The following is a 57671-nucleotide window of genomic DNA, read 5'->3' on the forward strand; positions in this document are numbered from 1 at the left end:
GGCTCACCCCGTACCAGAAGCTGCTGGTGCTGGACGTGCCGGCGGAGCGGACCGACTCGCTGGTGACGGCGCTGCGCGGGATCGGTCTGGAGGCCCGGCCGTCGGCCTGGCGGCGCGGCACCATGGCCTGCACCGGCATCGAGTTCTGCAAGCTCGCCATCGTCGAGACCAAGGCGCGCGGTGAGGAGCTGGTGGCCCGGCTGGAGGAGCGGCTGCGCGAGTTCGACACGGACATCTCCATCCACCTCAACGGCTGCCCGAACGCCTGCGCCCGCACCCAGGTCGCCGACATCGGGCTCAAGGGCCAGCTCGTGGTCGGCCCGGACGGCCGCCAGGTCGAGGGCTTCCAGGTGCATCTCGGCGGTGGCCTGGGCATGGCACAGGGGCAGAGCGCCGGCTTCGGCCGCAAGCTGCGCGGTCTCAAGACCACCGCCGAGGAGCTTCCCGAGTACGTCGAGCGACTGGCCCGGGGCTACCTGGCCGGCCGCGCCGACGGGGAGACGTTCGCCAACTGGGTGATCCGGGTCGACGAGGAGGAACTCCGATGAGTGACACCCGTTCGGTGCCGCTGTACTGCCCGTACTGCGGCGAGGAGGACCTGCGGCCGAGCGAGGCCGGGCACGGCGCGTGGGAGTGCCACGCCTGCGCCCGCGTGTTCACCGTGCGGTTCACCGGCCTGCTCTCCCGGGCGGTGACCCGGTGACCGCGCCGGGCGGCCTGGTCTCGGCGGTGGGGCTCGGGCTGGTCGGGCCGGGGGCTCCCAGCCCGGTCGAGGCGGGCCGCCGGTCGCCGGTCGAGCTTCGGAAGCTGGCCGTGCGGGCCGCCCGGGAGCTGGCCGACGCGCCGGCCCTGGAGATCGCACGGTGGGCGGGGGACACCTTCGGTGACCGGTTCTGCGTGACCAGCTCGATGGCGGACGCGGTGGTGGCGCACCTGGTGTCCCGGGTCGTCCCCGGCGTCGAGGTGGTCTTCCTGGACACCGGGCTGCACTTCCCGGAGACGCTGCGGGTCCGTGACGAGGTGGCCCGCACCCTGCCGGTGACCGTACGGTCGATCCGGCCCCGGCTGACCGTCGGCCAGCAGGACGGCGAGTACGGCCCCCGGCTGTTCAACAGGTCCCCGGACGAGTGCTGCCGGCTGCGCAAGGTGGAGCCGTTGGAGCGGGCGCTGGCCTCGTACGACGCCTGGGCGACCGGGCTGCGTCGGGACGAGTCGCCGACCCGGGCGAACACCCCGGTCGTCGGGTACGACGAGCGTCGCCGCAAGGTGAAGGTCAATCCGATCGCGGCCTGGACCCAGGCCGAGGTGGACGCCTACGTCGCCCGGCACCGGGTGCCGGTGAACGAGCTGTTCCGCCAGGGCTACGGCTCGATCGGCTGCTGGCCGTGCACCCGCCGGACGAAGGCGGGCGAGGACCCGCGGGCCGGTCGCTGGGCGATGTTCGAGAAGACAGAGTGCGGACTGCACGTCTGACCGTCGGGGCGTCGGTCGAGCCGATCGTCCTGGTGGCGCACGGCAGTCGGGACCCGCGGGCGGCCGAGGCGACCCGGGCGCTGGCCCGCGCGGTCGCGGCGGCCCGCCCGGGCGGGCCGGTGCTGCCGACCTGGCTCGACCACACCGACCCCGGACCGACCGAGGCGCTACGGGAGCTGGCCGCCGCCGGGCATCCGGGGGCGGTGCTGGTGCCGGTGCTGTTGACCGCCGCGTACCACCGTCGGGTGGACATCCCGGCGGCGGTGGAGGCGGCCCGCGCCGCCGGCCCGCCGATGCCGGTGCGGGTGACCGAGGTGCTCGGTCCGGTCGGCGAGACGGTGGAGGCCCCGCTGCTGGCCGGGCTGCGTCGTCGACTGGCCGAGGCGGACCCGGGCCCGGTGGACGCGCTGGTGCTGGCGGCGGCGGGCACCCGGGACGCGTCGGCGCGTGCCTCGGTGGGTCGGGTGGCCGCCGCGCTCGGGGCGAGTTACGGCGTGCCGTGCCGGGTGGCGTACGCGTCGGCCGCGCCACCGGCCGCCGGCGTCGCGGTGGTCCGGGCGCGGGCGGCGGGCGCCCGTCGGGTGGCGGTGGCGGCATACTTCCTTGCGCCCGGTCGGTTCCACGACGCGGTCGTCTCGGCCGCCCGGCAGGCCGGCGCGACCACGGTCTCGGCGCCGCTCACCGACACTCCGGAGCTCGTGGACCTGATCCTCGCCCGGACCGGGCGGCCCGCCGCCGGGCCGTGACTCGGAGCCGGGCCGCCGGGCCGCGTGATCCGGGCCGCCGGGCGGAAAGGGCGACGCCCCGCCAGGGGGCCCGGCGGGGCGTCGGTGGTGTGTGGTCTAGGCGGAGTGAGCGCGCAACACCCGGAGGCCACCGCGACGCTTCACGGCGCGGCGCTCCTCCTCGCTCATTCCACCCCAGACGCCGGCGTCCTGACCGGACTCCAGTGCCCACTTCAGGCACTCGTCGGTCACGGAGCAACGCCGGCAGACGGCCTTGGCCTGCTCGACCTGCAGCAGGGCCGGCCCGGACGTCCCGATCGGGAAGAACAGCTCCGGGTCCTCGTCGCGGCAGGCAGCATGGTGGCGCCAGTCCATGGCGGCAACACTCCTCATTCTGAGATGGGTGGCAATTCTGGCTGTTTCGTTTTCCTATATGCATCCGCAGTGCCGATGTGACGGTTCGCGTTCACCGAATCAGCAGCGCGTGAGCAGACGGTTAGCCGAGCGGAGCGAGGAGCAGCTCAACACAGCAAGCTTATCCGCGCAATGTCCCGGTAACTCAAGTTCGCTTGTGAATACTTTCACGAACTACTGGAATGTCAAGGGTGGCACTCCGAAAAACTTGTGAGCGGTGAGCAAGCTCACGACCCATTTGTCCGATTCGGGGTACCCAGCCCGGCCCCGCCGCTCCGTAGCCGGGAATCAATATAGTACAGTCTGCGCGACATTGCTGACATATCCGGCACCCAACCCTCCTGGCGCGTCGCCCGGCGCGTCCAGCCAAGGGCAGTACCCCGGTCTCAGCAGATTACTCTCAGTGCGGCCGGCGCGGAGGTGAATCTGACTTTTTCCCGCTCGCCGAGGAAGTCGCCGTCGAGTTGGAACGCCTGGGGGCGGCTCGCGACCAAGGTGAACTCCGCCACGTCGTGCAGCCGAAGCACCTGCCGCCCGTGCGGGTCGGGTTGCCGGGAGAACATCTGCGTCACTGCGCGTGACGTACTCGCCACCCTTAGCTGACGAAGGGCCATCACGTCAAGACCAAGATCGAAGGACGCCTCGGGATTCGGATTGATCTCCCGGTCCCCCAGGTACGTCCACGGCGCCGTGTTCTGGATGATCGCGGTGGCCAACTCGCCTTCCGGCTCCTCTCCCGGACGCTCCAACCGGATCGCCGGATGCCGTCGATCGGAGGCGAGGAAGTACTGATTCACCGCCGCCCGGAGATAAAGCGCGGGAGTGGAGACCCGGCCCCGCTTCCGGGCCATTTCCACGCGGTGCACCACCGCCGCGTCGAGCCCGAAGCCGGCGCAGAAGGTGAAGTACCGGTCGTCGGCCCGACCCAACCCGATCGTCCGGGAGCGACCCAACCGGAGCCCTTCGAGGATCATGCTGGTGCTTTCCGGCCACTCCCTGGGCAACCCGAGCGCGCGGGCGAACACGTTGGTCGACCCGCCGGGCACGGTGGCGAGCGCCGGCAGCCGGTCGGCCGACGTCCCGCCGGTCACCGTGGGCGGATCGGCGCTCATCAGCCCGTTCACCACCTCGTTGACCGTCCCGTCGCCACCCAGGGTGACCACCAGGTCGACGCCCTCCTCGGCGGCCTCCCGGGCCAGATCCACCGCGTGCCCGCGGCGACCGGTGTACCGGACCGACAGGTCCACCTCACTGCGCAACGCCCGGACCAGCACGTCCCGGCTGCGCTCGCTGGTGGTGGTGGCCTTGGGATTGACTACCAGGACGGCCCGCATGGGCGGACTGTACCCCGATCCCATCCGAGTATCGTGTCGTCGTGACGATCGACTCCGACCCGGTTCCCGCCACGCTGAGTTGGGCGACCCGGCTGCTGCGGGCGGAGGCGGTAGCCCTCGCTCTGGTCGCCGTCTGGCTGGTCTACGAGAACCTCACCGCCGAGGCCCAGGACCTCACCTCGGCGCTGCTGATCACCCTGTTCGCGGCGGGCGGCGCGGTGGCGCTCTGGGCGCTCGGCAGCGGACTCGCCCGCCGCCGGGCCGGCGCCCGGGCCCCGGCCATCGTGTTGCAGCTCATGCTGCTGCCGATCGGCTGGTACATGATCCAGGGCGGGCTGGGCTGGCTCGGGGCGCCCCTGATGGCCCTCGGGGTAGGGGTCTGCGCGCTCCTGCTCGCCCCGGCCACCACCCGCGCCCTCGGCCTCCTCGACGACTGACCCCACGCTCCCGCCGCCGCCCGCCCGGTCGACGCCCGTCGCGCCTTCCCGCCCCCCGCGCCGCCCCGCCCCGCCTCGCCTGTCGGTCCGCGTCGCCTGTCGGTCGGTGCGCCGTTTCGTGGATGTCGGTGCGTCCCCGATGGCGGACACCGCGGTTTCAGGGATCCGAAGTGGCGACGGCACGCCGGTGGCGGTCAGGGCGGGGCGGTGGCGGTCCGGGCGGGACGCGATGGCGCGGTCGCGTGGGGGTCAGCGGCCGGAGGCGCGACGGGTGAGCAGGGAGATGGTGGCCTGGCCGTCGGCGGCGGTCGCCGAGGCGGAGGTGGTGAGCGCGGTGAGCACCTTCCACGCGAAGGACGACTCGGCGGGCAGCTTCGCGCCGCGTACCGTCGGCACCGTCACCTGGACGGTCAGCGCGTCCTCGGTGACCGCGAAGCAGCATTGCAGCTCGGCGTCCCGGGTGGCGATGGCGAGCAGCATGGCGCACGCCTCGTCGACGGCGATCCGCAGATCCTCGATCTCGTCGAGGGCGAACTGGAGACGCGCGGCGAGGCCGGCCGTCGCGGTGCGCAGCACGCTGAGGTAGCCGCCGTCAGCGGGCACGGTCAGGTGCACGACGTCCTCGTCGGTCGTCGGCTGCCCGGTCAGTTGAGTCACGCTCATCCCCCCGGTCGGGGACTCTACCCGGTCGGGGCCAGGGACGCTCCTCCAGCGGTCGTCGCCTGCTCGGCCAGCCGGCGCAGCGCCGCCCCGGCCAGCCGGTACGGCACCCACTGGTCGACCGGGTGGGCGTCGATCGCCTGGTAGAAGCCGGCCGCCGGGTTCCAGTCCAACATCACCCACTCCAGCCGCTGGTAGCCACGTTCGACGCAGATCGCGGCGAGCGCGGCCAGCAGCAGGCGTCCCGTTCCGGTGCCCCGGGCCGCCGGTCGGACGTACAGGTCCTCCAGGTGGATGCCGTGCCCACCCTCCCAGGTGGAGAAGCTGAGGAACCACAACATGAAACCGACAGGCTCGCCCGCCGGGTCGACCGCCACGTGCCCGTACAGGGCGGGGGCCGGACCGAACAGGGCCGTGTGCAACTGCTCCACGGTGAGGTGGCACTGCTCCGCGGCCTGCTCGTACTCCGCCAGCTCGTGCACCATGGCGACGACGGCCGGCACGTCCTCGGGACGCGCCGGCCGGATCGTCGGTGCCTGTGCGCCGACCGTCACGCCTGCTTGGTCTCCCAGAAGATCTTGGCGATCTCGTCGATCTTCTGCAGCAGCTCGTCGGCCTTGGCCGGGTCGACGGTGCCCTTGGCGCCGGAGGCGCCGGCCAGCTTGGTGGCCTCGTTGAACAGCGTGTGCAGGTTCGCGTACTTCTCGAAGTGGGGTGCCTTGAAGTAGTCCGTCCAGAGCACCCAGAGGTGGTGCTTGACCAGCTCGGCGCGCTGCTCCTTGATGATCAGGGCGCGGGTGCGGAACTCGGGGTCGGTGTTCGCCTGGTACTTCTCGCAGATCATTTTGACTGATTCGGCCTCGATCCGGGCCTGCGCCGGGTCGTAGACGCCACACGGCAGGTCGCAGTGGGCACTGACGGTCACGCGTGGCGTGAAGATGCGGGGAAGACGCATCGGGAGCCTCCATGGGACGTTTGCGATGATCCGACATGACATTACTCCTGGAAACTGCTCCCCGACGGGGCGGAGGTGAAACCGGTGGGCGGCGACGAGATGTCCGCGTGGGGGTGGCGTGGGCCGCTGTCGGCCGTACTGGTGACCGGGCCGTCCATGGCCCCGACGCTGCGGCACGGCGACGCGCTGCTGGTCCGGCGGGGCGGTCGCGCCGTCCGCCCCGGCGACCTCGTGGTCGCGGTCTTCCGGAGCCGGCCGGAGCTGCTCGTGGTCAAGCGCGCGGTCCGTCCGGCCGACGGCGGTTGGTGGGTACGTGGCGACAACGAGCTGGTCACCGACGACTCCCGGGCGTACGGGGTGGCTGACGTGCGCGGACGCGTCGTCGCCCGGTACTGGCCACGACCACGGCGCTTCAGTGACCGACGGGTATGACCCTACTCACATTCGAGGATCACCCGGACACTATGCTCGGGCGGTGCCCGGGTGACCCCCCGCACCGCGCGCCGCCCGCTGCCGCTGACCACGTGGCCCGGCTGGCCGGACCATCTGCTCGACAGATCCTGGAGTCACCATGTCATCGTCTTCTGTGGATCCCGCTGATCCCGTCTTCCGGTTGCACGCCGGCGGAAAGATGGCCGTCACCTCGACGGTTCCGCTCACCAGCCGGGAGGACCTCTCCCTCGCGTACACACCGGGGGTGGCGCGGGTCTGCGAGGCCATCGCCGCCGACCCCGCCCTGGTGGACGACTACACCTGGGTGTCGCACACCGTCGCGGTGGTCACCGACGGCTCGGCCGTGCTCGGCCTGGGCAACATCGGCCCCCGCGCGGCGATGCCGGTGATGGAGGGCAAGGCGGTGCTGTTCAAGCAGTTCGGCGGGGTGGACGCCGTGCCGATCTGCCTGGACACCCAGGACACCGACGAGATCGTGGCGGCGGTGACCGCGCTGGCCCCGTCGTTCGGCGGGATCAACCTGGAGGACATCAGCGCCCCGCGCTGCTTCGAGATCGAGCGGCGGCTCGACGAGGCCCTGTCGATCCCGGTCTTCCACGACGACCAGCACGGCACCGCGATCGTCGTGCTCGCCGCCCTGCGCAACGCCGCCCGGCTGCTCAACCGCAAGCTCGGCGACCTGCGGGTGGCGGTCAGCGGCGCGGGCGCGGCCGGCATCGCGGTGACGAAGATGCTCATCGCCGGCGGGGTGAACCCGGACGACGTGGTGGTCTGCGACTCCCGCGGCATCCTCACCGGCGACCGCGGCGACCTCACCGCGACCAAGGCCGAGCTGGCCGCGATCACCAACAGCGCCGGCCGGCGGGGCGACGTCACCGAGGCGCTGCGCGACGCGGACGTGCTGGTCGGCGTCTCCGGCGGGCAGATCCCCGAGGCGGCGGTGGCCGGCATGGCCCCCGGCGGCATCGTCTTCGCGTTGGCCAACCCGACGCCCGAGGTGCACCCCGAGGTGGCCGCCCGGCACGTCGCGGTGGTCGCCACCGGCCGCAGCGACTACCCCAACCAGATCAACAACGTGCTCGCCTTCCCGGGCGTGTTCCGGGGCGCGCTGGACGCCCGGGCCACCCGGATCACCGAGAACATGAAGGTGGCCGCGGCCGACGCGATCGCCGGCGTGGTCGCCGAGTCGCTCACCGCCGACGCGATCGTGCCGTCGCCGCTCGACCCGCGGGTCGCGCCGGCGGTGGCCGAGGCCGTCGCCGGCGCGGCCCGCGCCGACGGCGTCGCCCGCGCCTGAGCGACGGGGCAGGGGCGCTTTCCTGACGCCTGGCGAGCAGGAAGGCGCCCCTGCCGACGTCCGGGTCGGTGGGCCGGCGGGCCGGACCGCCGGCCGGGCGGGTCGGGCGTCGGGGCCCGGAGCTGCGGCTGGTCGGCTGCGCCGTCCCGGGCGTCTTGTTACGGTGCCGACCATGCGTGCCGCCTATGCCTCCCGCTTCGACGACGCCGACCCGCTCGCCGCGCTCACCGTCGGTGACCGACCCGACCCGACTCCGTGGGCCGAGGACTGGGTGACCGTACGGGTGCTCGCCAGCTCGCTCAACCACCACGACCTCTGGTCACTGCGCGGCGTCGGCCTGCGCGAGGACCGGCTGCCGATGATCCTCGGCTGCGACGCGGTGGGCGTGGACCCGGACGGCAACCAGGTCGTCGTGTACCCGCTGATCGCCGACCCGGGCGACCCGCGCGGCATGTCGATCCTCTCCGAGCACGCCCCGGGCACGCTCGCCGAGCGGGTGGCCGTACCCAGGTCGAATCTGCTGCCGCTGCCGACGGGGCTGTCCGTCACGGACGCCGCCTGCCTGCCGACGGCCTGGCTCACCGCGTGGCGGATGCTCACCACGAAGGGCCGGGTGGACGAGGCCGACGCCGTGCTCGTGCAGGGCGCCGGCGGCGGCGTCGCCACCGCGGCCGTCGTGCTGGCCGTGGCGATGGGCAAGCGGGTCTACGCGACCAGCCGCGACGCGGCCAAGCGGGACCGGGTCGCCGCCCTCGGGGCGACCCCGGTGGAGCCGGGCGGGCGGCTGCCCGAACGGGTCGACCTGGTGATCGAGACGGTCGGCGCGGCCACCTTCGACCACTCGCTGAAGTCCGCCGCGCCGCTGGCCCGGATCGTGGTGTCCGGGGCGACCGCCGGGTACGAGCCGACGGTCAACCTGCGCCGGATCTTCGCGATGCAGTTGGAGATCGTCGGCACCTCGATGGGCACGCCGGACGAGTTGACGCAGGTGCTCGCCTTCTGCGCGGCCCACGGGGCGCGGCCCGTGATCGACAGCGTGCACCCGTTCAGCCGGGTGGGCGAGGCGTTCGCCCGGCTGGGCTCCGGGCAGGTCTTCGGCAAGGTCGTCGTCGACCACACGAGCTGACGGCGCGCCCGACCGCCGGGCGGGTCGGGTCGCGGGTCAGAGCTGGTCGTCGAAGGTGGCCAGCCCGCCCCGGGCCGCGTCCGCCGGGAGCCGGCGTTTGGCGGCCTGGTCGCCGTAGAGGGACCAGCGGAGGAACTCGGTGGTGGTGTCCGCGACGACCCGCAGGGACACGCCGTCGGTGAGCAGGGCCCGCCCGTGGTCGCCCTGCGGCAGGCTCAACATCGCCTTGGGCCAGGGCACCCGCTCGTAGGCGGCCCGGCCGGACGAGTAGTTCACCACCTCGTCGAGCTCGCCGTGCACGAAGAGCTGGGGCGCGGCGGCGCCGGCGAAGGCGCTGCCCACCCCGAGGGCTGCGCCGGCGAAGACCACCCCGGCGTCGAGCCGGTCGTCACGTCCGGCGGTGAACAGGCCGATGGTGGTGACCCCGCCGGCCGAGTGCCCGGTGGCGGCCACCCGGTCGCCGGCCAACCGCCCGCGCAGCGGGTCGCCGGAGCGCGCGTCCAGCTTCAGCACCTCGGTCAGCACGTACGAGACGTCGGCCGGCTGGTTGAGCACGTCGAGGGCGTTGACCTGGTCGGTTCCCCGACCGGTGTGCGGGAAGGTCGGCGCGGCCACCACAAAACCGGCCGCCGCCCAGCGGGTCAGCAGGGTGGCGTAGTCGGCCGGCCGGGCGTTCAATCCGTGACTGAACAGCACCACCGGGAACCGGCCGTCGGCCGCCGGGGCGGAGCGTCCGACGGCGCCGCCCGCCTCGCCGCGGGCCGGGTACCAGAGGGTCACCGGCAGCGGGCGGCCGCCGTCCCGGTTGAGGTCGAGCTGGCGTACGCCGACCGCGAACGACCGCTCCGGCGCCTGCCCCGGGGGTATGCCGGGGCCGGCGGGGCTGGTGGTGGTCGACGGTTCCGCGGCCGGCGGCGGGGCGGTCGGGACGGCGCCCGTCGAGCAGGCGGCCAGGCCGACGGTGAGCAACGTGGCGGCGACGAGACCGGGACCGGGACGACGGAACATGCTCTCGATTGTGCCTCGCGACCTGGGCCGCCCGGCCCGGCTCGGCCCGGTCGCGGTGGGTGGCGCTCAGGCGGGGCCGAGGTGGTTCTCGAAGTGGGTGACCCCGGCCCGCGTCGCCCCGGCGGCGATCCGCCGTCCGGCCGCCGGATCGTCGTAGAGCCGCCAGCGCAGCAGGTCGGTGCTGGCGGCGAGGACCTGCGCGAAGCCGGGACGGCCCGGGGTCAGGTATTCGCCGTGGCCCTGACCGGGCAGGGTCAGGAAGGCCCGGGGCCAGTCGGTGCGGGCGTACGCGGACCGGCCGACGTGGTGCGGCACCACCTGGTCGGCCGCGCCGTGCACGAAGAGCAGGGTGGCCGGTGGCCCGGCGAAACTGCCCGCCATGCCGCCCCCGGCGATGATGATGCCGGCCCGCAGCCGCTCCGGGTGACCCGAGGTGAACATGCCGGCGGTGGTGAAACCGCCCGCCGAGTGCCCGCTCGCGGCGATCCGTCCGGTGTCCAGATGACCGGCGAGAGGGTCGCCCCGGGTGCCGGCCAGCCGGGTCAGGTGGCGGATCACCCGCCAGGCGTCCGCCGGTTGGTTGCGGACGTCGTGCCGGCTGAACCGGGCCGCGCGGAGGTTGGTGTTCGGGTACGTGGGCGCGGCGACCACGAAGCCGGCCGCCGCCCAGCGGGTGGTCAGGGCGGTGTGCAGCGCGGGCAGGCTGCGCAGGCCGTGACTGTGCAGCACCAGGGGGAACCGCCCCGGCGCGACCCGGCCGGCGGCAGCCGGGTACCAGACGGTCACCCGCAGCGGTCGGGCCGAGCCGGCGTCGACGGTGAGCGTGCGCACCCCGACGAGGTACGCCTCCCGGGGCGCCGGACGGGGCGACGCGGCCACCCCGGGCGCCGCGGTGACCGAACCGCAACCGACGAGCAGCACGGTGAGCGACGCGGCGACCAGCGCGGCGACCAGACGCGGCACGAACATGCCCCGACGGTAGGCGCTGGTGGTGGGTGCCGCGCCCACCTTTCCGGTGCTCGTCGGCCCGCCGAGGGGCTGAACCCGCCCGGCCCCGCCGGAATCCGTTCATCCGGGCTTCTTCTCCCCGGAACCGGGTGAGCCGGCCGGCTCGTCGTGGTGGTTGCTCCCCGTCGGGCGGCGACGACCCGCGCCGCCGCCCGCGGCCCGCCGCCCGCCGCCCGCCGTTCATCGCTCGACCGCTCGACCGCTCGACGGGGAGCGTCACACCTCCACTGCTCATGGTTCCGCCGCACGACACGTTCGCTACCCACAGTCATGTCAATCGACGGTCTGTCCACCCTCGCGGGCCCTTTGCTCTGCACCCATCACCGCGCCAGTCACCCTTGGTGGCCGTCGCCTGCCTCGGGAAAGGATCATTCAGCTTGTCTTTTGCCTTTTCACGCCGGTGGTGCGCATCCGGGTGCAGAGCAAAGGGCGGATCGGGGTGTGGCTTTCCTGCGAGGAGGTAACTCACCGTGCACCTGCGTCGCTGCCGGGGAGTGTAGCCACGGAGAGTCACCGAGGTTGGTGGTGTCGTAGGCGCCACGACCGACACAGGGACGGTGGTGTGGCGCGCCGGAGGGCGTCCAGCCGGAGGGCGTCTAGCCGGAGGGCGTCTAGCCGGCGAGGGCGCGGGCGGCGCGGGCGATCTCCCGTTCCTCGTCGGTGCCGACCACGCAGACCGCCACCTCCGCGCCGTCTGGTGAGACGAGGCGGTCACCCGTGCCGGCGGTGTTGCGTTCCCCGTCGACGGTGATCCCCAACCGACCCAGCCCGGCCAGCGCGGCGGCGCGCACCGGGGCGGCGTGCTCGCCCACCCCGGCGGTGAACGTCACCGCGTCGACCCGCCCGAGCAGCGCGTAGTACGCGCCCACGTACCCGGTGATCCGCCGGCAGTAGACGTCGAAGGCCAGCGTCGCCGCCGGGTCGCCGGCGGCCCGGCGGGCCAGCACCTCGCGCATGTCGTTCGCGCCGGTCAGGCCGAGCAGGCCGCTGCGGTGGTTGAGCAGGTCGTCGATCTCGTCCACGCCGAGCCCGCCCTCGCGGCGCAGGTGGAAGATCACCGTCGGGTCGAGGTCCCCGCTGCGGGTGCCCATCACCAGGCCCTCCAGCGGGGACATCCCCATCGAGGTGGCGACGCTGCGCCCACCGGCGACCGCGCAGGCGCTCGCCCCGTTGCCCAGGTGCAGGGTGATGGTGTTGGTCTCCCCGTACGCCCGGCCGAGCAGCTCGGCGGTGCGCCGCGACACGTACGCGTGCGAGGTGCCGTGGAAGCCGTACCGGCGGATGTCGTACCGGCGGGCGGTGTCCCGGTCGATCGCGTACGTGGCGGCGGCCTCGGGCAGGGTGTGGTGGAACGCGGTGTCGAAGACCGCGACCTGCGGGACGTCCGGCAGCAGCGCCCGGGTCACCTCGATGCCGGCCAGGTTCGCCGGGTTGTGCAGCGGGGCGAGCGGGAACAGCTCCCGGATCGCGGCCAGCACCGCCTCGTCGACCAGCACCGGCTCGGTGAACCGCCGGCCGCCGTGCACCACCCGGTGCCCGACCGCGGTCAGCCCGGTCAGGTCCAGCCCGGCCAGGATCTCCCGGACGGCGGCGGCGTGGTCGGCCGGCCCGCCGCCGGGCTCGCCGACCCGCTCGACCGTCCCGGTGGCGCGTACGTCGTCGCCGTCGTACAGCCGGTACTTAACCGACGACGACCCGCAGTTGAGCACCAGCACCCGATCGGTCACGACGGCTCCCCGGCGGCCTGGATGGCGGTGATCGCCACCGTGTTGACGATGTCCGCGACGGTGGCCCCCCGGGACAGGTCGTTGACCGGCCGGCGCAGACCCTGCATCACCGGGCCGACCGCGACCGCGCCGGCCGAGCGCTGCACCGCCTTGTACGTGTTGTTACCGGTGTTCAGGTCGGGGAAGACGAACACCGTGGCCCGCCCGGCGACCGTGCTCTCCGGCAGCTTCGTCGCGGCGACGGACGGGTCGATCGCCGCGTCGTACTGGATCGGCCCCTCGACGAGCAGCTCCGGGCGGCGTTCCCGGACCAGCGCGGTGGCCGCCGCGACCTTCTCCACGTCGGCGCCCGCGCCGGAGCTGCCGGTCGAGTACGACAGCATCGCCACCCGGGGCTCGACGCCGAACCGGGCGGCGGTGTCGGCCGAGGAGATCGCGATGTCGGCGAGCTGGTCGGCGTCCGGGTCGGGGTTGACGGCGCAGTCGCCGTACACCAGCACCCGGTCGGCCAGCAGCATGAAGAAGACGCTGGAGGCGACGGAGAGCCCCGGCACGGTACGGATGATCTCGAACGCCGGGCGGATGGTGGCGGCGGTGGTGTGGGTGGCCCCGGAGACCATCCCGTCGGCGTGCCCGAGCCGCACCATCATCGTGCCGAAGTAGTTCGGCCGGGCCACGACGTCGTGCGCCAACTCGACGGTCATGCCCCGGTGGGCGCGCAGTCGCGCGTACTCGGCGGCGAAGTCGTCCCGCAGGTCGCTGGTCGCCGGGTCGACCAGCTCGGCGTCGCCGATGTCGATGCCCAGCTCCCGGGTGCGGCGGGCGATGTCGTCGTGGCGGCCGAGCAGGGTCAGGTCGGCGACTCCCCGGCGGCGCAGGATCTCCGCCGCCCGCAGGATGCGCTCCTCCGCTCCCTCGGGGAGCACCAGCCGCCGTCGCTGCGCCCGGGCCCGGTCGATCAGGTCGTACTCGAACATCAGCGGGGTGACCCGCGCCGAACGGGTGACCTCCAGCCGGCGGGCCAGGTCGACGGTGTCCACGTGCGCCTCGAACGCGCCCAACGCCGCCTCCACCTTGCGCGGGTTGGCCGTGCTGGGGCGGCCCTCGATCCGGTTGGCGGCGGAGATCGTGTGGTAGCTGTCGGTCGGCACGGAGAGCACGGCGAGGCCGGTGTTCAGGCGCTCCACCAGCCGCATCGCCCGCGGGTCGGGCCGCTCACCGAGGGTCAGCACCAGCCCGGCCAGCGACACCTGCCCGGCCACGTGCGCGGCGCTCGCGGCGACCAGCAGGTCGTCCCGGTCCCCGGGGGTGATCATCAGGCAGCCGTCGGTGAGGTGGTCCAGCAGGGCCGGCACGTGCGCCGCGCCGACCACGTAGTCCAGCACGTCCCGGTCGAGGGCGGCGTCATCGCCGGCCAGCACGGTCGCGCCGAGCGCCGCCGCCACCTCGGCCACCGTCGGCGCCGACACCGTGGGCACCTCCGGGATCGCGTACGTCGGGACGGGCAGCTCGGGCAGCGTCATCGCGTCGGACACCCGGTTGGCGATCACCGCCAGCACCGTCGCCCCCAGGTCGACCAGATCGTGGTACGCGCCGCGCGCCGTCGACGCGATCGCCGCCGGTTGCTGCCCGAAACCGTCCACCACGGGCACCACGACGCTGCCGAACTCGACCGCGAGCCGGGCGTTGAACGCCAGCTCGCGGGGGTTGCCCGGGTCACCGGTGTCGTCGAAGTCGCTGCCCACCACCACCATCGCCGGGCAGCGGCGTTCCACCGCCCGGTACCGCTGGACGATCCGGGAGACCAGCTCCTCCCGTCGGCCCTCGCCGACCAGGGCGGCCGCCTCCGGGTACGTGGCGCCGCCCAGCTCGTCGAGGGGCCGGGCGATGCGGTAACGGTCGGCGAGCAGGGCGAGGATCGGGTCGGGCGCGGCGGCGGGGACCAGCGGCCGGAACGCGCCGATCCGCTCGACCTGCCGGGAGAGCAGCTCGGCGAGCCCGAGGGCGATGGTGGACTTGCCGCCGCCCGAGCCCACGCCGGTGAGGTAGACACTGCGCGCCACGCCCTCACGCTACAAGAGCGCCGCAGTCGCCGCCCGGGTCGTTGGTCCCGGCAGCGGGTCCGGTGGTGTTCGTCGGGTCCTAGGGGAGGGCGGGCTCGGCGGGGCGGGAGGTGTCCTCGCGGGGCGGGTGGGCGGCCCGGAAGATCGCGTCGCTGCGGGCCAGCCAGGCCGCGCCGAAGGCGAAGACCGCGACCGTCTCGCACCAGAACACCGGGCGGAGCGTGTCGCGTACGTCGTCGGGCAGGGCGACGCTGGCCACCGCCAAACCGATCGCCGCCAGGATGAGGAACCCGCAGGCGCGGTAGAACCGGTTGCCCGGTTTCGGGTCGGGGCGGACGGTCGGGTCGGGCCGGGTGAACAGGGCCAGGCAGAAGACCGCCAGCAGCAGGAAGAGGGCGCCGGCGGACACCTGGTGCGCCACGCCGACGGCCCGTTCGGCGCGGCTCGGGTCGGCCGGCGCGGTGGGGAACAGCGCCACCGCGATCGCCAGCACCCCGGCGACCGTGCTGATCAGGTCGTCGGGGTACCGGTGACGGTAGCTGATCAGGAACACGCCGACCGCGCACAGGCTGCCGACGAAGACGTCCCGCAGCTCGCTGTGGTAGTAGCCGCTGAGCGAGTCGAGCAGGACGGGTCGGCCGGCGACGATGCCGTGCCCGACGATCAGGACGATCGGCAGGGCGAGGCCGACGACGCCGACGCCGACCCGGAGCCGGCGTACGGTCACCGCGTCCTGCGGGGGTCTGGGGGATCCGGGGGTCACGGTCGCCTCCCTGGGCCGGGCGGCGTACGGCCGGGCCGGGCCGGCCTGACCGGGACGCTGCCTACCAGTGCACCCCCCGGTGACGCTGGGTGTCAATCACCTCGCCGGGTGACGCCCGTCCATCTCCCGCATCCGGGGCCGTCAGTCCTCGTCCTCGTCGTCCAGTCGGGCCAGCCAGGTGGCGAACCGCTCGATCGGCGTCTCGAACTCAGGGTTCAGGTCGACGAAGTCCCGCAACCGTTCGCCCAGCCACTCGATCGACACGGATTCCTCCCCGCGCCGCTCGACCAGCTCCTCGATACCCCGGTCGGTGAAGTACATGGTGCTCTCCTCGGACATGCCGCTGGGGCAGGCCCACCGGGTACGGCGGGCGCTGCCCCAGCGGGTAGCGGGTCAGGGACGGGGAAGCGCGGCCTCGATGAGGGCGCCCTGCTCGACGTCGTGCATCTTGGCCGAGCCGACCGCCGGCGCGGCGGCGGCGGGCCGGGAGATGCGCCGCAACCGTACGTCGTCCAGGTGCTCCAGCAGGTTGAGCGCGACGAAGCTCCAGGCGCCCTGGTTGGCCGGCTCCTCCTGCACCCAGGCGACGTCCTCGGCGTTGGGGAAGCCGGCGAGCGCGGCCCGGATCTGGTCGACCGGCAGCGGGTAGAGCTGCTCGATCCGGACGATCGCGGTGTCCGTAACGCCGCGCTCCTGCCGCGCCTGGAACAGGTCGTAGTAGACCTTGCCCGAGCAGAGCAGAACCCGCTTCACCTGCTCCGGGGCGGGCGCGGCCGGGTCGGCGAGCACCGGCTGGAAGGTGCCCGAGGTGAAGTCCTCCACCGGCGACACGCAGAGCTTGTGCCGCAGCAGGGACTTCGGCGTGAACACCACCAGCGGCTTGCGTTTCGGCGACAGCGCCTGCCGGCGCAGCAGGTGGAAGTAGTTAGCCGGGGTGGTCGGGATGGACACCCGCATGTTGTCCTCGGCGCACATCTGGAGGAACCGCTCGGGGCGGCCGGACGTGTGGTCCGGGCCCTGACCCTCGTGGCCGTGCGGCAGCAGCAGGGTGACCGCGGAACGCTGGCCCCACTTCACCTCGCCGGAGGAGATGAACTCGTCGATCACCGACTGGGCGCCGTTGACGAAGTCACCGAACTGGGCTTCCCAGCAGACCAGCGCGTTGACGTTCTCCACCGAGTAGCCGTACTCGAAGCCCATCGCGGCGTACTCGCTGAGCAGTGAGTCGTGCACGAAGAACCGGGAGCGCTCGCCGTCGGCGGTGAGCGTCTTCAGCGGGAGGTGGTCCTCGCCGGTGCGGGAGTCCACGATCGAGGCGTGCCGCTGCACGAACGTGCCGCGCCGGGAGTCCTGACCGGCGAGCCGGACGGTGACCCCGTCGTGCAGCAGCGACCCGAACGCGATGATCTCGCCGAAGCCCCAGTCGATGCCGCCCTCGACGGACATCCTGGCCCGCCGGTCGAGGAGCTGCTGGATCCGCTTGTGCGGGGTGAACCCGTCGGGCAGGTTGACGTGCGCGTCGCCGACCGCCTTGACGACGGCGGCGTCGGTGGCCGTCTCCACCTGCGGCTCCGGCTCGTCCTCGCGACGCGGCCGGCTGACCTGCTTGGGGGCCGAGGCGGCGTCCCGGGTGGCCTTGAAGACCCGCTCCAACTGCGCCTGGTAGTCGCGGAGCAGCTCCTCCGCGTCCTCCACGGTGATGTCCCCCCGACCGATCAGCTCCTCGGTGTAGAGCTTGCGTACCGACCGCTTCGAGTCGATGATCTTGTACATCTGGGGGTTGGACATCGACGGGTCGTCGCCCTCGTTGTGCCCGCGCCGCCGGTAGCAGACCATGTCGATGACGACGTCCTTGTTGAACGCCTGCCGGTACTCGAAGGCCAGCCGGGCGACCCGCACCACGGCCTCCGGGTCGTCACCGTTGACGTGGAAGATCGGCGCCTGGATCATCCGGGCCACGTCGGTGCTGTAGAGGCTGGACCGGCTGTACTCCGGGGCGGTGGTGAAGCCGACCTGGTTGTTGACCACCACGTGCACCGTGCCGCCGGTGCGGTAACCCCGCAACTGGGAGAGGTTGAGCGTCTCGGCGACCACGCCCTGACCGGCGAACGCGGCGTCACCGTGCACCGCCAGCGGCAGCACGGTGTAGCCCTCCAGCTTCAGGTCGATCCGGTCCTGCTTGGCCCGGACGATGCCCTCCAGCACCGGGTCGACCGCCTCCAGGTGGGACGGGTTCGCCACCACCGAGACCTTGACCTGGTGCTCGCCGTCCGGGGTGCTGAACTTGCCGTTCTGGCCGAGGTGGTACTTCACGTCGCCGGAGCCCTGCGTGGAGCGCGGGTCCAGGTGCCCCTCGAACTCCGAGAAGATCTTCTCGTACGGCTTGCCGACCACGTTGGCCAGCACGTTCAGCCGGCCCCGGTGGGCCATGCCGATGACGACCTCGTCCAGCCCGGCCTCGGCCGAGGACTCCAGCACCTCGCCGAGCAGCGGGATCAGCGACTCGCCGCCCTCCAGCGAGAAGCGCTTCTGCCCGACGTACTTGGTCTGGAGGAAGGTCTCGAACGCCTCGGCCGCGTTGAGCCGGTTGAGCACGTGCTTCTGCTCGTCGGCGCTCGGCTTCTGGTACCCGAGCTCGATCCGTTCCTGGATCCAGCGCCGCTCCTCCGGGTCCTGGATGTGCATGTACTCGATGCCGATGCGGCGGCAGTACGAGTCGCGCAGCACGCCGAGGATGTCCCGCAGCTTCATCCGCTGCCGGCCGGCGAAGCCGTTGACCGGGAACTCGCGGTCCAGGTCCCACAGGGTCAGCCCGTGCTGGAGGACGTCCAGGTCCGGGTGCTTGCGGATCTTGAATTCCAGCGGGTCGGTGTCGGCCATCAGGTGACCGCGCACCCGGTACGCGTGGATCAGCTCGTGCACCCGGGCGGTCTTGTTGACCTGGCCCTCGCTGTTCACCGCGACGTCACGCATCCAGCGCACCGGCTCGTACGGGATGCGCAGCGAGGTGAAGAGCTGGTCGTAGAAGCCGTGCTCGCCGAGCAGCAGCTCGTGCATCACCTTGAGGAACTCGCCGGACTGGGCGCCCTGGATGATCCGGTGGTCGTACGTGCTGGTCAGCGTGATGACCTTGCTGACCGCCAGGTCGGCCAGGGTGGCCTCGCTCATGCCCTGGTACGGGGCCGGGTACTCCATCGCGCCGACGCCGATGATCGCGCTCTGGCCGGTCATCAGCCGGGGCATCGAGTGGACGGTGCCGATGCCGCCCGGGTTGGTCAACGAGATCGTGGTGCCGGAGTAGTCCTCCATGGTCAGCTCGTTGCGGCGGGCCCGCCGGACCACGTCCTCGTACGCCTGCCAGAACTGCCGGAAGTCCATCTGCTCGCAGGCCTTGATGGACGGCACGACCAGGTTGCGGGTGCCGTCGGGCTTGGTGAGGTCGATGGCGATGCCGAGGTTGACGTGCTCCGGGGCGACCACCGCCGGCTTGCCGTCGACCTCGGCGAAGGAGTTGTTCATCTCCGGGTGCTCGACAAGCGCCCGGACCATCGCGTACCCGATCAGGTGGGTGAAGCTGACCTTGCCGCCGCGACCCCGGGCCAGGTGGTTGTTGATCACGATGCGGTTGTCGACGAGCAGCTTGGCCGGGACGGCCCGCACGCTCGTCGCGGTGGGCACGCTCAACGAGGCGTCCATGTTCTGGACGATCTTCGCCGCGACGCCGCGCAGCGGGGTGGTCCGGGCGCCGTTCGACGACGGCCCGGCCTTCGTGGTCGCGGCCTTGGCGGCCGTGGTCTTCGTGGTCGCCGCCTTGTCGGTGGCCGCCTTGTCGGTCGCGGCCTTGTCGGTGGCCGCCTTGTCGGTGGTGGCCTTGGCGGCCGGCTTCGCCGGGGCGGCGCTCTTCGGGGCGGTCTTCGCCGGCGCGGCGGCCGGCCTGCTCTCGGTGGCCCTGCTCTCGGCGGGCCTGGCTCCGTCGGGCCTGGCCCCGTCAGGCTTCGGCGTGGCGGCGGGCCGGGCCTCGGCGGGCCCGGTCGCCGTCGACGTGGCGGCCGGGCCACCGCCGTCGCTCTGCGTCACGCTCCCGGCGGCCTCCTGCTGCCCGGCCGGCTCCGCCCCGCCCGACGCGGACGCCGTCGGGGCGGGCGTGGCCGACGGGCTGCCGGCCCCCGGCCCCGGCTGGTAGTCGGCGAAGAAGTCGTGCCAGGCCGAATCGACGCTGTTGGGGTCGGCGAGGTAGCGCTGGTACATCTCCTCGACGATCCACTCGTTCGGGCCGAAACCCGCCAGTGGGTTCTCCTGCGAAGTCTGCTGGGTCGACACGGCCGGTAATCGCCTCTTTCACGCGCGTTGTATGTCTCGCGGCGTCCGCGAGCAGTCCCCCATCGGGGAGCGGACAGACTGGTGCCAAGGCTACGCCGTGCGACTGCCGGAGGCATTTCCGCCTCCAGCCCGTGTCACGTTTCACAGAAGACGCCAGAAATTCACGAACCGCTGCGTACGTGTTCGCTCCCTGCTAACGGCCGGTCTCCGCGCGTTACCGGCCCGCGCCGCCACCCGCCGATGGTCACCAGGCCGTCGCCGGCCCGACACACAGCGTGTCGGGCAGGCGACGGCGCGGTCGACCGGTGGGGCCGGGGCGACGGCCGAGGAGAACGGCCGGCCAGCGGTCAGGAGATGTCGCGGCGGCGGGTGATCATGATGCCGGCGGCGCCGGCCACCACCGCGTACCCGACCAGCACCAGCGCCCCGGTCCACCACGGCGGCAGCATCGGCGAGTCGATCCCGCTGATCATGACCTGGGAGGCGACCGCCGGCCAGATCACCTGCCACTCCAGCACGCTCTCGTTGTCCAGCAGGTTGGACAGCAGCAGGAAGAGCAGCCCGACCACCTGGGTGCCGACCAGGTACACCACCGAGGCGGTGATCACCGCGCCGAGCTGGTTGGTGATCAGCGTCCCGATGCCGACCCCCAGGATCGTCCAGATCGCGTACGCCAGCAGGTTGAGCAGCAGCGCCCGGTGCACCTCCCACTCGCCGAGCTGGGTGCCGTAGTCCTGGGCGGTCAGGAAGACCGCCCCGGCCACCAGGTCGACGACCGTGGTCACCAGCCAGAAGGCGAAACCGACAAGGGACGCCGCCACCAGCTTGCTGAAGATCACCGACGTCCGGCGCGGCGTGCTGAGGAACGTGGTGGTGGCGGTCTGGTGGAAGAACTCGTTGGTCACCATCAGGATGCCGATCAGCATCACGAACAGCAGCCCGAAGTACTGCCCCGAGGTGTACAGGTTGGCCGCCTGCCCGGCCACGTCGTTCTGGGCCGCCGCCTCCTCCGGGCTGAGGCCCACGTTGGCGCCGTCGCCGGAGAGGGTGGTGTGCGCGAGCCAGGCGTTGAAGGCGAAGGCCAACGCCACCGCCGCGAACGCGCCGAGCGCCAGCAGCCACCAGGTGCTCGTCGTACGGATCTTGAGCAGCTCGGATCGGACCAGGTTCATCGGATGCCCGCCTTTCCGGCCGTCAGGTCCAGGAAGACCCGTTCCAGGTCGGGTCGTTCCGGGGTCAGCTCGTGCAGCTCGATCCCGCCGGCCAGCGCGGCCCGGCCGACGGCCGGGGCGTCCACCCCGGTCACCAGCAGGGCGCCCTGCCCGTCCGGCTCGACGGTGGCCGACAGCTCGCGCAACGCGGCGACCAGCTCGTCGGCCTGCGGGGTGCGCACCCGGACCCGGCCACCCTGCGCCATCGACCCGATCACCTCGCCGACCGGTCCCTGCCGGACCAGCCGACCGGCGGCGATGATCACCACGTCGTCGGCGAGGAGCTGCATCTCGGAGAGCAGGTGACTGGAGACCAGCACGGTCCGCCCCTGCCGGGCGAGATCCTTGAGGAAGCCGCGCATCCAGCGGATGCCCTCCGGGTCGAGGCCGTTGGCCGGCTCGTCCAGGATCAGCACCCGCGGGTCGCCGAGCATCGCCGCGGCGATGCCCAGCCGCTGCTTCATGCCCAGCGAGTACCCCTTGAACTTGCGCTTCGCCGCCGGGGTGAGCCCCACCATGGCCAGCGCCTCGTCGGCCCGCCGCCGCGGCAACCCGGCCGCCGCGCAGATCACCCGCAGGTGGTCGACGCCGGTCCGCCCCTTGTGCGCGCTGGAGGCCTCCAGCACCGCCCCGACGTGCCGGAACGGGTCGGTCAGGTCGGCGTACCGGGCCCCGCTGATGGTCGCCGTGCCCGAGGTGGGCGTGACCAGGTTCAGCAGCATCCGCAGGGTGGTGGTCTTGCCGGCGCCGTTCGGGCCGAGGAACCCGGTCACCCGCCCGGGTCGCACGGTGAACGACAGGTCGTCCACCGCCCGTACCGCGCGGTACTGCTTGGTCAGGCCGGACACCACGATCCGGCCCTCGTCGGTGGGGCTCCGCTGCCCGTCAGACATTGCTCTCCTCCCCTGGCGCCAGGAAGCGCCGTCACACAGCGTGACGGGTGGACGGGCTGCGGTCAATTGCACCCGGCTCCGAGATCCGCCTCCGTCTCAGGCAGGATCGGGTCCTCCCGGGGTAGGAGGGCCTGTCACCTACCGTGATTGCATCACGTGACGCCGGTCGACGGGCCGACGGGGGTCAACCCGCCGACAGGGCGATCCGGTCAGCCCGCCGACAGGGCGATCCAGGTGGCGCGGGCGTACGCCAGCAGCGCGCCGTCCGGGGCGTACAGGCTGGAGTGGACCAGCGCCTTGCGACCCTCCCCGCCGCCGACCGCGCCGGTGACCACGCACCGGTCGCCGGGCCGGGGCAGCGCCCGGACCATCACCGCGATCCGACCGAGCAGGTACGGCCGGCCCGGGGCGATCACCGCCCAGCCGCCCGGACAGTCCAGCGCGGCCCACACCGTGGCCGGGACCACCTGCTCCGGGACGTGGAACGGGGCCGCCGTCCGGCCGTCCGGCAGCCGCCCGGGAAAGATCCGCAGGCCGTCCGGCCGCTCCGGGCCGCACACGTAGCAGCCGGGGAACGGATGCTCGGTGAAACCGGGGTAGTCGGCGGCGGCAACCGTCGCGGTGGCCAGGTCCACCCCGGGCGTCGTCGGGCCGAACGCGGGCACCGGCTCGACCCGGGCGACGAGCGCGCCGTCCGGATCACGGATCTCCCCGCCACCGCCGTCGGCCGGTACGGCGGTCAGCGGCGCCCCCAGCGGCGGCGGCCGGCGCAGCGTCACCTCGACCGCGCCGGCGGGCTGCGGGTCGGCGGCGAACCCGGCGGCGAACGTGCCCGCGCTCCAGCCGCCGTTGCCGGTCCCGTACGGCCCGTTGAACCGCGCCTCGATGATCACTCGTGTGCCTCCCCGCCGTCCCCGGACCGGGCCTCGTCGCCCCGCCCTCCCGGCAGCCTGCCACGGCGGTCGGCAGGGATGCGACGGGCGTTCACCGGATCGACACCCGCCGAACCGGTAGCCGGCAACCCCGGCCCCCTACACAGGGCTCATGGCCGTTCTGCGCACCGCTGGCACCCCTCTGGTCACCAGCGGCTACACCCTGCACATCGCCGACGACCCGGTGGACGTGGCGGCCGCCCAACGGCTGCGGCACGAGGTCTTCGGCGCGGAGCTCGGCGCGACCCTGCGTCCCGGCGCCGCCGGGCTGGACGTCGACGACCTCGACCGCTGGTGCGACCACCTGGTGGTCCGGGAGGACCGCGCCGGCACGGTGGTCGGCACCTACCGGCTGCTGCCGCCGGGCCGGGTCGACCGCTGGTACGCCGAGCAGGAGTTCGACCTGGCCGCGCTCGCCCCGCTGCGGGACGGCCTGGTCGAGGCGGGACGCTCCTGCGTGCACCCCGACCACCGGACCGGCGCCGTGATCAACCTCATGTGGGCCGGGATCGCCCGCTACCTGCACCTGCGCGGCCTACGGTGGCTCGGCGGCTGCGCCTCGGTGCCGGTCGCCGACGGCGGGGCCGCCGCCGCCGGGGTCTGGGCGCTGGCGCAGGCGCGGCACCTCGCCCCGCCGCCGCTGCGGGTCCGTCCGCGCCGACCCTGGCTCGCCGAGGCCGGCCCCCCGCCGACGCCCGACCGGGCCGCCCGCCCGGCCGTGCCGCCGCTGCTGCGCGGGTACCTGCGGCTGGGCGCCTGGGTGTGCGGCGAGCCGGCCCACGACCCGGACTTCGGGGTCGCCGACTTCTACGTGCTGCTCGACCTGGACCGGATGAACCCGCGCTACCTGCGGCACTTCCTCGGCGAGCCGGCGCCCCCGGCGGCGGCCGGGCCGTCCTCTGCCGGGCCGGCCGGCGCGGGGCTCGGCGCGGTCGGGGCGGCGGCCGGGTGAGCGCCGTCGGGCACGACCTGTGGCGTCCGCTCTCCGGGTGCGACGTGGCGTGCCTGCCGGGGGCCGGTCAGGCGCCCGCCGTACCGGTCGCAAGGCGGGCGGCGCGACTGCTGGCCGTACTCGGAACGCTGTCGGCGGGGGTGGGGCTGGTGGCGGCGTACCCGCTGCTGCCGCCGGCCGCCCGACGGGCCGGGGTCCGGGCCTGGGCGCGCGGCCTGGCCCGGGCGTTCGGGGTACGGCTGGTGGTGCGCGGCCGGCTGCCGCGCCGCCCGGCGCTGCTGGTCGCCAACCACGTCTCCTGGCTGGACGTGGTGGCGTTGCTGGCCCTCGGCCCGGCCCGGATGCTGGCCAAGCGGGAGGTCCGGGGCTGGCCGCTGATCGGGCCGCTCGCCGCGGCCGTCGGCACGGTCTTCGTCGACCGGTCCCGACCACGTGACCTGCCGGCCACCGTGGGCCGGGTCGCCGCGCTGCTGCGCGCCGGCCGGACGGTCGCGGTCTACCCGGAGGGCACCACCTGGTGCGGCGTCGCCGACGCCCGCCACCTGCGGCCCGGACGCCGGTTCCGGCCGGCGATGTTCCAGGCGGCCGTGGACGCCGGGGCGCCGGTGACGCCGGTACGGATCAGCTACCGGTGCGCCGCCACCGACGCCGAGACGACCGTCGGCGCGTTCGTCGGGGACGACGACCTCTGGCAGTCGGTACGGCGGGTGCTGGGCGCGCGGGACCTGGTCGTCTCGGTGGTGGTCGGGTCGGCGCTGCACCCGACGCCGGGGACGGACCGGCGGCGGCTGGCCCGGGCCGCCGAGTCCGCGCTGCGGCTCACCCCCGCCTGACCGGCCAACCCGGACGCGACACGCCGGCTTTCAGGGTTTTTGCAGGAACCGTCCAGCCCCGGCGCAGCGATGTCGCGGATGATGGCCGCATGGCCCCTACCCAGACCGAGGCGCGGCTGCTCGTCGTCGAGGACGACCCGAACATCCTCGAGCTGCTCTCCGCGAGCCTGCGCTTCGCCGGCTTCGACGTGGCGACGGCGACCAGCGGCAGCGCGGCGCTGACCGCCGCCAAGGACCACCGGCCCGACCTGGTGGTCCTCGACGTGATGCTCCCCGACCTGGACGGCTTCGAGGTGATCCGGATGCTCCGCGAGGGCGGCACCCGGACCCCGGTGGTGTTCCTCACCGCCCGGGACGCCACCGACGACAAGATCCGCGGGTTGACCCTGGGCGGCGACGACTACGTCACCAAGCCGTTCAGCCTGGAGGAGCTGACCGCCCGGATCCGGGCCGTGCTGCGCCGTACGGTCAACGGGGAGCACGCCGTCGCCCGGCTCACCTTCGCCGACCTGGAGCTGGACGAGGAGACCCACGAGGTGCACCGCGCCGGCCAGCGGGTGCAGCTCTCGCCGACCGAGTTCAAGCTGCTGCGGTACCTGATGCTCAACGCCAACCGGGTGCTGTCCAAGGCGCAGATCCTCGACCACGTCTGGAACTACGACTTCCGGGGCGACGACAACATCGTCGAGTCGTACATCTCGTACCTGCGGCGCAAGGTCGACAACACCCAGCCCCGCCTGATCCACACCCTGCGCGGGGTCGGGTACGTGCTGCGCAAGCCGGCGGCGTGAACGCGGTAGACCTGGCTAAGGGGCGGCTACGGGCGGTACCGCTACGGGTCAAGCTGGTGGCGGCGGTGCTCGCCCTGGTGGCCGCCGCGCTGCTGGTGATCAGCTCGCTGACCACGTTCTTCCTCCGCAGCTACCTGGAGGACCAGGTGGACGAGGAGCTGCGCAGCAGCGAGGCCACCATCCGGTCCACCGTCAACCGGTTCCTCGCCGAGGGGAACCCGCAGCGGGCCGACCTGCCGACCGACTTCTCGGTCATGGTGATCGACGTCAACGGCGTACACGCGTTGAAGTACGACAGCGCCCTGGAGACCGGGGACCTGCCGGCCGTCCGCGACGACCTCGCCGAGGCCCAGCAGCGGGCCGGCGAGCCGTTCACGGTGCGCTCCCAGGACGGCGGGATGCGCTGGCGGATCCTCTACATCCGGTTCTCCGACGCGCCCGACGACGGGGTGCTGGCCATCGGGCAGCACCTCTCCGACGTCGACCGGGCGGTCCACCAGCTCGTCTGGGTGGACCTGATGGTCGGCGGCGCGGTGCTGGTCCTGCTCGCCTCGATCGGGGCGGCGATCGTGCGTACCAGCCTGAAACCGCTCGTCGAGATCGAACGGACGGCGGCGGCCATCGCCGGCGGTGACCTGAGCCGACGGGTCCCCGACCCGGAACAGGGCAACGACTGCCCCACCTCCGAGCTGGGCCGCCTCTCCCGGGCGCTGAACTCGATGCTCACCCAGATCGAGGCCGCGTTCCGGGCCCGGGCTGCCTCGGAGTCGGCGGCCCGCTGGGCCGAGGCCGCCGCCCGGGACGCCGCCGAGGCGGCGCGGACCTCCGAGGCCCGCGCGATCCGGTCCGAGGTACGGATGCGGCAGTTCGTGGCGGACGCCTCCCACGAGCTGCGCACCCCGCTCACCACGATCCGGGGCTTCGCCGAGCTGTACCGGCAGGGCGCGGCGCGGGCGCCGGAGCAGACCGCGGACCTGCTGCGCCGGATCGAGGACGAGGCCGCCCGGATGGGCCTGCTGGTGGAGGATCTGCTGCTGCTGGCCCGGCTGGACCGGGAACGACCGCTGTCGCTGGCCCCGGTCGAGCTGCCGGTGCTCGCCGCCGACGCGGTGCAGGCGGCCCGGGTGGTCGCCCCGCAACGCCGGATCGACCTGGAACTCGCCCCCGACGCCGGTCCGCTGGTGGTCGAGGGCGACGACGCCCGGCTCCGGCAGGTCATCGGCAACCTGATGACCAACGCGCTGACCCACACCCCACCGGACACCTCGGTCACCCTGCGGCTCTGCGCGGACGAGAACCGGATGGCGGTGGTGGAGGTGGCCGACACCGGCCCGGGACTCTCCGAGGAGCAGGCCGAGCGGGTCTTCGAGCGGTTCTACCGGGTGGACGCGGCGCGTACCCGGCGGGCCGGCGGGGTGACCGGCACCGGCCTCGGCCTGGCGATCGTGGCCGCCCTGGTCGCGGCGCACAACGGCGCCGTCGAGGTGGTGCCGACGCCGGGTGGCGGCGCGACCTTCCGGGTCCGGCTGCCGCTGCTCCCCGCGGAGTCCCCGCCGGGCGGGTCGGCCGACGACGACCCGTCTTGATTTTCAGGCAACATTCAGGCGCGTTCCAGGCGGGACGCAGTCCCCGGGGGCAAGGTGGAGTCATGACCGAGCACGAGACCGACCCGCAGCGGCGTCCGGCGCAGGCCGACGCCGCGTCGACGCCCGGGGCCAACCCCTCGGACGCGCCCACCTCCGGTTCCGCACTCCCCGCCGGCTCCGGCCCGGTGACCGGTCCGTCGACCGGTCCGGCCGACGACTCCGGCGTGGGCTGGCGTCCCGCCGCCACGCCGGCGCCCGCCTCCCCGTACGCGCCGACCAGCGCCGCGCCGACGTACGAGCCGACCAGCGCCGGGCCGGCCGGCTCCGGCTACGCGCCGGGCGGCCCGTCGACGGGCGCCGCGCCCTTCTCCCCGGGTCAGACGTCCGGGCAGCCCGGCTTTCCGCCGGCCGCCGGCCGGTACCCGGCCGGTCCCTGGTACCCCGGGCACCAGGGCGGGTGGAACGCCGGGTACCCGGGGCAGCAGGGACCGTTCGGTCCGGTGACACCGCCCGGCGGACCCGGCTCGCTGCCGCCCGGCGGGCACGGTCCGGTCACGCCGCCCGGCGGGCCGGTGCCGCCGTGGGCGCAGGGGCCGGGCCACCGGCCGGGGCCGCCGCCGGGCCGGGTGGCGAAGTTCGCCGCGGCCGGCGTGGCGGTGGTGGCCCTGATGTTCGGCTCCGGGGTCGGCGGAGGCGCCCTGGCGCTGGCCCTGTCCGACAACTCCGGCCCCACCCGCACCTACTCCGCCGCGCCCGTGATCGACAGCGCCGACCTGCCGAAGATCGCCGCGGCGGTGCAGGACAGCGTGGTCTCCATCCAGGCCGGCAGCGGCGAGGGCTCCGGCGTCATCCTCACCGCCGACGGGTACGTGCTGACCAACAACCACGTGGTCGCCTCCGGTGGCGGCGGGAACAACGTCCGGGTGGTCTTCGCCGACGGCCGCACCGCCGACGCGGAGATCGTCGGCACCGACCCGAAGACCGACCTGGCGGTGGTGAAGGCCGCCGGGGTGTCCGGTCTGAAAGCGGCCAAGCTCGGCGACAGCGACGCGATGCAGGTCGGCGACCAGGTCCTCGCCCTGGGCAGCCCGCTCGGTCTGCAGGGCTCGGTGACCGCGGGCATCCTCAGCGCCCGGGACCGCACCATCCAGGCCGGCAGCCAGCAGGACCCGCGTGCCGGGGCCAGCTCGATCTCCGGCCTGCTCCAGACCGACGCCCCGATCAACCCGGGCAACTCCGGTGGCGCGCTGGTCAACACCCGGGGCGAGGTGATCGGCATCAACACGGCCATCGCCACCAGCGGGCAGAGCACCGGCAACATCGGCGTGGGCTTCGCCATCCCGAGCAACAAGGCCAAGGTCGTCGCGGCGGCGCTCCAGCGCGGCGAGAAGGTCAGCCACCCGTCCCTCGGGGTCAGTGTCACCGGCGCCGAGGACGGCGGGGCGCTGGTCTCGTCGGTCACCCCGGGCAGCGCCGCCGAGAAGGCCGGCCTGCGCCAGGGGGACGTGATCCTCAAGTTCGGCGACAAGCCCATCAACGACTCGAACGACCTGGTGGCGGCCGTCCAGGCCGGCAAGGTCGGTGACCGGGTCGAGATCGGTTACCGCCGGGACGGCGCCACCGCCAGCACCACCGCGACGCTCGCCGAAGCGTCCTGACCACGAGCCTGTCTCCGCACCGTGGCGGCGGGCGCCGGAACCGAGGGGGTCGGTTCCGGCGCCCGCCGTCGCCCTTTCCGGCGTCCGCGACCGCCCGTTTACCCGGGACGACGACGGGAAGTCGCCGGTGCGGAGCTGACAGGGAGGGGCTCGTCGTCGTGGACCAGTCGTCCGGGGAGCGCGAGGGGCCGTTGCGGATCGCGATGGTGGTGCCGCCCTGGTACCCGGTGCCCCCGTCCGGCTACGGCGGCCTCGAACAGGTGGTCGCGGGGCTGGTCGAGGGGCTGGTTCACCGGGGCCACGCGGTCACCGTCTTCGGCGCCGGCGGACGGCACGGCACCGACGCGGAGTACGTGCCGACAGTCGACGAGCTCCAGCACGACCGGCTCGGCGAGTCGCTGCCCGAACTCGCCCATCTGGCCCGGGTGCACCAGGCGCTCGACGCGGCCGACTTCGACGTGGTCCACGACCACACCACGGTGGGGCCGCTGCTGGCCGACCGGCGGAGCGTGCCCACCGTCGCCACCATCCACGGCAACCCGGTCGGCGAGTACGGCGACGTGCTCAGCCACGTCCACCCGTCGGTCGGGCTGGTGGCCATCTCGCACGCCCAGCGCCGGCTGAACCCGCGCCTGCCCTGGGCCGGCACGGTGCACAACGCGCTGGAGCCGGCGGACTTCCCGCGCAAGACCGCGCCCGGGACCGGGCCGGTGCTGTGGCTGGCCCGGTTCAGCCCGGACAAGGGACCGGAGGTGGCGGTCGCGGCCTGCCGGGCGGCCGGCCTGCCGCTGGTGCTGGCCGGCAAGTGCGCCGAGCCGGGGGAGCGCCGCCACTACACGGAGGCGGTCGAGCCGCTGCTGGGGCCGGACGTGCGGGTGCTGGTCAACGTCGACCGGGACACCTGTCTGCGGCTGCTGGTCGAGGCCCGTTGCCTGATCATGCCGATCCAGTGGGACGAGCCGTTCGGCATGGTGATGGTCGAGGCGATGGCGACCGGCACGCCGGTGGTGGCGTTGCGGCGGGGCGCGGTGCCGGAGCTGGTCCGGCCGGGCGTGACGGGGCTGGTGTGCGACCGCGTCGAGGAGCTGCCGGCGGCGCTGCGAGAGGTGGACCGGATCACGCCGGACGCCTGTGTGGCGCACGTGGCAGAGCACTTCTCCACCGCCGGGATGACCCGGGGGTACGAGGCCGTCTACCGGCGGTTCGCCGCCGGTCCGGGCGTCCGGCCGGAGCCGGCCCGGACGTCCACGCGCTGATCCGGGCCGTCCACGCGCTGAGCCGGGCCGTCCGGCCCGGGCGTCCGCCTGCCGGGGCGGGTCGTCAGGCGCGGGCGGCGTCGAGGCGGTCGAGAGCGGCGTCGAGCTGTCGGGCGTACCCGGGGGTGATGCCGCCCTCGCTGACCCGGCGAGCCACCTTCGCCCGCATCTCGGCCACCGCCCCGGTCACGTCACCCTCGCCGTCGGCGGCGGCCAGGGTCAGGTTGCGCAGCAGGTTGGCCAGGTCGAGGCCGACGTCGGAACGGATCTCACCGGAGTCGACCCCGGCGTCGATGAGCTGGTCGAGCCGGTTCGCGGCGACGACCAGCGTCTCCGGGGCGTCCCCGACCGTCGGGGGCGGCGCGGCGGCGCTGGCGCTCGGGGTGGGCTCGGGCCGACGGGTGGCAGTCGCCGACGGCCGGGGCGCGGGTCGGCTCGGGTCGACCGTGGTCGGGTCGGCGGTGGTCGGGTCGGCGGCAGCCTCGCTGGTCGGCTGGACCTGAGGGGTGACCGGTCCCGTCCCGGGCGGGTCCGGCCAGATCAGGATGCCCGCGACGAGCAGCAGCACCGCCCCGGCGGCCAGCGTGACCGCCCAGCGGCGGACGTTCCCGGACCGGGCCGGCGTCCCGCCGTCCCCGGCGGTCGACGCCGGGGTGACCGGCACCCGACCGACCGGCCGGACCGGCCCGGCTGCCGGCGGAGGTGGATCGTCCGCCGGCAGCGGAACGGTCTGCGCCGGGGCGGGCTCGGCGGCGAGCTGCTTGCGCAGGGTCTCGGCGACCTGCCGCGCGGTCGGGCGCTCGGCCGGGTTCCGGGAGAGGCAACGCAGGCAGGTCCGGGCGACGGCCGGCGGCAGCTCCGCCACCCCGGCCAGCGAGGGGTTCTCCCGGGTCTCCAGCGCCACGCTGAGCTGCTCCCAGGTGTCCGCCGGGTACGGCACCCGCCCGGTCAACGTCTCGAAGAGCAGCACCCCGAGGGAGTAGATGTCGGTGGACGGCTGGGTGGGCGCCCCGTCCAGCCGCTCCGGCGCGACGTACGCGGGCGTGCCGAACGTGCCGCCGTCCTCGTCGTCGTCCGGGGCGCCGATCCGGGTGGCGATGCCGAAGTCCAGGACCTTCGCGCCGACCGAGGTCATCATCACGTTGGCCGGGGTGATGTCCCGGTGGACGATGCCGAGCCGGTGCGCGGCGGCGAGCGCGTCGGCCACCTGCGCGCCGATCTCGACCGCCTCGGCCCAGGGCAGCGGCCCCTCGGTGAGCCGGCACTCCAGCTCCTCGCCGGTGAGCAGCTCCATCACCACGAACGAGGTGATGGAGCCGTCCGGGGCGATGGTCTCGCCGTAGTCGTGCACCGAGGTCACGTTGGGGTGGACGAGCTGCGCGGCGGCGCGGGCCTCCTCCCGGACCATGTCCCGGAAGCGGGCGTCGGCGGCCAGCGACGGGGCGAGCACCTTCACCGCCACGATCCGGTCGAGGACCTCGTCCCGGGCCCGCCAGATCACCGACATGCCACCGGAGCCGATCCGGTCGACGAGCCGGTATCGGCGGGCTAGTAGGCTGCCGGCGTGCAGCGCTCCCATCACTGAACGCACCTGCCCTCGGGTCGGAAGCGCTACCAGGTTGCGGGAATGTGTCTGACGTGTCAACGCCTGGCCGGTTTGACCGGGCATCGTCGACGGTCTCCGTCTGCCGGTCCGCGGCCACTGGCGTGCGCCGATCCTCCGGCTTGTGCCACTCGCTGGAATCCGCTCACGGCGTCCGCGACTGAACGCCGCCCCCGCCCCCGCCCCCGCCCCCGCCCCCGCCCCCGCCCCCGACCGCCGCCGGTTGCGCCTGGGGAACCGCACGCCTGGGGAACAGCGCCCGGCCACAACTTCGATTACGTGAAGTAGTTCCCCGCCAGCCCACCGCCATGGATTTGAAGCCTTTGCTCTGCACCCATCGACGCGTCAGGCACGCACGGTCATCGTGGCTCTCGGCTTCACTGATCACCCGCTGGTTGCTGATGCCCTGCTCAGGTGCAGTGTCGCAGATACGGGTGCAGAGCAAAGGGAACGGTAAGCAGAGAAGGCTTTTAGTGTGGGTGACTCACGGTGAGCTCTGTCGGTGAGTCCAGTGGGCGATACGGATAGTTACCTTTGGGTGGCTCCCTGATCTGTCTCCGCTGCCCGCCCGCGAGCGGCCCTGGGCTTGCTGTGCGCGAGCGGTCGGGGCGTGCTGCCCGGGGCCGCGCACGAAGCGCCGACCGGCAGCGGCGGGCGCGGCCGTGCCAGGATGAACGCCATGGTCGGCGGTCCGGTGGCGTTCGTGCTCGGTGGCGGGGGAGTGCTCGGCGCGGTCGAGGTCGGCATGCTCCGGGCGTTGTTCCGCGCCGGGATCCGGCCCGACCTGGTGCTCGGCACCTCGATCGGGGCGGTCAACGGCGCCCTGGTCGCCACCGACCCGACCGAGGCCGTCACCGACCGGCTGGTCCGGCTCTGGGCGTCACCCGAGGCGAGCGAGGTGTACGGCGACTCGGTGGCCCGTCAGCTCCGCCGGTTCGCCGCCCGTACCCACCTGCACTCGCCCCGGCCGCTGCGGAAGCTGCTGGAGAGCGAACTCGGCGCGGAGACCACCTTCGCCGACCTGAAGGTGCCGTTCCGCTGCTGCGCGGCGAACATCGAACGCGCCGCCGAACACTGGTTCACCACCGGCCCGGTGGTGCCCGCCGTGGTCGCCTCGGCGTCCGTTCCGGGGCTGCTGCCACCGGCCCAGATCGACGGCCAGCACTACGTCGACGGGGGCATCGTCAACTCCATCCCGGTCGGCGAGGCGGTGACGCTCGGCGCGACCCGGGTCTTCGTCCTCCAGGTGGGACGGATCGAACGGCCGCTGACCCCGCCCCGGCGGCCCTGGGAGGTCGCCCAGGTCGCGTTCGAGATCGCCCGGCGGCACCGGTTCGCCCGGGAATTGGCCGGGCTGCCGTCCGGGGTGGAGGTGCACGTGCTGCCCACCGGCGGGCTCGAACCCCGCGACGACTCCCCCTGGGCGTACCGGGACATGGCCGCCGTGGGCCGACGGATCAGCCGCGCGTACACCGCCTCCCGGGACTACCTCGCCGCGCTGGAGCGCTGATGCCGCTGCCGCCGAGGTGGGTCCGTCGGGCCGTGCTCGCCCCGGCCGTGGTGCTGCTGGCCGTCGCCGCGGTCATCACCCTGCCGGTCTGGTTGCTGGCCGCGGCGGCGCTGTCGCCGTTCGTGCCCGGCCGGCTGCGCCCGCTGCGCCTGCTCTGGATCGGGTACGTCTACCTGCTCTGGGACGCCGCCGCGCTGGTCGCGCTCTTCGGGCTGTGGGTCGCCTCCGGGTGCGGCTGGCGGACCCGTTCTCCGGCGTTCCAGCGGGCGCACTACCTGCTCGCCGGCTGGTTCCTCCAGGTCCTGTTCTGGCAGGCCCGGTGGACGCTGCGGCTGAGCATCGACGTGGTCGGCACCGACCCGGACACCGCCCTGCCGGGGCGACCCGAGCTGGTGCTCTGCCGGCACGCCGGGCCGGGCGACTCGTTCATCCTGATCCACGCGCTGGTCAACTGGTTCTACCGGGAGCCACGGATCGTCCTCAAGGACAGCCTCCAGTGGGACCCGGCCATCGACGTGCTGCTCAACCGGCTGCCCACCCGGTTCCTCGCGCCCGGCGGGCGACGCGACGGGTCGGTGACCGAGCAGATCGCGCACCTGGCCACCGGGCTGGACGACAACGACGCCTTCGTGATCTTTCCGGAGGGCGGCAACTTCACGCCCCGGCGGCGGTTGCGGGCCATCGCCCGGCTCCGCACCCGAGGGCTGGAGGGCATGGCGCTGCGCGCCGAGCGGATGCGGCACGTCCTCGCGCCGCAGCCGGGCGGGCTGCTCGCCGCCCTCGACGCCGCCCCGGACGCCGGGGTGATCTTCGTGGCGCACACCGGGCTGGACCGGATGCTGACCGTGGCGGACGTGTGGCGGGAGCTTCCGATGGACAAGCGGATCGTCATGCGGTTCTGGTCGGTGCCCCCGGAGGAGGTCCCCGCCGGTCGGCAGGAGCGCATCGACTGGCTCTTCGACTGGTGGGCGCGGATCGACGGCTGGGTCGCGCAGTACCACGACGGCGACCCGCCCACCACCGACCCAGACGCCACCGGCTCCGACGCCACCGCCCCCGACACCCGCGGCGGCCGGGTGGGGATCGACCGGGACGGCCCACGGAACGCGTAGGGTGCGCTCGTGGAGCACATCTGCGTGGTGACGACCGTGGTGGACGCCCGATCGGTCGCCGACCTGCTGGCGGCCACCGCCGTCGCCGGCCGGCTGGCGGCCTGCGCCCAGGTCGGTGGTCAGGTGGAGAGCACCTACTGGTGGCAGTCCGCGATGGAGACCAGCTCGGAGTGGTCGGTGCAGTTCAAGACCGCCCCGGACCGGGTCGCCGCGCTGGTCGACCAGATCCGGGCCAGCCACCCGTACGAGGTGCCGGAGATCCTGGTGACCCGGGTGGAGAGCGGCAACCCGGCCTACTCGACCTGGGTGCACGACCAGACCCGTCCCTAGGTACGCGCACTCTGGCTTCCACTTCCGCCGGCACGCAGGATGGCCGGGTGCAGACCAGCAGCTACCCCTGCCCCGGTTGCGGGGCCCCGGCCGACCTGACCGCCGGCTGTCGGTCGTGCGGTCGGGGGCCCGACCCGGTGGCCGCCGAGGTGATCCGCCTCGACGCCGAGATCTCCGTCCTGTCCGGGCGGGTGGCGCAGGCGCGACGCACGTACCACGAACTGGGCACGACGCTGCGCGCCGCCCGGCAGCGGCGGGCAGAGCTGGCGGCCCGGGTCCGGGCCACCCGGACGACCCCGCCGGCCGTCCCCGCGCACGCCGCCCCCGCGCCGTTCGGGCCCGCGCCGATCGGGCCGGGACAGTTCCGTCCGGGGCCGGTGGGGCCGGCGTCGGTTCCGGTCGCGCCCGCCGGCCGGCCGGAGACGTCGACCAGGACCGTCCAGGGGCTGCTGTTCGTCCTCGGTGGACTGCTGCTGGGCACCGCGGCGATCGTCTTCACCGCCGTCGCCTGGGCGTCGGTGGGGATCGCCGGCCGGGCGGCGATCCTGGCCGGGTTCACCGCGCTCGCGCTGGCCGTCCCACCGGTGGCGGCCCGGCGCGGGCTGCGCGGCACCGCGGAGACCTTCGCCGCCGTCGGGCTCCTGCTGGTGCTGCTCGACGGGTACGCCGCCTGGACGGTCGACCTGGCCGGCGTCACCGCCTGGCCGGGCACCCGGTACGCCGCGCTGACCGGGGGGGTCAGCGCGGCGTTCGCCGCCGGGTACGGGCTGGTCACCCGGCTGGCGGTGCCCTGGTTCGCGGCGCTGCTGGTGGCGCAGCCGGTGCTGCCGCTGCTCGCCGTCGAGGCCCGGCCGGGCGTCGACGGCTGGGCGCTGGTCCTCACCGGGGTCGCGCTCGTCGACCTGGCCGTGCTCGCCGGGCTGCGCCGCCGGCCGGCGCCCGGATCACTGGGGTTGGCCGGTCGGGTCGCCGCCTGGGCCGGGCTCGCCCTGGCCCTGGCGTCGGCCACGGTCTGCGCCACGGCGACGTTGGCCGTCGGCGAGGCGGCGGGCACCGCGTACGCGGCCGGGTTGCCGTTGCTGGCGGTGGGGGTGGTCCTGCTCGGGGCCACGCTGGTCGACGGCGGACCGGTCCTGCGGACGCTCGCCGCGGCGGCGCTGGTGCTGCTGACCACGGCGGCGGCGCTCCGTCCGGTGGCCGCGCTGCGGCCCGACGAGCTGCTGGTGGCGACGGCGCTGGTGACGGTCGCGGTGGCGGGCGTGGCCCGGCTGCTGCCCCGCGCGGTCCGGACCGGCCCCCGGGTCGGCGCGCTCGTGGTGGCCGCCGGTCTGGCCCAGACGGCCCTGCTGCTGACCGGCGGGTCCGCCGCCGCCACGGTGGCCCGGTCGACGCCGCCGTGGCAGGGGGCGCCCGCCGCGCCGGTTGCGTCCTGGGGTTGGCAGCTTCCGGTAGCCGTGCTGCTCGCCGCCGGGGCGGGCGTCCTGCTGCTGCCCCGGGTCGTCCGGTTCCCGCTCGCCGTCGCCGCGGGCGTGGTCACCGTGTTCGCCGCGCCCGCGGTCGCCGCCACGCCGTGGCCGGCGGTGGTCGCGCTGGAGACGGTCGCCGGGGCGGCCCTGCTGCTGGCCGCGGTGCGGTGGCCGGGCTGGCGGGGGTACCGGCCGGTGCTGGTCGCCGCCGGTGGCGTGCTCCTGGTCGGGCACGCCCTGCTGGTCGGCCTCGCCGCGCCGGTGGGCGCCGGCGCGGTCCTGGCGGTCGTCCTGGTCACCGCGCTAATGGTGGCTGCCCGGGGTCGCCGGTCGACGACGCCGGCGCGGGTCCTGGCCGGCCCGGCGGTGGCGGTGGCGGTGCTCGCCGTACCGGCCCTGGTGGCCGTGACGCTGGTCGAGGTGGATCCGGCGCCGCACTGGCGGCTGCGGGGCCTGGCCGGCGCCGTCGGGCTGCTGCCGGTCGCCCTGGCCGCGGTCCGTCGACACTGGGCCGAGCTGAGCGGGTACGCCGCGACCGCGCTGGCCGTGGCGCTGCCGGTGGCCGGGTTCGCGCCGTTGGTCGTGCCGGCGGGGGAGCCGCTGTCGCCGTACCTGGCGGTGGCGGTGGCGACGGCCGTGGTCGGGCTGGCCGTCGTACGGTCCGACGTGCGCCTGCGGGTGGTCGGGGCCGGCCTGGCGGCGGCGACGGTCGTGGCGCTCGTCCCGGCGGCGCTCCAGGTGCTGCTCGGCCCGTACGGCTGGTTGACGGACGTCTGGTCCGGTGTCCCGGCCGGGGTGGGGTTGCCGCCCGGCCCGCCGGCCGTCCGACTCTCCGCCGGGGTGGCCCTGCTGGTGCTGCTCGGGGCGGTGGCGGTGGCCGGGCGGCGCGAGGTGCTGGGCCGCCCGGCGGCGCTCGCGGTGGCCGTGCCGCTGGTCGGGCTCACCGGGCCGGTCCTGGTCGCCGGCCTTGGCGTCCGCTGGCCTGCGTTGCCGGCGGTGTCCCTGCTGCCCGGCCTGGCCGCCCTGCTGACCGCCGCGCTGGCGCGGCAGGTCCCCCGGGCGGGGCGGCTGCTGCCGGCGCTGGCCGGCACCGGTCTGCCGCTGGTCGGCGCCGGGCTGGCCGGGCTGCTGCCGACCCGGGCCGGCACCCTCGCCGGGCTGGGCGGGACGCTGGTCGCGGCGGTGGTGGCCGGGGTGGCCGGGCGGGCCGGCGTCCGTCCGCTCGGCTGGGCCGGGTCGGCCGTCGTCGCGGTCGGGTTCGCGGTGACCGCCGGTGAGGCCGGTGGGCTGCCGCTGCGGACGACCGCGTTCGCGGTGCTCGTGGCGGCCGTGCTGGCCCTGGTCGCCGCCGCCGTGGTGGCCGTCCGCCGACCGGTCGAGGGACTCGTGCTGGACGCGGCGGCCCACGGTGTCGCGGTGACCGCGCTGCTGCTGGCTGTCGGCTCGCTCCGGCACGCCGCGGCGGTCTGCGCCCTCTGGGGGGCCGCCGTGGCGGTGCGGGCGCTGCGCCCCGGGGAGTCCGTGGGCCGGCGGTGGGCCCTGGCCACGTCCGCCGGGGTCAGCGAGCTGGTCGGCGCCTGGCTGCTGCTCGCCGTCGGGCAGGTGGCGCTGCTGGAGGCGTACACCCTGCCGGCGGCGGGGCTGGCGGTGCTCGCCGGGCTGGTGGCGTTGCGGACCCGGGCGGGGGCGACGAGTTGGCCGACCCTCGGCCCGGGGCTCGCCGCGGCGCTGCTGCCCAGTCTGGTGTCGGTGCTGTTCGCTCCGGACCCGCAGCCGTGGCGGCGACTGCTGCTGGGGGCGGGCGCGCTGCTGGCGGTGCTGGTCGGGGCGGTCCGCCGGTGGCAGGCGCCGGTGGTGGCCGGCGGGGTGGGTCTCGCGCTGCTGGCGCTGCACGAGGCCGTCCGGAGCTGGGACCTGCTGCCCCGGTGGGTGTTCCTGGCCGTCGGCGGGTTGGCGCTGATCGGGCTGGCCACCACGTACGAGCGCCGTCGGCGGGACCTGGCCCGGCTGCGGGCCGTGGTGGGCCGCCTCGGGTAGCCCCGGCCCGCCCGTGCCCGCCCTGCCGGTGGCTCACGGTCACTCGTGGTCGGGGCCGTCCCGGTAGGGTGCTGACCATGGCAGAGGCGCTCACCGCCGAGGCGGTGCGAGACGGGTTGGCCGCGCTGGCCGACTGGGCGGGTGACCCCGCCGGCATCAGCCGCACCGTCCACCTCGACAGCTTCCCCGCGGCGATCGCGGTCGTCGACCGGGTGGCCGAGGTCGCCGAGGAACGCGACCACCACCCCGACATCGACATCCGATGGCGGACGGTGACCTTCCGCTGCACCACCCACTCCGCCGGTGGCGTCACCCAGCGTGACTTCGATCTGGCCCGGCGGATCGACGAGATCGTCCGGAGCGCGCGATGAGATTCGAGATCAGCAAGGTGCTGGACGCCATCGAGGGGCGCGTCTGCACCGACCCCGCCCTGGCCCGGGCCGTCGTCGACCTGGCCGAGGTGATCCGCTACCAGGATCTCGACGCCGGTCGGCCGGCGAGCATGCTGCGCCTCGGCATGGTGATCGACGCGCTGGCCCGGCAGGTCGAGGAGGACAGCGTCCCGGTCTACGCGGTGGTCCACCGGGCCCTGCTCTCCGACGCCGACCTGACCTCCAACGAGCGGATGGTGGTCCGCCGGTGGGCCGACGACGGCCTGGTCGAGGTGCTGGACCAGCCGGGCGACCGGATCCTCGAGGTGGCTGACCTGCTCGGTCTGCCGGTGCTCAGCCGGGCCCGGTTCGACGGGCTGCGCGGCCGCTACCCGTGGGTGGTGGAGCACCCGGGCCGGGTGGTCGCCCCGGTCCCCGGCCCGGGCGGGCCGACCTTCGTCGCCCACGTCGGCAACGGCACGGCCCCGGTCGCCGGCCGGCCCTCCCCCGTGGGGGCGCAGGTGCTGGCCCGGGTGTGGCGCTGCCCGGAGCCCGGCTGCGCGTTGTTCGGCTCGGGGGGCGGTGGCGGCGCGTTCGCCGACCTGGCCCGGGTGGTCGAGCGGAGCCCGGCCGCCCAGCCGCCGCCCACCCTGCGCGGTGGCGCGCCGGCCTGCCCCCGGCACGGCGTCCGGCTCGGCGACGCCGGGGCACGGCCCCGCACCGAGGTCCTCGCGGTCCGCATCGGCGGGCTGGTGCGTCGCCGGTTCGTGCTGACCGCCGAGGAACCGGTGCTTGTCGGTCGGGCGCCGGACGCCCCCGGCGGCGTCACCCTCGGCCAGTGGCTCAACGACGAGGCCCGCCGGTGGATCAGTCGCAGCCACGCCAAGTTCGAGCTGCGCGCCGGCACGGTGGTGGTCACCGACGTCAGCACCAACGGCTCCGGGATCCGCCCGGGCGGCTCGATGGCCGAGGCGGACCGGATTCCGCTGGCCCCGCAGCAGTCGCGGGTGCTGGACCCGGGCGACATGATCGAGCTCTACCCGGGCGTCCAGATCGGCCGCCCGGGTGAGCTGCCGGCGGGCGCGCAGTACACCCCCACCTCGGTGATGGCCGAGGCGCCCACCATGGCCATGCGGCTGCCCCGGCCCTGACCGCTCCCGCTCCCGCTCCCGCCCTGGCCCTGGCCCCGGCCCTGGCCCCGGCCCTGGCCCCGGCCCTGGCCCCGGCCCTGGCCCCGGCCCTGGCCCCGGCCCCGGCCCCGGTCACGGCCCGGGACGGTGTCCGTCCACCCGAGCGGCCCGACCGGCGGCAGGCCCGACCGCGCGGGCGGCGACCGGTCCGGCCGGCGCGGACGGCAGCAGGCCCGGGCGGCGGCAGATCAGTCGGCCAGTACGGCGGCGAGCTGGGTCAACGCGTGGTCGATCTCGTCCGGGGTGATGACCAGGGGCGGGGCGAGCCGGATCGTGGAGCCGTGGGTGTCCTTGGCGAGGACGCCCCGCTCCATCAGCCGCTCGCACGCCTGCCGGCCGGTCATCAGCGCCGGGTCGATGTCCAGCCCGGCCCACAGGCCCCGGCCCCGGACGGCGACCAGCCCCCGGCCGACCAGGTCCCGCAGGCCGGCGTGCAGCCGCTCGCCCAGCTCGGCGGAGCGGCGCTGGAAATCGCCGGTGGCGAGCAGCCGGACCACCTCGACGCCGACCGCGCAGGCCAGCGGGTTGCCGCCGAAGGTGGAGCCGTGCTGGCCGGGCCGGAGCACGCCCAGCACGTCGGTGTTCGCGGCGACCGCGGACACCGGCACGATGCCGCCGCCGAGGGCCTTGCCCAGCAGGTACATGTCCGGCACGACGCCCTCGTGGTCGCAGGCGAAGGTCGCTCCGGTACGCCCCAGGCCGGACTGGATCTCGTCGGCCAGGAAGAGCACGTTCCGCTCGGTGCAGGCCCGGCGTACGCCCGGCAGGTAACCGGCCGGGGGCGTCACGACGCCCTGCTCGCCCTGGATCGGCTCGATCAGCACCGCGACGGTGTGCTCGTCGATCGCCGCGGTCAACGCGTCCAGGTCGCCGTACGGGACGACGGTGAAGCCCGGCGTGTACGGCCCGAAGTCGTCCCGGGCGTCGGCGTCGGTGGAGAAGCTGACGATGGTGGTCGTCCGGCCGTGGAAGTTGCCTTCGGCGACCACGATGTTCGCCCGGCCGGCCGGCACCCCCTTGACCTGGTAGCCCCACTTGCGGGCCACCTTGATCGCGGTCTCCACCGCTTCCGCGCCGGTGTTCATCGGCAGGATCAGGTCCTTGCCGCAGAGCTGGGCCAGCTCCCGGCAGAAGTCGGCGAACTGGTCGTGGACGAACGCCCGGCTGGTCAGGGTCAGCCGGTCGAGCTGGGCGTGCGCGGCGGCGATCAGCCGCGGATGCCGGTGCCCGAAGTTCAACGCCGAGTAGCCGGCCAGGCAGTCGAGGTACCGTCGGCCGTCCACGTCGGTGAGCCAGGCCCCCTCGGCGGAGGAGACCACCACCGGCAGTGGGTGGTAGTTGTGGGCCGTCCACTGTTCGGCTTCCCGGACCGCGCCCGGCGTCCGCAGCATGTCGTCGAGGATCACTTGGCTGTCCTTCCCTGGCGGAGTCGCAACGTGCAGCACTTCGGTCCGCCGCCGGCCTTGCGCAGCTCGGACAGGTCGACACCGATGGTCTGGTAGCCCCGGTCGCGCAGGCGCGCGGCGAGGTCGGTGGCCTGGACGGGCAGCACCACGTGCCGGCCGTCGCTGACCGCGTTCAGCCCGAGCACCTCGGCGTCGGCCATGGTGGCGTGCACCGCGTCCGGGAAGAGCCGGCGCAGCACGGCCCGGCTGCCGGGCGAGAACGCCTCGGGCAGGTACGCCACGGTCCGTTCGTCGAGCACGGTGAGCGCGGTGTCCAGGTGGTAGAAGCGCGGGTCGACCAGGCGCAGGGTGATCACCGGGTAGCCGAAGACCTCCTGCAACTGCGCGTGCGCGGCGTGCGCGGTGCGGAAGCCGGTGCCGGCGAGCAGCAGGTCACCGGCGAGCAGGACGTCGCCCTCGCCCTCGTTGACGTGCTTCGGGTCGTGCGTCTCGAAGCCGGCCGCCTCGAACCACGCGCGGTAGGCGGGCGCCTCGTCGGCGCGCTGCGGGTCGCGGAACTGCACCGCCATGGCCCGACCGTCGATGACGGTGCCGCCGTTGGCGGCGAACACCATGTCCGGCAGCCCGGGCACCGGAGGGATCTCCTCGACGGTGTGACCCAGCTCGCGGTAGACCTGCCGGAGTTGCTCCCACTGCCGGACGGCCAGGTCGGCGTCGACCGGGGCGGTCGGGTCCATCCAGGGGTTGATCGCGTAGTCGACGGCGAAGTACGTCGGCCGGCACATCAGGAAGCGCTGGCTGGTGGCGTCCATCGTCATGTGTCCTGCTCCCACGGGTCGGGCGCGCCCGGCCACCGTCGGCTTGCGGGCTGGCGCCGTCCTTCCACGCTATGCGGCGCGCGATGGCGGTAACCACCCGTGAGAGTTGCGTGAAGCAGAGGTTCATTGCGTCTGTGTCGGCCTGTGCCGGCGAATCGTTGCGTATGTGGCGGGGGGCACGCGTAACGGGGCCGGAGGCCGCCCAGCACGCGGGGCCACCCAGCACGCCGCCCCCGCCTGACAAGCGGGGGGCCACCCAAGGCGGGCGACCCAAGGCGGGGGGGCGACCCAAGGCGGGGGGCCACCCAAGGCGGGCGACCCAAGGCGGGGGGCCGCCCAAGGCGGGGGGCCGCCCAAGGCGGGGGGCCGCCACTTCACAGAAACAGGGGCATCGTCCCCCGGGGACATCCCCATCTCCGCGAAACGGAGTCGATCATTCCCGGGCGACAGGGGTCCGCCCCAGGGCCACGCCATGCCCCTACCGAGCCGCCGTGCCCCGGCCACCCCCGCCCGACGCGCGGCTGGACCGCACATCACGGAAGTGGGGGCATCACCGGCCGGCGATGCCCCCACTTCCGTAAAAAATGGAGTCGATCAGCCGCGGGGGCTGGGCGGGGCGACGTGGGGCGGGGCCGGACACGTTTCAGGGGCGGCGAATCGCCGCCCCTGAAAAGTTTCGCCCCCGCTGGTGAACCACCAGTCGACCGGAGCCGGCCGGTGCATCACCGGCGAGGTCAACAATGCCCGTCAGAGTCGATCGACAAACTGTGAGTCAAGCCACTCGCGCAGGCGGAGCACCCAGTCGCCGTCGGTGCTGGGCCACTCGTACTGCCCGCTCATCGCCAGCACGCCGAGCACCACGGCGGCGAGACCGGCCGCCATGCCGAGCAGCGCGTCGAACTTGCCGGCCACGTGCCGGCGGCGGGTCGCCATCAGCCCGAGCACGGCGAGCACCGCGCCGACCGCGCCGACCGCGATGCCGTAACCGGCGAGCGTGCCGGTCATCACGAACGCCACCCCGACCACCCCGACGACCAGCCCGAACGTGGCGAGCAGGCTGGACCGCGGCCGGCGGGCGGGAGCCGCGGCGGGCTCCGGCGCGCCCCGCCCGTCGCCGTCCCGCTCCAGGTCGGCCCGGTCGGGATCGCGACGCTCCAGGTCGGCCCGGTCGGGATCGCCACGGTCGAGGTCGGCGCGGTCGGGATCGCGACGCTCCAGGTCGGCCCGCTCCAGGTCGGCCCGGTCGGGATCGCCACGGTCGAGGTCGGCGCGGTCGGGATCGCGACGCTCCAGGTCGGCCCGCTCCAGGTCGGCCCGGTCGGGATCGCCACGGTCGAGGTCGGCGCGGTCGGGATCGCGACGCTCCAGGTCGGCCCGCTCCAGGTCGGCCCGGTCGGGATCGCCACGGTCGAGGTCGGCGCGGTCGGGATCGCGACGGTCGAGGTCGGCCCGGTTCAGGTCGGCCCGGTCGGGATCGCGACGGTCGAGGTCGGCCCGGTTCAGGTCGGTCGGAGTGCGGTCGAGGTCGGCGCGACCGGAGTCGGTGTGGTCCGTCCCGCCCCGACGCAGGTGGCCCCGGTCCACGGGACGTTCCTGCGCGCCGTCCTCGGCCACGTCGACGGTCCGCTCCCGGCCGGTAGCCGGGCCCGGAGTCGGATCGACCGGACGGGTGGTGGCGGCCCGGGCGGTCGCGGCCCGGGCGGCGGCCCGCCGCTCGGCCGCCGCGTCGCGCGGATCCCGGCCGTCGCCGGTGGCGGCGGCGCTACGGTACGTGGTCCGGTCGTCGTCCCGGTCGGTGGCCACCGGCGGGGCGACCTGCCCGACGCCGGTCGCCGGCACGGTCCCGTCGATCCGCCCGTCCCGGCCCCGGTCCGCCCCGTCGATGATCTGGCCCGCCCCGTCCGGGCGTTGGCCCGCCCCGTCCGGGCGGTCGTCCACGCCGTCCGGGCGCTGGTCCACGTTGGCCGGCTCGCTCCGGCGCGACAGCAGGGGAATCCTCACCACTGACACCTCCTCGTGAGCGCGTGGTGACCCTCGGCCGGGCCGGTGACAGCCACGCGGTACCTACCCGAGGTACCCGGGCGGTTCGTTCGGCACACCTGGGCCGGCTCGGCGTACGGCGGTGGACGGGCAGGTGAACACGTGTCGACGGGCCCTTTCCGGCTTCGGTGGAGCCCGTCGCGGCCGTAGGATCCTCAGCCGTGACCGGGATGGACGACACCGTGACCGACCCTGGCCCGGCGACCCGGGGCCGGGTGGTGATGCTGGTGGACAACGGGGTGCACGGCGACTCGCGGGTGCAGAAGGCGGCCCGGTCGGCCGCCGCTGCCGGCTGGTGGGTGACCCTGCTGGGACGGTCACCGGACGGCACGCCGCAGCGGTGGCGGATCGGCGACGCCGAGGTGCGGCTGCTGCCGATGGGCGGCGGCCGGGCCGGCGGCGCGCAGGCCCGCCGACGCCGCGTGGTCGCCGCGCTGGGCGGCCTCCGGCAGCCGGTCGAGCGGGCGTACACCCGGTTCTGGTCGGTGGCGATGCGGGAGCGGGCCTGGCGGCGGCTGGAGCCGTCGCTGTGGCAGTACGAGCGGGCGTACGGCCCGGTGGTGGACGCCCTGGCCCCGGACCTGATCCACGCCCACGACTTCCGGATGCTCGGGGTGGGCGCGCGGGCCAAGCTGCGGGCCGCCGAGCGGGGCCGCCCGGTCCGGCTGCTCTGGGACGCCCACGAGTTCCTGCCCGGCATCAAGCCGTGGCGGGACAACGTGCGTTGGCTGCCCGCGCACCGCGCCCACGAGCGGGAGTACGCCCCGTACGCCGACGCGGTGGTGACCGTCTCCGACGAGCTGGCCCGGCTGCTCCAGGCCGAGCACGGCCTGACCGAGCGGCCGGCGGTGGCGCTCAACGCCCCGGACCTGCCGGAGGCGGTGGCCGAGCCGGTGCCGCTGCGTACCCGGTGCGGGCTCGGGCCGCGGACGCCGCTGCTGGTCTACAGCGGGGCGGCGGCCCCGCAGCGCGGGCTCGGCGTGCTGGTGGAGGCGCTGCCGGAGCTGCCCGACGCGCATCTCGCGTTCGTGGTGAACCGCCCGGAGGGCGACTACGTGCGGGGGTTGGTGGCGCGGGCCGGTGAGCTGGGCGTGGCCGACCGGTTGCACGTCGGCGGGTACGTCGCCGCCGACCAGGTGGTGCCGTTCCTCGCCGGGGCGGACGTCGGGGTGATCCCGATCGAGCACTGGCCCAACCACGAGATCGCGCTGATCACCAAGTTCTTCGAGTACTCGCACGCCCGGCTGCCGATCGTGGTCAGCGACGTGCGGACGATGGCGGCGACGGTCCGCGCCACCGGGCAGGGCGAGGTGTTCCGCGCCGGCGACGTGGCCGACCTGGTCCGGGCCGTCCGGGCGGTGCTCGCCGACCCCGGTCGGCACCGCGCCGCGTACGACCGTCCGGGCCTGTTGGCCGGCTGGTCCTGGCCGGCGCAGGCCGAGGTGTACGACCGGCTCTACGCCCGCCTGCTGCCGGCCGCCGCCCCGACGGACCGGACCGACGGGTGAGCGTTCCCGACGTCAGCGTGGTGCTGCCGGTGTACAACGCCATGCCGTACCTGACCCGCTGCCTGGCCTCGCTGGCCGGGCAGACCATCGGGGCGGACCGGGTGGAGGTCGTCGCGGTCGACGACGGCTCCACCGACGCGGGTCACCGGGAGCTCGACCGGTTCGCCCGCCGGTTCCGCGGGCGGGTCGTCCTGCTGAGACAGGCCAACTCCGGTGGCCCGGCCGCGCCCTGCAACCGGGGGTTGGAGCGGGCCACCGGGCGGTACGTCTTCTTCCTCGGCGCGGACGACCACCTGGGCCCGGAGGCGCTGGAGCGGCTGGTCGCCGCCGCCGACCGCAACGACGCCGACGTGGTGCTCGGCCGGGTGGTGGGGGTCAACAGCCGGTTCATCCACCAGGAGGTCTTCGCCGAGACCCGGACCGAGATCGGGCTGGCCGACCCGGCGCTGTCCTGGTCGCTGGCGAACACCAAGCTGTTCCGGCGGGACCTGATCGAGCGGCACCGGCTGCGCTACCCGGAGGACATGCCGATCGGCAGCGACCAGCCCTTCACACTGGCGGCCTGCCACCATGCCCGGCGCGTCTCGGTGCTGGCCGACTACGACTACTACTTCGCGGTACGTCGTCTCGACGCCCGCAACATCACCTACCTGAGCCGGGCCGGCGAGCGGTTGGCCTGCGCCGAGGCGCTCGTCGCCTTCGCCGCCGACCTGCTGCCGCCGGGGCCGGCCCGGGACACCGTGCTGGCCCGGTACTTCGCCATGGAGATCGCGGCGCTGCTGGCCGACGACTTCCTGACGCTGGACCGTGCCACCCAGGAGAGACTGCGCACGGGGGTACGGGCGCTCGCCGAGGCGCACCTCAGCGCGCCGGTCGCCGACCGGCTGGCGGTGGAGACCCGGCTGCGGCTGGCGGTGGCCCGGGACGGCGACCTCGACGACCTGCTCGAGGTGATCCGACAGGACGCCGAACGGGGCGTGCCGCCGAGCGTGCTGGTCGGGGAACGCTGGTACGCCGCGTACCCCGGCTTCGGCGGCGGGCTGCCCGACGACGTCTTCGACGTGACCGACGCGCTGCCGCAGTGGCTGGCGAAGCTGGACGTGACGGCGACCGGCTGGGAACGGGACCGCTCCGGCCGTACGGTGCTCACCGTGCGGGCCCGCAGCCCGCTGCCCGACCTGGCCGCCCGGTCCTGCGCGCTGGCCGTGGTCGCGGAGGACGTGTCCGGCGGCGAGGTGTCGGTCACCCCGGAGGACGGGTCGACCTCGGTGACCGTGCGGTTCGATGTGGCCGCCCTGGTGGCGGCGAGCGCGGTCACCGGGCAACGCCGGGCGGTACGGGTCGAGGTGACCGCCGCCGGTCGTACCGGGTCGGCGCCGTTGCGGGCGACCCGACTGAGTCCACCCCGGCCGGTGCTCCACCGGCGGGGCCGGCGGCTCTACGCGGTCAGCCCGAGCCGGGACGACTCCGGTCGACTGATGATCTCCGTCGTGCCGCTCACCCCGCGACGGGTGGCCGCCCGGCTGGCCCGACGCCGCTGAGCCCGGCCGCCGGGGCGGGGGAGTCCCCGCTCCGGGGCGGGTCCGGCCGACTCGTGGCGTCGACCTCCCGCCACCGCAGCGCGTGCCGGATCGCGTCGGTGACGCCGTAGCGGGGCTGCCAGCGCAGCAGATGCTGGCCGAGCCGGCTCCGGTTGAACACCCCGGCGACGTCACCGGGGCGGGGCCCGGTCTCCCGGTACGGCAGCGGCGCGCCGGTGACCTCCTCGAACGCGGCGACGAGCTCCCGGACGGTGGTGCCGGCGCCGGTGCCGACGTTGAGCGCCACGAAGCCGGCCCGCTCGGCGGCCACCACCTCGTCGAACCGGGTCAGCGCGGCCACGTGCGCCTCGGCCAGGTCCCAGACGTGGACGTAGTCGCGGATCGCGGTGCCGTCCCGGGTCGGCCACCCGACGCCGGTCACCCGGAACGTCTCGCCCCCGTGCCACGCCTCGATCATCCGGCCCAGGGCGTGACTCGGGTCGCGCAGTTGCAGGCCGGTGCGGAAGAGGGGGTCCGCGCCGATCGGGTTGAAGTAGCGCAACGCGATCACGTTCACCTCGCCGGCCGCCGCCGCGTCGGCGAGGACCTGCTCCACCATCGCCTTGCTCCGGGCGTACGGGCTGGTCGGGTCGATCGGGGAGGTCTCGTCCACGGCGAAGTCCGGGCCGGGCCGGTAGAGGGCGGCGGTCGAGCTGAACAGCACCCGGTGGCAGCCGTTGCGGGTCAGGTGCCCGACGAGGGTGACCGCCTTGGCCAGGTTCTCCCGGTAGTAGCGCAGCGGTTGACGGACCGACTCGGGCACCACGATCACCCCGGCGCAGTGCACGGCGGCGGTGATGTCCGGGTGCTCGGCGAAGATCCGGTCGACCAGCCGGCCGTCGGCGACGTCACCCCGGTAGAAGGCCCGACCGGCGGTGAACGACTCCCGGCCGGTGGAGAGGTCGTCCAGGATCACCGGGACGTGTCCCCGGTCGAGCAGGGCGGACCCGACGGTGCTGCCGATGAACCCGGCCCCACCCGTGACCAGCACCTTCACCGGTTTCCTCCTCGCCGTGACCGGTCAGGTCAGCGGGTCGTCGCGGCGGTTCCCCGCCCGGTTGCCGGCCCCGCCGTGCCGGCAGGCTCCGCTGTGCTTGTCGATTCCGCCGTGCCCGCCGGTTGCGGGGTGGTGGGTCGGGCGGAGCGCCGGAGCCGGCCGACCGTCCGGTGCGCCGACCGCAGCGCCGCCCAGGCCGGGTAGCTGTCCCGTCGGATCAGCCGGTGCTTCACCCCGGCCACCCCGCCGGGCGTCGGGTAGCCGCCGGGCGGCAGCCAGCGGCGGCAGTCCTCGGCGGCCCGCCGGAAGAAGGCCCGCCGCGAGGCGTCCGGCAGCCGCGACTCGTTGCCGACGATCACCAGGTAGTGGTTGACCATCAGGCGGAACAGCTCCGGACGGAAGACGTCGTACCGGCCGTCGGCGGCGTCCACCGCGGCGAAGACGGCGGCGTACTGGTCGAAGACCTCGAAGTGCCGGTCCCCGCGGGTCACCGTGATCCGGCCCTGCGGCTGCTGCCGGTAGTGGTAGCAGACCCGCTCCAGCACGTCGATGCTGGCGGCGGCCATCAGCAGCGGGTGACTGTAGGCGACGTCCTCGTACCAGCCGCCCCGGAAGCGCAGCCCCGTCGCGTCGAGCAGCTCCCGGCGGACGATCTTCGTGCAGGCGGACTGGGCCAGCCGGAGCAACTGCGGCCGGTCGGCCAGCCGCAGCGGGGTGGGCCGCCCACCGAGCGCGTCGGCCGACGGGCGGGGCGCCACCCGACCGTCCGGGAACACCTCCGCGTGGTCGATGAGGAGCACGTCGGGGCGGGTCGCGGCGAGCCGGTCCCGGACGGCGGTCAGCGAACCCGGCGGCAGCCAGTCGTCGGCGTCCACGAACCAGACGTGCTCGCCGGTGGCCCGGTCGAGCCCGGCGTTGCGGGCGCCGCCGAGCCCCACGTTGTCGGTCAGCCGCACCACGCGGACCCGGGGATCGTGGGCGGCGTACCCGTCGAGGATCGCGCCGCAGCCGTCCGGGGAGGCGTCGTCGACCGCGACCACCTCGACGTCGTCGGCCGCCTCGGCCAGGATCGAGTCGAGACAGGTCGCCAGGTACGCCTCGACGCCGTGCACCGGAACGACGACGGACAGCCGGGGTCGCCCCGAGATGGGCTCTGCGCTGCTCACACCGGGTGACCATGCCGGACGCGGGTTGCCTCCACCCGACCGCCGGATGAACATCCCACACTGGTCGCCGGCGCGAATCCATCGACGGCCGTTCCGAAAGCTCGACCGGAATCCCGGTTGCCCCCAGTGGCATGATCACGTCATGGAAGCGTTCCTGACCCCGGAGCAGCTCGCCGACCGGACCGCGCGGGCCCTCGACGCGGCGGTACGCGCCGGCCGTGACCTCGGGCTGACCGTGACGGAACCGAAGGTGCTGCACGACGTGTTCTCCGTCGTCGTCCACCTCGCCCCCGCGCCGGTCGTGGCCCGGGTGCCCACGGTGCTGCCGCACTACGCGACCCTGGCCAGCCAGGCGAGCCGACAGCGGGCCGAGCTGGACGTCACCCGGTGGCTCGCCGCCCGGGGAACCCCGGTCGTGCCGCCCAGCCCGCTCGTGCCCCCGGAACCCGTTCGGCGCGACGGGTTCTCGATGACGTTCTGGCAGTACGTCCCCCCGGCCCCGGACGCCGAGCCGGACTACGTGGCCAACGCCGCGCTGATCCCCGAGCTGCACGCCGCGATGCGCGACTACCCCGGTGAGCTGGCGTTCCTGTCCGCGGCCGAACCGCCGTTCGTGACCGACAGCCTGACGCTGCTCGACGGCCGCCCCGACCTGCTCGACCCGGCCGACCTGGACCGTGCCCGCCGCGAGTGGCAGGCCCTGGAACCGCTGGCGCGCTCGCAGGCGGCGTTCGAGCGCAGGTTCCCCGGCGTCGACCTGCGACCCGTGCACGGCGACTGCCCGCCGGTGAACATCCTCGCCGGCGCCGACGGCCCGCGGTACGCCGACTTCGAGCTGGTGACGCTCGGGCCGGTGGAGTGGGACCTGGCCGGCGTCGGTCCGGACTGCGAGGCCGCGTACGACCGCCAGGCCCGCCGTCGGGGCATGCGCCCGTTGGACCGGGACGTGCTGGCCTTCGTGACCGCCGTGGGGATGCTGCGCGGCGTCGCCTGCCTGGCGCTCGCCCCGCAGCTCCCCATGCTGGCGGACGCCGTCCGCCCCATGATCGACCAGTGGCGGTCCACCCCCTTCCCCACCGACCTGACCGGCTGACGGCGGGGCCCGGGTCGAGCGGATCCGCGTGGGGGTGGGGACCGGGGGTGGTTAGGGTGGGGGGTTGTGCCTGAGGGACATACGATTCATCGGCTGGCGCGGCGGCACGCCGAGTTGTTCGCGGGGGACAAGCCGCAGGTCAGCAGCCCGCAGGGGCGGTTCGCCGAGGGGGCCGCGCGGATCAGCGGCACCGTCCTGGAGAGCGCCGAGGCGTACGGCAAGCATCTGCTGCACCACTACGCCGACGGGTCGAGCCTGCACGTGCACCTCGGGCTGTACGGGAAGTTCGCCGACGGGTCGGGCGAGCCGCCCCCACCGGTCGGGCAGGTACGGCTGCGGATGGTCACCGACCGGCACTGGCTGGAGCTGCGCGGGCCGACCGCCTGCGAGCTGTTCACCCCGCCGGAGGTGGCGGCGCTGCGCGCCCGGCTCGGCCCCGACCCGCTGCGCGCCGACGCCGAGCCCGAGCGGGCGTACGCCCGGATCGCGGGTAGCGCCACCCCGCTCGCCGGGCTGCTGCTCGACCAGTCGGTGGTGGCCGGCACCGGGCTGATCTTCGTGACGGAGGCGCTGTTCCGGGCCGGGCTGCCGCCGCTGCTGCCCGGCCGGGCGCTGACCCGCGCCGGCTGGCGGGCGCTCTGGGCGGACCTGGTCGCGCTGATGACCCTCGCCGTCGAACGCGGCCGGATCGACACCGTCCGCCCGGCCCACCTGCCCGAGGCGACGGGTCGCGCGCCGCGCGTCGACCGGCACGGCGGCGAGGTGTACGTCTACCGTCGCCCCGGTCAGCCCTGCCACGTCTGTGGCACGCCGGTCAGCCGGGGCGGGCTGGGCGGCCGGAACCTCTACTGGTGCGCCACCTGCCAGGCCGGCTGACCCGACCGCCGGGCCGGCCCTCCCCTAAGGCCCGTCGAGCAGCCAGCGGACCACCTCGACCTGCTCCGGGAAGACCTGCCCCTCGACGATGCTCCAGGCCAGCGTCTGGCCGACCGTCCAGCCCCGGGCCCGGTCGCGGTCCAGCCCCAGCTCGGCGGTGAGCCGGTCCAGCCGGTACCGGACCGCCGCCGCCGAGTGGCCCAGCTCCGCGCCGCGCACCAGCGGCACCACGCCGAACTCGCGTTCACCGAGCAGCGGCTTCGGGTCGATCAGCAGCCACGGCTCGCGGGTGGCCCGCAGCACGTTGCCGGCGTGCAGGTCCTGGTTGACCAGCACCTGCCCGCCCTGGGTCGGCGTCAGCCCGGTGAGCAGGTCGACGGCGGCGTCGAGCAGCCGCCGCTCGTACGGCCGACCGGCCCGCTCCCAGTTGCCCGGCAGCCGTTCCACCCAGCCGGCGGCCTCTTCGGCCAGCGGCGTGAAGGACCCCGACCCGGCCGGCGGCGCCCCGGCCGGCGATTGCCCGGCGGGCGACGGCAGCCCGGCCGGCGGTGGCCCACCGGCCGGCAGCCACAGGCGGGGGAGCAGGTCGACGGCGACCCCGAGCGCCTCCCGGGGTGGCAGGTGGTGCAGCGGCGTGCCGGGCACGCACCGCTCGACCAGCAGGGCCCGCCAGGCCGGCTCGTGCGCCAGCAACCGGACCGCGCCCTCACCCGCCCAGGCGGCCAGCGCCGCCGCCTCGTGCGCGCTCTCCGGGTCGGGGTACTGGAGCTTGAGCACGGCCGGGACGCCGTCGGGCAGCTCCGTGCGGAGCGTCAGCGCCGCCATCCCGCCGTCGTACGCCGGACCCAGCCGCAGGCCCCAGCGGTCGACACAGGAGGCCAGGCGCTGCGGCAGGGCCGCCAGCCACGCCCGCCCGGCGGGCGCCCGCCGGACCCAGCCGAGCTGCTCGGGGATCTCCAGTTCCACGCCCATCACGTCATCCTCCGACAGGGACCGGCGTCCACGCCACCGTCAGTCCGCTCCCACCGTCGGCCCCGGCTCACCGTCGGTCGGGGTTCAAAGTCAGCCGGTGCCCACCGTCAGCGCAGCCGGCGGATGTCGCCGTACGCGCGGTAGAAGCCGCCCCGGCCGGCCTCGCGGACCTCGGTGACCACGTAGTGGGCCCCGGGCTCGCGGATGCCCTTGGGGAACTGCACCGACCAGTCCCGGTGGTAGCCGTCGGAGAGCACCTGCACGCGCAGCCGGCCCCGCTCCTCGACGCACCGCACCACCACGCCGCCGCCGGCGTGGTCGACGACCTCGACCGTGGTCGACGGCGCGGTGACCGCCAGGCTCGGCGGGGCCTTGACGTCCACCACCTGCGGCACGCTGCCGGCCTCGGCCGCCCGGATCGCCGGCTCGCTGGCGTCGACGCAGGCCAGGTGGCCGCCGGTGGTGACCACGTAGAGCCGTTCGTCGTGGTACTGCATGGAGTACGCCGAGCCGCAGCCGGTGCCGAGCTTCCAGAGCCGGTTGCCGGCCTCGTCGAAGCAGTAGATCGAGGAGTGGCTGTCGCCGGCGAAGACGTACCGGCCGTCGGCGGCGGTGGCGCAGGAGAAGACCGGCGCGTCGCACCGGAAGGTCTGTTCCCGCCGGCCGCGCTTGCCCAGCCGCACCACCTCGCGGGTGGCGGTGCCGGCGAAGACGTGGTCACGCTCCTGCCAGCCGAACAGGACCGACCCGGTGGAGGTGTGCCACAGCTCCCGCCCGGTGCGCCAGTCGTAGCCGGTGACGCCGGCCGAGTGCCCGTGGTAGATCGCGTCGTCGTCGCAGCGGACCATCCACGCCGACCGGCCCCGCCCCGGCCGCCGCCAGAGGAACTCGTCCTCGTGGTCGATCGCGGCGATCCCGCCACCGGCGTCCGAGACGCCGAGCACCCCGTCGTGGATGTCCAGCCAGTAGATGTCGATGTCCGGCGCGATGCTGTACGCCGCCCGGGGCACCTTGCCGGAGAGGTCGTAGACGTTGCCGTCGTCACAGCCGGCGTAGATCCAGGCGTCGTCGGCGACGATGCACTTCACCCCGTCCGGCAGGCGGACCTGGCCGACCACCCGGGCGTCGTGCCCGAGCGTGGTGATCACGCCGCGTTCGTTGCCGACCATGCAGTGCCGCCCGTCGACGAAGATGCCGAAGGCGGGCGCGCCCGAGTCGTACCGCCAGAGCACCGGGGCGGTGCGCGCGGTGGACCGGGCGCTGACGATCTGCCGGCGGCTGACCGCGCGCCGCTGGCGGACGCCGCGCACCGCCGGGGCGTACCCCTTGCGGACCTTCTCCCCGATCTTCTTCGCGGCGGCGGCGCGGGCCTTGGCGTTGTCGGCGTAGCTGCTGGCCTTGACCTGGCCCTGGTCGCCGATCCGGCCGTAGCGGACGGTCAGCTCGCAGCCGTCCACCACGGTCTCGTAGAACTTGTGCGCCCCACCGTCCACTTCGGACAGTTCGAGGTACGTCGTCTCCTGCGGCAAGGGGAATCCTCCGGGGAACGGGCGACCGGCGGCGACCCGGCCGGTACGTCGACAGCGCGCACACCGTAGCGCCCACCACCGACACGAAACGCCCGCCGAGCCGCCGCCCGACTACCGGCGGGCCAGCGCGTCGACGGCCTTGCGGGCGGCGACCAGGACCGGATCCCAGGCCGGCGCGTACGGCGGCGCGTAGCCCAGGTCCAGGGCGGTCATGTCGTCCACCGTCATGCCGTTCCACAGCGCCACGGCCAACGTGTCGATCCGCTTGGCCGCCTCGGACCAGCCGACGATCTGCGCGCCGAGCAGCCGCCCGCTGGGCCGCTCGGCGAGCAGCTTCACGCTCATCGTCCGGGCCCCCGGGTAGTAGCCGGCCCGGTTCGTCGACTCGGCGATCACCGAGACGAACTCGAAACCGGCCGCGGTGGCCTCCCGCTCCCGCAGCCCGGTGCGACCCACCTCCAGGTCGCAGACCTTGGTCACCGCCGTGCCGATCACGCCGGGGAAGGTGGCGTAGCCGCCGCCGATGTTGATGCCCGCGACCCGGCCCTGCTTGTTGGCGTGCGTGCCCAGCGGGATGTGCACCGGCAGGCCGCTGACCAGGTGCAGGCTCTCCACGCAGTCCCCGGCGGCCCACACGTCGGGCGCGTCGACCACCCGCATCCGGCGGTCCACCCGGATGCCGCCGGACGGCCCGACCGGCAGCCCGGCCGCCTCGGCGAGCGCGGTGTTCGGGCGCACCCCGAGACCGAGGACGACCACGTCGGCCGGGAACTCGCCGGCGTCGGTGACCACCCCGGTGACCCGGCCGTCCCGCTCCGCCAGGCCGGTGACCGTGACCCCGGTACGGATCTCGATGCCCAGGCCGCGCATCGCGTCGGCGACCAGACCGGCCATGTCCGGGTCCACCGTGGACATCGGCTGCTCGGCCTGCTCGACCAGGGTCACCCGGAGACCGCGCACGATCAGCGCCTCGGCCATCTCCACGCCGATGTAGCCGCCGCCGACCACCACCGCCCGCCGGGGCGGCGGGTCACCTTCCAGCCAGTCGCGCAGCGCGTCGCCGTCGTCGAGGGTCTGCACCCCGAACACGCCGGCCGCCTCGGTGTGCGCCCACGCCGGTTTCACCGGGTTCGCGCCGGTGGCGTACATCAGGATGTCGAACCGTTCGCGGACCTCGCCGCCGCCGGCCAGATCCTGGGCGACGACCTCACGGCGGGCCAGGTCGATCGCGGTGACCTCGTGCCGGAGCCGGACGTCGACGGCGAAGTCGTCCCGGAAGGTGGCCGGATCCCGGGCGACCAGGTCGTCCCGGTCCTCGACCAGCCCGCTGATCCAGTACGGGATGCCGCACGCCGAGTACGACGTGAAGCGGCCCCGCTCGAACGCCACGATCTCCAGGTCGTCAGGTCCACGACGCCGGCGGGCCTGGGACGCCGCCGCCATGCCACCGGCGTCCCCGCCCACCACGATCAACCGTTGTGCCATCGGATCAGTCTGTCACCGTGGGCGCGCCGCCACGGGTCTGTCGGGCCACCTCGGCGACCACGTCGACGAGTTTGCCCGTCCGGGCGTACACGGCGCGCTGCCGCGTCGCCCCGGTGCCGTGCCGGCGTACGCCGTCCAGCAGCCCGGTGACCCGGTCGGCGTCGCCGTGCCGCTCCAGCACCGGCCGGACCCGCTCGACCAGCCGGTCCAGCAGCTCCCAGGCCGGGACGACGCCACCGTCGGCGGTCAGGTCGACGGCCTTGCCGGCCAGCCCGTCGTGCGCGGCCCGCCAGTGCGCCGCGACCAGCAGGTGGTGGTCGACCCGGGGCGCCGGACGGCCGGCGGCGATCTCCGCCAGGGCGGTGCCGACCAGCCCCCGGACCAGCGCCGCGACCAGGATGGTGTCGTCCAGCGCCGAGCAGACGTCACCGATGCGGATCTCCACCGTCGGGTACTTCGCCGACAGCCGGGCGTACCAGTAGAGCATCCCCTCGTCGAGCATCACGCCGCTGTCGATGAGCTGGCCGATCAGCCGCCGGTAGTGCGCGAACGAGTCGAGCCAGGGGGTGGGGGCCACCGAGGGCCACCGTTCCCACTCGATCGACCGCCAGCTCGCGTACCCGGTGTCCGCCCCGGCGGAGAACGGCGAGTTGGTGGTGAGCGCGTGCAGCACCGGCAACCACGGTCGGACGTGGTTGAGCACCTGCACGCCGGTGTCCGGGTCGGGCACCCCGACGTGCACGTGCATGCCGTTGTTGCCGGGGCCGGGGGCGAGCAGCCGGTACCGTTCGACCATCCGGTCGAAGCGGGGTTTGTCCACCACGGGCGGGGTCGGGCCGGCGGCCGGGCCGGTGCCGATGGCGAGCAGCCGTACGCCGGCCCGCTCGGCGGCGTCGGCGAGCCCGGCCCGCAGCAGCCCCAGGGAGTGCCGGATCGCGTCCAGATCCAGCCCGGGCGGGCTGCCGATCTCGATCTGACTGGTCTGGAACTCCCGTTCCACCTGGCCGGACAGCTCGGGGGGCACCTGCTCCATGACCAGGTCGACGGCGGGGACGGCCACTCCGGTGTGCGGGTCGACGAGCAGGAACTCCTCCTCGACGCCCACGGTGAGCAGGTCCGGGCCCGCCGGCTGCGGCGCAGCCGTGCCGTCCTCGTGTGCCGCTTGGCCGATCACGGCCTTCACCACCTTCGTCCCCGCCCCGCGCGGGTCGCGGGCGCCGCGGACAGCACTACCCATCGGCGGGGCACGGGGAAACGCGCGCTCCCCTGTGGACGGGTCGGGCAGCCGGCGGGGACGGGCCCTTGCGTGGGGCGCCTAGGCTGGCGGCGTGCCGGTGGGGTCGTTGACCGAGGTGTGGGCGTACGCGCTCACCCACCTCGTGCTGCTCGCCGACCGGCCGGTCGAGGTGCTGGCCGGCGCGGCGTTGGCCGGCGCGGCGCTCGGCGCGGCCCTGCTGCTGGCCACGGTCCTCGCCGCCCGGCTGGTGGTGGCCGGCGCGGACGCGCCCCGGGCCGGCCGGCGCTGGGGGGCGCTGCGGGACCGGGCCCGCCGGCGGCGGATCCCCCGTCAGCTCGACCCGGACGCGCCGGGTCGACCCCGTCCCCGCGCGCCCGGCGTCCGCCCCGCGACCGCGTAACGGGGACGTCGCCGCCGCGCGTCCGCCCGGCCGACGTCTCGTCCCGGACCAGCCCCGAGGGTTTCCCGCGCCGCGTCCGGCCGCCCGTCACGTGGTCGGTTCCGTCTGTCACCCGTCCCGCGTGGACATCCGACCGGAATCGCACCGAGGGGTCTCACCATGCTCGCCTTCGCACCGCTCGACGCCGCCGTGGGCGTCGCGTCCACCGCCGTCGGCACGCTCGCCACCGGGCTCGCGCCGCTGGCCGGCGGGGCGGCGACCGCCGCCGCCATCGTCGGGTTCACCGTCGCCGTCCGCCTGCTGATCACGCCGCTCACCGTCGCGCAGGTCCGGGGGGAGCGGCGTCGCGCGGCGCTCGCCCCGCAGCTCGCCGAGCTGCGCCGGCGGTACGGCGACGACCCGGCCCGCCTCCAGCGGGAGCTGGCCGGGCTGTACCGGACCGCCGGGGCGGGCCCGTTGGCCGGCTGCCTGCCGGCGCTGCTCCAGGCCCCGTTCTTCCTGGTGATGTACCGCCTGTTCAGCGTCGGCGACCGGGCGGCGCTGGCCGGGGAGCTGGTCGGGGTCCCGTTGGCGCACCACCTGACCGACGGGGTGGCCGGGGCGGCGGGGCCGCTGTTCGGCGTGCTGCTGCTGGGGTTGCTGGGGTTGGCCCGGCTGTCGTCGCGGCGGATGCGGCGGACCATGGCCGCCGGATCGGCGGGCCTGACCGGGTCGGCGGGCTCCGGTGTCGGGCCGGGGGCGGTCGGCGACGTGGGGGCGGTGGCCGGACGGATCCTGCCGCTGCTGCCGTACGCGACGCTGCCGGTGGCGCTGTTGGTGCCGTTGGCCGGCGTGCTGTACCTGGTCACCACGACGGCCTGGACCGCGCTGGAGCACGCCGTGCTGCGCCGGGACCGGTCGATCTCGCCGCCGGCCCTGGACAGAAACAGTTAACTTTCTTGATAATTAGCCGCACCTGTCGACGTCCATCGTTGCCCGGCTGGGCTGGAGGGTGCTGTGAAGCGTTCCCGATCACTTGTTCTGTCCCTGGTCACCGCCCTGGCGGCGACCCTCGGCGCGGCCTGGGTGGC

General features: G+C 74.6%; 50 protein-coding genes and 2 pseudogenes (2 of these 52 cut by a window edge). 27 read left to right on the plus strand and 25 right to left on the minus strand.

The window, feature by feature from the left end; genetic code table 11:
* The 4 genes in view from O7606_RS25045 to O7606_RS25060 are tightly spaced (each overlapping or abutting the next) and all read left to right on the plus strand, a layout consistent with a single transcriptional unit that may run on beyond the window.
* On the plus strand, window positions 1–548 hold the 3' portion of the coding sequence (locus O7606_RS25045) for a nitrite/sulfite reductase (protein ID WP_281596445.1). Its footprint begins 1165 nt before the window's first position; the window shows 548 of its 1713 coding nt (coding positions 1166–1713); the start codon falls outside the window, past its left edge; the stop codon is at window positions 546–548.
* Window positions 545–703, plus strand: coding sequence for a hypothetical protein (locus tag O7606_RS25050; protein ID WP_281596447.1), 159 nt, complete (start codon window positions 545–547; stop codon window positions 701–703). Before O7606_RS25045 ends, O7606_RS25050 begins: the two co-directional genes overlap by 4 nt.
* Window positions 700–1473, plus strand: coding sequence for a phosphoadenylyl-sulfate reductase (locus O7606_RS25055; RefSeq protein WP_281596448.1), 774 nt, complete (start codon window positions 700–702; stop codon window positions 1471–1473). Before O7606_RS25050 ends, O7606_RS25055 begins: the two co-directional genes overlap by 4 nt.
* Window positions 1455–2219, plus strand: a complete 765-nt coding sequence (locus O7606_RS25060) for a CbiX/SirB N-terminal domain-containing protein (protein WP_281596449.1) — start codon at window positions 1455–1457, stop codon at window positions 2217–2219. The genes O7606_RS25055 and O7606_RS25060 overlap by 19 nt, the downstream gene beginning before the upstream one ends.
* A gap of 96 nt (window positions 2220–2315) precedes the next feature.
* Here the strand turns inward: O7606_RS25060 and O7606_RS25065 are convergent, their stop codons facing one another.
* Both O7606_RS25065 and O7606_RS25070 read right to left on the minus strand, forming a co-directional pair.
* Window positions 2316–2573: a WhiB family transcriptional regulator gene (locus tag O7606_RS25065; protein ID WP_088982262.1), complete on the minus strand. Its 258-nt coding sequence runs from the start codon at window positions 2571–2573 to the stop codon at window positions 2316–2318.
* Between the two features lie 425 nt (window positions 2574–2998).
* A complete protein-coding gene (locus O7606_RS25070; protein ID WP_281596450.1) occupies window positions 2999–3946 on the minus strand; it encodes a diacylglycerol kinase family protein in 948 nt (315 codons plus the stop codon).
* A 41-nt stretch (window positions 3947–3987) separates the two neighbouring features.
* Between O7606_RS25070 and O7606_RS25075 the strand changes: the two genes are divergently transcribed.
* Window positions 3988–4383 carry a hypothetical protein gene (locus tag O7606_RS25075; protein ID WP_281596451.1) on the plus strand — a complete coding sequence of 132 codons (396 nt, stop codon included), beginning with the start codon at window positions 3988–3990 and terminating at the stop codon, window positions 4381–4383.
* 249 nt (window positions 4384–4632) lie between these two features.
* On the opposite strand, the gene O7606_RS25080 is transcribed toward O7606_RS25075, so the two are convergent.
* The 3 genes from O7606_RS25080 to sodN form a co-directional block, all read right to left on the minus strand.
* Window positions 4633–5040 (minus strand): ATP-binding protein, encoded by a 408-nt coding sequence (locus tag O7606_RS25080; RefSeq protein WP_281596452.1) that lies wholly within the window; start codon window positions 5038–5040, stop codon window positions 4633–4635.
* Between the two features lie 23 nt (window positions 5041–5063).
* Complete coding sequence (locus O7606_RS25085; protein WP_281599866.1) at window positions 5064–5528, minus strand: GNAT family N-acetyltransferase; 465 nt, start codon at window positions 5526–5528, stop codon at window positions 5064–5066.
* Window positions 5529–5593: 65 nt separating this feature from the next.
* Window positions 5594–5998, minus strand: a complete 405-nt coding sequence (sodN, locus tag O7606_RS25090) for a superoxide dismutase, Ni (RefSeq protein ID WP_281596453.1) — start codon at window positions 5996–5998, stop codon at window positions 5594–5596.
* A gap of 99 nt (window positions 5999–6097) precedes the next feature.
* On the opposite strand from sodN, the gene O7606_RS25095 reads away from it, so the two are divergent.
* From O7606_RS25095 to O7606_RS25105, 3 genes are all read left to right on the plus strand, one after another.
* Entirely contained in the window at window positions 6098–6430 is a 333-nt protein-coding gene (locus tag O7606_RS25095; protein WP_281599867.1) for a S24/S26 family peptidase, read from the plus strand.
* A gap of 139 nt (window positions 6431–6569) precedes the next feature.
* Complete coding sequence (locus O7606_RS25100) at window positions 6570–7748, plus strand: NADP-dependent malic enzyme (RefSeq protein WP_281596454.1); 1179 nt, start codon at window positions 6570–6572, stop codon at window positions 7746–7748.
* 163 nt (window positions 7749–7911) lie between these two features.
* A complete protein-coding gene (locus O7606_RS25105) occupies window positions 7912–8874 on the plus strand; it encodes a zinc-binding dehydrogenase (protein WP_281596455.1) in 963 nt (320 codons plus the stop codon).
* 36 nt (window positions 8875–8910) lie between these two features.
* Here the strand turns inward: O7606_RS25105 and O7606_RS25110 are convergent, their stop codons facing one another.
* The 10 genes from O7606_RS25110 to O7606_RS25155 all read right to left on the minus strand — a co-directional run bounded on the left by O7606_RS25110 (window position 8911) and on the right by O7606_RS25155 (window position 22760).
* Entirely contained in the window at window positions 8911–9882 is a 972-nt protein-coding gene (locus tag O7606_RS25110; protein WP_281596456.1) for a chlorophyllase, read from the minus strand.
* Between the two features lie 66 nt (window positions 9883–9948).
* Window positions 9949–10851 carry an alpha/beta hydrolase gene (locus tag O7606_RS25115; protein ID WP_281596457.1) on the minus strand — a complete coding sequence of 301 codons (903 nt, stop codon included), beginning with the start codon at window positions 10849–10851 and terminating at the stop codon, window positions 9949–9951.
* 650 nt (window positions 10852–11501) lie between these two features.
* On the minus strand, window positions 11502–12617 hold the full coding sequence (locus O7606_RS25120; protein ID WP_281596458.1) for an acetate kinase: 1116 nt from the start codon (window positions 12615–12617) through the stop codon (window positions 11502–11504).
* The gene (gene pta / locus O7606_RS25125; RefSeq protein ID WP_281596459.1) at window positions 12614–14680 is read right to left on the minus strand and encodes a phosphate acetyltransferase; all 2067 of its coding nucleotides are present in this window, start codon (window positions 14678–14680) and stop codon (window positions 12614–12616) included. Before pta ends, O7606_RS25120 begins: the two co-directional genes overlap by 4 nt.
* A gap of 79 nt (window positions 14681–14759) precedes the next feature.
* Complete coding sequence (locus tag O7606_RS25130) at window positions 14760–15443, minus strand: hypothetical protein (protein WP_281596460.1); 684 nt, start codon at window positions 15441–15443, stop codon at window positions 14760–14762.
* A 141-nt stretch (window positions 15444–15584) separates the two neighbouring features.
* Window positions 15585–15782 (minus strand): DUF6104 family protein, encoded by a 198-nt coding sequence (locus tag O7606_RS25135; protein WP_281596461.1) that lies wholly within the window; start codon window positions 15780–15782, stop codon window positions 15585–15587.
* A gap of 54 nt (window positions 15783–15836) precedes the next feature.
* Window positions 15837–19763 carry a multifunctional oxoglutarate decarboxylase/oxoglutarate dehydrogenase thiamine pyrophosphate-binding subunit/dihydrolipoyllysine-residue succinyltransferase subunit gene (locus O7606_RS25140; RefSeq protein WP_281596462.1) on the minus strand — a complete coding sequence of 1309 codons (3927 nt, stop codon included), beginning with the start codon at window positions 19761–19763 and terminating at the stop codon, window positions 15837–15839.
* A 347-nt stretch (window positions 19764–20110) separates the two neighbouring features.
* Window positions 20111–20935 (minus strand): ABC transporter permease subunit, encoded by an 825-nt coding sequence (locus tag O7606_RS25145; RefSeq protein WP_281596463.1) that lies wholly within the window; start codon window positions 20933–20935, stop codon window positions 20111–20113.
* Window positions 20932–21867 carry an ABC transporter ATP-binding protein gene (locus O7606_RS25150; protein WP_281596464.1) on the minus strand — a complete coding sequence of 312 codons (936 nt, stop codon included), beginning with the start codon at window positions 21865–21867 and terminating at the stop codon, window positions 20932–20934. Before O7606_RS25150 ends, O7606_RS25145 begins: the two co-directional genes overlap by 4 nt.
* Window positions 21868–22076: 209 nt before the next feature.
* On the minus strand, window positions 22077–22760 hold the full coding sequence (locus O7606_RS25155; protein ID WP_281596465.1) for a hypothetical protein: 684 nt from the start codon (window positions 22758–22760) through the stop codon (window positions 22077–22079).
* 151 nt (window positions 22761–22911) lie between these two features.
* On the opposite strand from O7606_RS25155, the pseudogene O7606_RS25160 reads away from it, so the two are divergent.
* The 6 genes and pseudogenes from O7606_RS25160 to O7606_RS25185 form a co-directional block, all read left to right on the plus strand.
* Window positions 22912–23664, plus strand: a pseudogene (locus tag O7606_RS25160) (GNAT family N-acyltransferase); the annotation flags it as partial.
* 83 nt (window positions 23665–23747) lie between these two features.
* The gene (locus O7606_RS25165) at window positions 23748–24584 is read left to right on the plus strand and encodes a lysophospholipid acyltransferase family protein (protein ID WP_281596466.1); all 837 of its coding nucleotides are present in this window, start codon (window positions 23748–23750) and stop codon (window positions 24582–24584) included.
* Window positions 24585–24673: 89 nt separating this feature from the next.
* Window positions 24674–25375: a response regulator transcription factor gene (locus tag O7606_RS25170; protein ID WP_281596467.1), complete on the plus strand. Its 702-nt coding sequence runs from the start codon at window positions 24674–24676 to the stop codon at window positions 25373–25375.
* The gene (locus O7606_RS25175) at window positions 25372–26961 is read left to right on the plus strand and encodes a HAMP domain-containing sensor histidine kinase (protein ID WP_281596468.1); all 1590 of its coding nucleotides are present in this window, start codon (window positions 25372–25374) and stop codon (window positions 26959–26961) included. Before O7606_RS25170 ends, O7606_RS25175 begins: the two co-directional genes overlap by 4 nt.
* Window positions 26962–27023: 62 nt before the next feature.
* The gene (locus tag O7606_RS25180) at window positions 27024–28619 is read left to right on the plus strand and encodes a trypsin-like peptidase domain-containing protein (protein WP_281596469.1); all 1596 of its coding nucleotides are present in this window, start codon (window positions 27024–27026) and stop codon (window positions 28617–28619) included.
* A gap of 203 nt (window positions 28620–28822) precedes the next feature.
* On the plus strand, window positions 28823–29875 hold the full coding sequence (locus tag O7606_RS25185) for a glycosyltransferase family 4 protein (protein ID WP_281599869.1): 1053 nt from the start codon (window positions 28823–28825) through the stop codon (window positions 29873–29875).
* A 64-nt stretch (window positions 29876–29939) separates the two neighbouring features.
* Here the strand turns inward: O7606_RS25185 and O7606_RS25190 are convergent, their stop codons facing one another.
* Window positions 29940–31454, minus strand: a complete 1515-nt coding sequence (locus O7606_RS25190) for a serine/threonine-protein kinase (RefSeq protein WP_281596471.1) — start codon at window positions 31452–31454, stop codon at window positions 29940–29942.
* 703 nt (window positions 31455–32157) lie between these two features.
* Between O7606_RS25190 and O7606_RS25195 the strand changes: the two genes are divergently transcribed.
* From O7606_RS25195 to O7606_RS25220, 6 genes and pseudogenes are all read left to right on the plus strand, one after another.
* Window positions 32158–32988, plus strand: a complete 831-nt coding sequence (locus tag O7606_RS25195) for a patatin-like phospholipase family protein (protein ID WP_281596472.1) — start codon at window positions 32158–32160, stop codon at window positions 32986–32988.
* Window positions 32988–33983, plus strand: a pseudogene (locus O7606_RS25200) (1-acyl-sn-glycerol-3-phosphate acyltransferase); the annotation flags it as partial. The gene O7606_RS25195 and the pseudogene O7606_RS25200, both read left to right, overlap by 1 nt.
* Window positions 33984–34109: 126 nt before the next feature.
* Entirely contained in the window at window positions 34110–34430 is a 321-nt protein-coding gene (gene cutA / locus O7606_RS25205) for a divalent-cation tolerance protein CutA (RefSeq protein WP_281596473.1), read from the plus strand.
* Between the two features lie 47 nt (window positions 34431–34477).
* Window positions 34478–37933, plus strand: coding sequence for a hypothetical protein (locus tag O7606_RS25210; RefSeq protein WP_281596474.1), 3456 nt, complete (start codon window positions 34478–34480; stop codon window positions 37931–37933).
* Between the two features lie 77 nt (window positions 37934–38010).
* The gene (locus O7606_RS25215; protein WP_281596475.1) at window positions 38011–38304 is read left to right on the plus strand and encodes a 4a-hydroxytetrahydrobiopterin dehydratase; all 294 of its coding nucleotides are present in this window, start codon (window positions 38011–38013) and stop codon (window positions 38302–38304) included.
* The gene (locus tag O7606_RS25220; protein ID WP_281596476.1) at window positions 38301–39455 is read left to right on the plus strand and encodes an FHA domain-containing protein; all 1155 of its coding nucleotides are present in this window, start codon (window positions 38301–38303) and stop codon (window positions 39453–39455) included. The genes O7606_RS25215 and O7606_RS25220 overlap by 4 nt, the downstream gene beginning before the upstream one ends.
* Before the next feature lie 227 nt (window positions 39456–39682).
* Here the strand turns inward: O7606_RS25220 and rocD are convergent, their stop codons facing one another.
* From rocD to O7606_RS25235, 3 genes are all read right to left on the minus strand, one after another.
* Complete coding sequence (gene rocD, locus O7606_RS25225; RefSeq protein ID WP_281599870.1) at window positions 39683–40897, minus strand: ornithine--oxo-acid transaminase; 1215 nt, start codon at window positions 40895–40897, stop codon at window positions 39683–39685.
* Window positions 40897–41712, minus strand: coding sequence for a dimethylargininase (gene ddaH, locus O7606_RS25230; RefSeq protein ID WP_281599871.1), 816 nt, complete (start codon window positions 41710–41712; stop codon window positions 40897–40899). The genes rocD and ddaH overlap by 1 nt, the downstream gene beginning before the upstream one ends.
* A gap of 753 nt (window positions 41713–42465) precedes the next feature.
* Entirely contained in the window at window positions 42466–43719 is a 1254-nt protein-coding gene (locus O7606_RS25235) for a pentapeptide repeat-containing protein (RefSeq protein ID WP_281596477.1), read from the minus strand.
* A 260-nt stretch (window positions 43720–43979) separates the two neighbouring features.
* Here O7606_RS25235 and O7606_RS25240 point away from each other — a divergent pair, with 260 nt between their 5' ends.
* Together O7606_RS25240 and O7606_RS25245 are read left to right on the plus strand one after the other, a co-directional pair.
* Complete coding sequence (locus tag O7606_RS25240; protein ID WP_281599872.1) at window positions 43980–45266, plus strand: glycosyltransferase family 4 protein; 1287 nt, start codon at window positions 43980–43982, stop codon at window positions 45264–45266.
* The gene (locus O7606_RS25245) at window positions 45263–46807 is read left to right on the plus strand and encodes a glycosyltransferase family 2 protein (RefSeq protein ID WP_281596478.1); all 1545 of its coding nucleotides are present in this window, start codon (window positions 45263–45265) and stop codon (window positions 46805–46807) included. The genes O7606_RS25240 and O7606_RS25245 overlap by 4 nt, the downstream gene beginning before the upstream one ends.
* Here O7606_RS25245 and galE read toward each other — a convergent pair.
* Together galE and O7606_RS25255 are read right to left on the minus strand one after the other, a co-directional pair.
* The gene (galE, locus tag O7606_RS25250) at window positions 46764–47843 is read right to left on the minus strand and encodes a UDP-glucose 4-epimerase GalE (RefSeq protein ID WP_281596479.1); all 1080 of its coding nucleotides are present in this window, start codon (window positions 47841–47843) and stop codon (window positions 46764–46766) included. The two genes, O7606_RS25245 and galE, sit on opposite strands and share 44 nt — an antisense overlap.
* Before the next feature lie 29 nt (window positions 47844–47872).
* Window positions 47873–49009, minus strand: coding sequence for a glycosyltransferase family 2 protein (locus O7606_RS25255; protein WP_281596480.1), 1137 nt, complete (start codon window positions 49007–49009; stop codon window positions 47873–47875).
* Between the two features lie 142 nt (window positions 49010–49151).
* Here O7606_RS25255 and O7606_RS25260 point away from each other — a divergent pair, with 142 nt between their 5' ends.
* Both O7606_RS25260 and O7606_RS25265 read left to right on the plus strand, forming a co-directional pair.
* Complete coding sequence (locus O7606_RS25260) at window positions 49152–50102, plus strand: phosphotransferase (protein ID WP_281596481.1); 951 nt, start codon at window positions 49152–49154, stop codon at window positions 50100–50102.
* Window positions 50103–50168: 66 nt separating this feature from the next.
* The gene (locus tag O7606_RS25265; RefSeq protein ID WP_281596482.1) at window positions 50169–50978 is read left to right on the plus strand and encodes a DNA-formamidopyrimidine glycosylase family protein; all 810 of its coding nucleotides are present in this window, start codon (window positions 50169–50171) and stop codon (window positions 50976–50978) included.
* A 24-nt stretch (window positions 50979–51002) separates the two neighbouring features.
* Here the strand turns inward: O7606_RS25265 and O7606_RS25270 are convergent, their stop codons facing one another.
* The 4 genes from O7606_RS25270 to O7606_RS25285 form a co-directional block, all read right to left on the minus strand.
* Complete coding sequence (locus O7606_RS25270; RefSeq protein WP_281596483.1) at window positions 51003–51950, minus strand: aminoglycoside phosphotransferase family protein; 948 nt, start codon at window positions 51948–51950, stop codon at window positions 51003–51005.
* 107 nt (window positions 51951–52057) lie between these two features.
* Window positions 52058–53479, minus strand: a complete 1422-nt coding sequence (locus O7606_RS25275; protein ID WP_281596484.1) for a WGR domain-containing protein — start codon at window positions 53477–53479, stop codon at window positions 52058–52060.
* Between the two features lie 111 nt (window positions 53480–53590).
* A complete protein-coding gene (locus O7606_RS25280) occupies window positions 53591–54964 on the minus strand; it encodes an FAD-dependent oxidoreductase (protein WP_281596485.1) in 1374 nt (457 codons plus the stop codon).
* Between the two features lie 4 nt (window positions 54965–54968).
* Window positions 54969–56138 carry a glutamate--cysteine ligase gene (locus O7606_RS25285; RefSeq protein WP_281596486.1) on the minus strand — a complete coding sequence of 390 codons (1170 nt, stop codon included), beginning with the start codon at window positions 56136–56138 and terminating at the stop codon, window positions 54969–54971.
* 154 nt (window positions 56139–56292) lie between these two features.
* Between O7606_RS25285 and O7606_RS25290 the strand changes: the two genes are divergently transcribed.
* The 3 genes from O7606_RS25290 to O7606_RS25300 all read left to right on the plus strand — a co-directional run.
* On the plus strand, window positions 56293–56601 hold the full coding sequence (locus O7606_RS25290) for a DUF6412 domain-containing protein (RefSeq protein ID WP_281596487.1): 309 nt from the start codon (window positions 56293–56295) through the stop codon (window positions 56599–56601).
* A 159-nt stretch (window positions 56602–56760) separates the two neighbouring features.
* A complete protein-coding gene (locus O7606_RS25295) occupies window positions 56761–57534 on the plus strand; it encodes a membrane protein insertase YidC (protein WP_281596488.1) in 774 nt (257 codons plus the stop codon).
* 63 nt (window positions 57535–57597) lie between these two features.
* Window positions 57598–57671, plus strand: partial view of a cellulose binding domain-containing protein gene (locus tag O7606_RS25300; protein WP_281596489.1) — the 5' end (the start) only. It continues 1336 nt past the right edge of the window; only the first 74 of its 1410 coding nucleotides appear in the window; it begins with the start codon at window positions 57598–57600; the stop codon falls past the right edge of the window.

The organism is Micromonospora sp. WMMD882 (assembly GCF_027497255.1).
Classification (GTDB): domain Bacteria; phylum Actinomycetota; class Actinomycetes; order Mycobacteriales; family Micromonosporaceae; genus Micromonospora.

Excerpts from the sequence above, each read along its gene's own strand:
- O7606_RS25195 (WP_281596472.1), top strand. The coding sequence starts at position 32,158 with ATGGTCGGCGGTCCGGTGGCGTTCGTGCTCGGTGGCGGGGGAGTGCTC.
- O7606_RS25215 (WP_281596475.1), top strand. The coding sequence starts at position 38,011 with ATGGCAGAGGCGCTCACCGCCGAGGCGGTGCGAGACGGGTTGGCCGCG.
- O7606_RS25100 (WP_281596454.1), top strand. The coding sequence starts at position 6,570 with ATGTCATCGTCTTCTGTGGATCCCGCTGATCCCGTCTTCCGGTTGCAC.
- O7606_RS25180 (WP_281596469.1), top strand. The coding sequence starts at position 27,024 with ATGACCGAGCACGAGACCGACCCGCAGCGGCGTCCGGCGCAGGCCGAC.
- O7606_RS25185 (WP_281599869.1), top strand. The coding sequence starts at position 28,823 with ATGGTGGTGCCGCCCTGGTACCCGGTGCCCCCGTCCGGCTACGGCGGC.
- O7606_RS25115 (WP_281596457.1), bottom strand. The coding sequence starts at position 10,851 with ATGTTCGTGCCGCGTCTGGTCGCCGCGCTGGTCGCCGCGTCGCTCACC.
- O7606_RS25190 (WP_281596471.1), bottom strand. The coding sequence starts at position 31,454 with ATGGGAGCGCTGCACGCCGGCAGCCTACTAGCCCGCCGATACCGGCTC.
- O7606_RS25145 (WP_281596463.1), bottom strand. The coding sequence starts at position 20,935 with ATGAACCTGGTCCGATCCGAGCTGCTCAAGATCCGTACGACGAGCACC.
- O7606_RS25260 (WP_281596481.1), top strand. The coding sequence starts at position 49,152 with ATGGAAGCGTTCCTGACCCCGGAGCAGCTCGCCGACCGGACCGCGCGG.
- O7606_RS25070 (WP_281596450.1), bottom strand. The coding sequence starts at position 3,946 with ATGCGGGCCGTCCTGGTAGTCAATCCCAAGGCCACCACCACCAGCGAG.
- O7606_RS25240 (WP_281599872.1), top strand. The coding sequence starts at position 43,980 with ATGCTGGTGGACAACGGGGTGCACGGCGACTCGCGGGTGCAGAAGGCG.
- O7606_RS25170 (WP_281596467.1), top strand. The coding sequence starts at position 24,674 with ATGGCCCCTACCCAGACCGAGGCGCGGCTGCTCGTCGTCGAGGACGAC.
- O7606_RS25135 (WP_281596461.1), bottom strand. The coding sequence starts at position 15,782 with ATGTCCGAGGAGAGCACCATGTACTTCACCGACCGGGGTATCGAGGAG.
- ddaH (WP_281599871.1), bottom strand. The coding sequence starts at position 41,712 with ATGGACGCCACCAGCCAGCGCTTCCTGATGTGCCGGCCGACGTACTTC.
- O7606_RS25270 (WP_281596483.1), bottom strand. The coding sequence starts at position 51,950 with ATGGGCGTGGAACTGGAGATCCCCGAGCAGCTCGGCTGGGTCCGGCGG.
- O7606_RS25095 (WP_281599867.1), top strand. The coding sequence starts at position 6,098 with ATGTCCGCGTGGGGGTGGCGTGGGCCGCTGTCGGCCGTACTGGTGACC.
- O7606_RS25280 (WP_281596485.1), bottom strand. The coding sequence starts at position 54,964 with ATGGCACAACGGTTGATCGTGGTGGGCGGGGACGCCGGTGGCATGGCG.
- O7606_RS25085 (WP_281599866.1), bottom strand. The coding sequence starts at position 5,528 with ATGGTGCACGAGCTGGCGGAGTACGAGCAGGCCGCGGAGCAGTGCCAC.
- O7606_RS25150 (WP_281596464.1), bottom strand. The coding sequence starts at position 21,867 with ATGTCTGACGGGCAGCGGAGCCCCACCGACGAGGGCCGGATCGTGGTG.
- sodN (WP_281596453.1), bottom strand. The coding sequence starts at position 5,998 with ATGCGTCTTCCCCGCATCTTCACGCCACGCGTGACCGTCAGTGCCCAC.
- O7606_RS25050 (WP_281596447.1), top strand. The coding sequence starts at position 545 with ATGAGTGACACCCGTTCGGTGCCGCTGTACTGCCCGTACTGCGGCGAG.
- O7606_RS25220 (WP_281596476.1), top strand. The coding sequence starts at position 38,301 with ATGAGATTCGAGATCAGCAAGGTGCTGGACGCCATCGAGGGGCGCGTC.
- O7606_RS25295 (WP_281596488.1), top strand. The coding sequence starts at position 56,761 with ATGCTCGCCTTCGCACCGCTCGACGCCGCCGTGGGCGTCGCGTCCACC.
- O7606_RS25110 (WP_281596456.1), bottom strand. The coding sequence starts at position 9,882 with ATGTTCCGTCGTCCCGGTCCCGGTCTCGTCGCCGCCACGTTGCTCACC.
- O7606_RS25065 (WP_088982262.1), bottom strand. The coding sequence starts at position 2,573 with ATGGACTGGCGCCACCATGCTGCCTGCCGCGACGAGGACCCGGAGCTG.